Origin of the sequence: Pedobacter sp. BMA, from assembly GCF_001027745.1 — a bacterium.
Taxonomy (GTDB): Bacteria; Bacteroidota; Bacteroidia; order Sphingobacteriales; family Sphingobacteriaceae; genus Pedobacter.
In genome coordinates, this window is the sequence record NZ_LECU01000005.1 from 57672 (window position 1) to 115342 (window position 57671).

Here is a 57671-nt window from a genome sequence, read left to right on the forward strand (position 1 = left end):
TCCCACATTTTAAATGGCGACCAGGTTAATAGGTTTAAACCATTGAAATAGATGCGGGCTGAGCTCAACCTGATTTTGTTGGAAACCCGCTGTGGCAATGTATAACCAATCTCAACAGACTTTAATCTGATTAACCGGCCGTTTCTCATCCACCAGGTACTGGTTTGGCGGTTGTTTTCCAAATCTTCTTTAGTTACCGATAAGCGTGGGTAAAGGGCATATAAGTCCTGATTTTCGGGCGACCAGTGGTTGTTGGCAAATTCCTGTAATAACTGGGTGTTTCCGAAATAATCGCCGTCACCGCCGTCGAAAGGGTTTACTTTTCTCTTCTCATCTGTAGGTACAAATGGGCTGATTTTTTCCGGTTTAATAAAGAATGTCATCCGGCCCTGGCCGGTAACAAAGGCCGACAGATCGAACCCTTTGTAAGACGAACTGAATCCGAAACCATAAACCAGTTCAGGCGACTGAGGGAAACCAATATAGGCCTTATCCGCATCATCGATTTTACCGTCGTTGTTTAAGTCTTTGTATTTGATGTCACCTCCCCTTGGTGGCTTTCCGCCAGTAGAAAAAATCTGTGTGGGAGAATTGGCAACCTCTTTATCATCAACAAACAAACGTTCTGCAATGTAACCGTAGTTCCGGCTGATCGCCTGTCCGGTAGTATAGCGATAGGCTTCAGCCCATTGCGGTTCTTCAAAATTCACATATTTGTTTTTGGCGAAAGTCATGTTTCCGCGAACTGCAAAAGAGAAATCATTTGCATTAAACTTATAATCCAAAGATAAATCCATCCCCCTTGAGCGGGCGATACCGATATTGGCACCGATATCGGGCAGGTTGGTATTCGGGTCTATTGCTTCGAGACCTAAAGTGGAAGGAACATTTCTCCTGGGCATGTAAATATCGTAGCGGTAGTTATTGTAAACCTCAGCAATTACACTTAAATTTTTAAATAGTGTTGCTTCTAAAGCAATATTGGTTTGCTGAGAAGTTTCCCATGTAATATTGGTATTTTCATAGCTATTGATATATACACCCGGGCGTTCTGAAGCACCATTAAAACCAAACTGTGCATAGTTTCCTCCACCGTTCAGGTTCACATCAGATTTGTAAAAGAAACGCTGTGATCCGATGGCGTCGTTACCCACGATGCCGAAACTTCCTCGTAGTTTTAAGCGGTTAACTACGTTTGCAATTCCACCTTTCCAGAAAGGTTCATTAGATACGATCCATCCACCGCCGATAGTTGGGAAGAAGCCAAAACGGTGATTTTCTGAAAACCTTTCAGAACCGTTATAGCCAAAATTGCTTTCAACAAAGTAGCGGTTTTTATACGAATAGGTTAAACGGCCAGCTAAGCCGATATTCCGGTAAGGGAGAGAATACTGGAGTGTTGGCTGATTGTTTTTTGGATCCCTTGCATTATTGTAGCGGGTTTGCTGAGCCGTTCCGATCAATGTTCCGCTTACTGTGTGGCTGCCAAAAGTCCTGTCGTAGTTCATTGATGCCTGCGCATAAAGGAAAGTATTTACGGTTGGCGAACCCGGATAATAAGATAAATATTCACGCGAAACATTTAGTGGAGCCGTTACAGATGGATTTAACCAGTTGAGTGTATACTGATTTGATTGCCTGTCGTACGAACTTACATTGTAATAGAACGGGGCATACGCCATTGACGAATCAAAGTACGAATACCTGTTGGTACTGAAGATTGAGCGGAATGTTAAACCTTCCGTTAAAAAATCGAGTTTTTGGTTGACCTCAAACTGTGCCGACATTCTGGATTCGGAAGAATTCTTATGTCCCATCAGCATTTGTGCGTATGGATTGATATTCCGGATATCGTTTGCGGCATTGCCTACCGTATTGCCGAACAGGATGTGCTGGGCATTCTGGTTAGCCTGATCTGCAGGAAAGTAGGCTGGAAATAATACCGGACTGGTATGAATGGCGGCGTTATACAAATCAGTAGAGAAGCCGCCATCAGACGCTATCGGACCATTGTATTCACTGAAATTGCCCGATAAGCGGACTACCATTTCAGTGGTTTTAGTTAAGTCGATATTAACATTCGAACGCAACTGGTAGTTACGGAATTTAATATTATTGTCGTTGTTATTACGCTCATCTTCTTTTAAAACACCGTTATCTAGGTTATAGGAACCGGCAACATAATAGCGTGCTACCCCACCACCGCCGCTGATACCTAAATTGGCACGCTGAGTAGAAGTTCTCTTTTTAAAGAGCATATCCAGCCAGTTTACCGCAGGATACACATATTCATTATAACCGGGCGATTTGTTGATGGTATTTTGTGTATTGATAATTTTATTCTGGTTGAAAACGGGATCCATGTTACGGCCGATTGCAGCTTCATTGAAAAGCTTCATGTAGGTAACCGGATCGGCAAGTTCGAGGTTCTGAGTAGACTGACTGGCAGACTGCTCTAAACGGAAACTGATTTTAGCCTTGCCTTCTTTACCAGACTTGGTGGCGACTAAAATTACGCCATTGGCACCACGGGCACCATATAGTGCAGTTGCACTTGCGTCTTTCAGTATCGAAAAGCTTTCGATATCATCTACCTGTAAGCGTGCAAGATCTGACGAGGTGAGCTCCACGTTATCAATCAGGATGAGTGGATCCTGTTTATATCCGAAGGTAGTGACGCCGCGGATAAAAAACTGTGAGTTGTCCTGGCCGGGCTGACCACTACGCTGATAACCTATCACACCAGCGATTTGTCCGGATAAGGCATTGGTTAAATTACTGGAGGGGATTTTAAGGTTGGCTACTTTGACTGTAGTAACTGAACCCACCAGGGCTTCTTTTCGCTGGCGCTGACCCAGTGCTGTAATCACCACTTCATCGGCCAGGATATTATCCTCGATCAGTTTGATGTTGATTACACTCCCCTCTCCAACCGTTACACGCTGTTCTTTGTAGCCCACAAAAGAGAATCTGATTAATTGCCCCGGACTTACGTCCAATACAAATTTTCCATTATTGTCGGTTTGAGTGCCCACATTGGCCTGGCTTACCACGGCTACAACCACTCCAGGCATCCCGATACCCAATGAATCGGTTACTTTACCGGTGATGGTTTTCTTTGCAGGAACTTGGGCAAAGGAAGCACTGCCCATAAAAAGCAGCAAAAACACCAGTGCATAGAGATGTTTACATTTTTTTTGTAGAGTTTGGCTCATACTTGTTTGAATTATTTGGTTATTGTAAGCGATAAATCAAAAACATCTTGAAGTGAAGAGACTCAATCTGCTTGATTTGCTTTACAAGTTCAAAATTAATGCTATTCGAAGGGTGTTAAAATAGCATATTCACCTATTATGATGGACTATCCAATTATTTTACAACCAAATCTGCTATATGTTTTTTGGTCTGCAAATGATATATTTGCTATCAGCGACGCATGTATTAGCCAACTATTTTGCTGCTACTAACCAAATCATTTCGTAAATGAAAAGAAAAGACGGATTTCAAGGGGAAAAACACATCTACGTACCGGAAGCTTCGTGGAAAGCCGCGGCAGAAAGCAATGTATTCATGAGTCAGCTTTACGTAACCTCCATGGGTTATTTTCCGAATGCCGCTTTTCATTACCGTGACCGTCCCGAGGGTTGCAGTGAGAACATCCTGATCTATTGTTTGAGGGGCAAGGGCTGGTTTTTACTCGATGACCGGCGGTTAGAGGTGTCAGCAAACGAATTTATCATTGTGCCAACTACCAAAGTGAAGATGAGTTACGGTGCAGATGATCATGAACCCTGGACAATTTACTGGATCCACTTTTGCGGAAAGGATCTTGAAGGTTTTAATAAAGGATTTAATCTGAAACTCTACGACGGTGCGAAACAAATCCAGCTGAATGAAAAAGGTATCCAAATATGGGAATCCATGTATGATAACCTTCAGCTAGGATATAGCAAAGATAACCTCAACAATATCAGTTTATGTTTATGCCATTTCCTGGCTACATTTTTTTATCCGGAGAAACACAGCAGCATTAAAGCTCAGGATGATCAGGATATGATCAAAAAAACCATTGATTACATGCACCAGGGTTTAGCCAATAAAATTTCTCTGGAAGAGCTTGCCGGCCTCAATAACCTGTCCGTTTCTTACTTTTCCAGCCTGTTCAGAAAATCTACAGGGATGCCGCCTATGGATTATTTTATTCACTTAAAAGTAAGGAAAGCCTGTGGCTTGCTTTATAGTACTGAAATCAAAATCAGGGACATCGCGGTAAGCCTGGGTTATGAAGACCCTTTTCATTTTTCAAGATTATTCAAGAAAAGTATGAGGGTATCCCCGCAGGTTTATAGGGTATTGAGACGAAGGAGGTCTGAAATTACAGATTGATTTTCAATCATCGCTTAGCTTCAGCAAACAATTACCTAAAAAAATTGTATATTTGTTGTTCAGATTTAAAACAGCAAATAGTTTAAAACTGAAATTGAAAACTATACTGGGGCCGTTCTTGGATTTGACGGGGTGGCGAAAGTTATGTTAGCATGCAGTGCGTTGTACGGAGAGCACTTAAAGTGAACGTTCACATTTTAGTTGGCGAAAATACTTACGCCTTAGCTGCCTAGTTTAGAACTAGCTTAGCTTTTGTCCCTCTAACCGCTGCATTGTTGGGTTAGAATCCGGGGCATCGAAACAACAGCGCTGGCTTCAAAAAGGTACGGTTTGAAGTGAGACAAAGTACCTAAGGATTTAAATAAGGTCGGTTTTCAGCCCGTTTATTTCCCGAAAATCAATTGAAAAATAAGCATGTAGAAGGTATAATTTATCTCACAACTGGACAAGGGTTCGACTCCCTTCGGCTCCACTGGAATTAGTAACAAAATTCACCAAAAGACACTAGGACCCTGCAAATCAGCGATTTGCAGGGTTTTTGTTTTTACGATGTTTTTATGATTTAATGGTTTTTTGCCAAAATATTGAATATGTGAGGTGGCCAAAAAGGTTCCTCAGTGAAATCATAAAAAGGAGGAACCTTTTTTTTTTATGTAATCAATTGATATATAACTAGTTCAATCATTGAACATCTTGACTTTTTTTATTGCAAATCTTAAATTTATTTACGTTTTAAGAGCAATTTTATGAAAAGAAATTTCAATTTAATCTTTTTCCTAAAAAAGAGAAATGACACTCAAATTGACGGATTATCAATTTATTTACGAATAACAGTTTCTAAGAAAAGAGCAGAAACTGCTACAGGGAAAAAATGTTTGGAAAATGAATGGAGCATTGGACAACTTAAAGGTAACTCATTGAAATCTAAAACGCTAAACGCCTACTTAAAAACAACTAGAATTACGAGTACATGATGCTCACCGTATTTTTTTGACATTAGGTATTGAAGTTACTGCTGACTCACTGATGAATGAGTATCTTGGTAAAACAGAAAAAAGAAGGACGTTAAAGGAGGTCTTTGAAGATCATAATCATGAAATGGCTATGCTTGTAGGAAAAGATTTTTCTAAAATGACATTGTTACGCTATCAAACAGCACTTAGGCATATCGAACAGTTCATGAGAGAGAAGTACAATATCTCTGATATAGATATCAAAAAAATCGACCATTTATTTTTGACAGACTACGATTTTTTCCTTAGATCTGTACGGAAATGTTCAAATAATTCTGCGGTTAAATATATTAAAAACCTAAACAAGATAGTTAAAATTTGTCTTGCCAACGGCTGGATTATCAATGATCCATTTGCAAATTTCAAAGCGACTGTAAAAGAAATCGATCGCGTTTGTCTCACTGAAGATGAAATTGACAGGCTTGAGCAGACTAGTTTTGCAAACGAGCGTCTCCAACGAGTTAAGGATATCTTTTTATTTAGCTGCTATACCGGATTGGCATAAATTGATATTTGTCAGCTAAAAGCAACAGAAGTCATTGGACGGCAGCAGGAACGCTGTATTATATCCAACAGGCAAAAACCGGAATGCCAACCAGAATTCCATTACTGCCAAAAGCGATAACGCTATTAGATAAATATGTCGATCACCCGCTCTGTTACAATTCTGAAAAACTCTTTCCTGTAAGTTCAAATCAGAAAATGAATGCTTACTTGAAAGAAATTGCAGATATATGTGGTATTCGTCCGGTGCTAACATTTCATTTAGCGAGGCATACCTTCGCTACCAATATCACTCTTATGAACGATGTCCCGATTGAAACCGTTAGTAAAATGCTCGGTCATAAAAACATAAAGACCACTCAGCATTACGCAAAAATTATGGACAAGAAGATTGATAATGATATGGCAAAACTTACAATCAAACTTCAGGAAAAGAAAACTAAGGACACTGCAATGACTACCTATAATTATACACTCATAACGAAATAATAATCCCCTGTTTTTAGAAATCTGATTGTTGGCTAGGCACATATCATGGCGAAGCATTTGTGATTCTCAATAAGCAGCTTGAGGCATCGAGAGACTTAAAATGTGTATTTAATAAGTTCGATACGCTGGAAATACGGGGGTCTATAGATTTGGTGTTCGACTCGAATCTCTATTATGAAAACGGTATCTATCGAACACGTACAATGATGAATCTTCTATCAATCAACTATATTAAAATGAAGGATTTAGGGTAATGATTGTAAATAAAAAAAAGGATGATTTAACAATCATCCCTTTAAGTGCACTACACGGGACTACAATTGAACAATTGATACCGCAACTTACTTTGTTCAACTCTGTTAACGAGAAAGAAAAATAGTTATTTCTGCTCTTTAAAGCACTTTCTTCTAATTTAATAACTTTTAGCATTGGTTGGAAGACGATTGCTTTTTGATTTTATTGTAAACTAAAATCGAAATTAAAAATTTATTTTCTTTAACCTATTACCCGATGCATGGAAAGCCGTTCAATGTCAGGAGCGGGAGATGACACAAATCCTATAACCTACAATTTAAAAATTATCACTTTTCTATACCTGGTGAAAAAGGATTGATTTATCCTGCTAAACCTTGTCCAGCCACGCCCTCCAGAAAACCATTGACATTGCCAATACGCCAAAACCAACTCCCACCCAGGGTGCAATGGTTATCCCATAATGACTGATGAACCAACCTCCAGTTACCGAACCGAGCGAAACCCCGAGATTTCCGAAGGAAGTCTGCAGGCTATTCGCAAATTCCTTTGCATCTTGCGCTGCAGATACCATATATCCCACCCCAATGAGAAAACACGGCCCATACATCACCCCCCAAAAGCTGACCACCAGCGCAATACTAAATAACGAATCATTCACATATTGAAATGCAAACGGAACCAGAAAAGTGCCCGCTACAAAAAACAGCGCGGTACTAATCATATACCTTCCTAGTAAACGGCCCGCCAGAAAATTAGATACCACCCCCATTACACCAAACAACAGCAACATATAGCTAATTTGCTGGGTACTCAAACCCTTGGCTCTGGAAAGATAATCTGCAAAATAACTATACGAGCAAAACCAGGCCGTAATCAAAAATAAATTTACCGCAGTGCCTGCAATAAATTTTTGCCTTCGGAGTATACTCAACTGGTTTTTGAAAGGTTTCACTTCAGTATTTGGCATAGCAGGCAGTACCTTAAAAATGATTACCAAAGTCATTAGTATAACTATAGCCTGAATTATGTAACTAAATTGCCAGGCGTACAAACTTGCAATAAAAGTGGTAAAAGGAATCAGTGTTACCTGCGCTAGCGAAATACCACCAATAATAATACTGGTCAACCTCATCTGAACCTGAGGAGATGCACCTTTTATTGCCGCCGCAATGGACATCGAAAAAAATGCCGGATGTAAAATGGTCGGAAGTATTCGTAAAAACATCAGCAACCAAAACGGCGGGCTAAGCGCCGAGCCAACATTGGAAATCAAAAATAGTCCCAGTGCATAAAGCATGATTTTCTTTTTATCAAACCTAGATGCATATAAGACCATAACTGGTCCTGTTAATGCAATAGTCAAAGCAAATAAGCTCAATAAATACCCTGCCGTACCGATATGGATATGATAATATTCAGCAATCTGCGGCAAGATACCAATCACCCCAAATTCTGTACTAATAATTCCGATAACGCCCATACATCCTATGTAGGCCACTTTCAAATTGACACTTAAATTCATATTAAACTGATCAGTTTAAAAAAGATTAAAAAAATATTTATTGTTGATTATTCTAAAAAAAACCTATGCTTTCACCATGTTGATCAGGTTCTCAATCATGTTATAGACCGCCTTCCGGTTCTTATTCAAAGCATAGTTTTTAAATAACGCACTAGACGATGCTGCAAAAAAATCAGCCGTCAGTTTTGCATTCAGGTTAGCGTTAACAATTCCATTGCACTGCCCAGCTAGTAAAATGTTGTGGTAAATTTCTTCAATCTTCTTCTCATGGATTAATAGTATACGCCTGATATCTTCATCACTAAGGGATATCTCAAAAGCCATCTTAACAGCCAGGCAGGTCCTTTCTTCCTGGATGCTCTGATCAACTGCAAGCCTTAAAATTTTTCTTAAGGCCTCAATTGCGTCATCATGCTCTCCCTCTGTGCTATTGGAATAGTGAGCAACTTTCTCTTTCAGATACTTGGTGAGACATTTCATGAGTAAAGCTTTTTTATCTCCATAAGTTGGATAAATACTACTCCGATTAATGCCCATCGCCTGCTCCAGGTCGGTGATAGAAGTGACATGATAACCTTGTGTCCAGAAAAGCTCGAGCGCAATATCAAGTTTCTGTTCATAATCAAATTCCTTGTTTCTTCCCATAACGCTACAAATATATATTTTTAAACTGATCAGTTTATAATTTTCGATAAAATAATTTCTTAACGAACTATCTTATAGAACATAAATAAGGAGGAAACCCTGGTAAAATTATTAAAGAAATTTAAATTATTGGATTATTTCTTATCTTTGTAGTGGATAAGAAATTAAACTTTAGCTGGTATTCCATCATTAGAGAAGAAATTGGGAGTAGTAGTGTTTCTTTTGCATCAGAATGCATACTCTAATATTTGAATGTGAAACTCATTTAAAATATTTAGATATGCAAAAAAAACACTTATTTTTACTGCTTTTAATTTTAGGAACCGGTTGATCTATGGATTGTAGCGTGTGCATTTGCTTTTGCATTCTATGTTTTACAGGTCGGAAAATATTCTAAAGAAGCTGATCCAATTCCCAGTGTAATTATTATAATGATGTTTTGTGCTATCGGTAGTGGAATATTGGCGTTTTTGATTGTCAGTCAGTCTGGATTCCTAAGAATTTTGATTTCTGGAAGGGAGTTTTATTTGCGGGACTTTTCGCAACTGCATTTATGTACACAGTACAAAATATTGGTCAGCGATATTTAAGTGAGGAAAAAGTAGCTATGACATATCTTTTCGAACCTATTTTCGCCACAATTGCCGGAATGATTATCTTGGGTGAAACTTTTAACAAAGAAATTTTTATAGGCGGAAGCTTAATTTTCTGTGCGATGCTTATCGTTGAACTCAACTGGAACTTTAAAAGAGAAAAATTATGAATACAGAAGTTATTGCAAACATTTAAATGATCATCGTCATTTAGTCATTAAATAATCTCAAAAAACGAAGGATATCTATCCCCACCTGTATAATTTTCCCCGAACAGTAAGCCTTATTTGGAGTAATTCCGGGGAAAAATTGAGTTTGAAAACCAAGGATTATGGTGGAAGTCAGAATTTTCAGTCCAGATCTTACCTGTGGATCATTTATAACAAAAACTGTTTATCAAGTGAGATGATTTCAAATAATTACTCATCTTATAACTTTACACGTTCGTTATTTACATAATTCAAAGTCTGCTCTATCCAGTCATCCCCAAAAGGATCCAGAATAATATCTGGTCTGATACCTATACTTTCATATATTAAATCCTTTTTTCTCCCCTTCATGTCGGTTGGATAAAAGATAAAACGGCCACTTGGCAAACTAACGGTTTTTCCATAATTACTTCCATAGGTTATCGTTCCTCGAGTTGTCTCACCAAGCGTTATTAACTTTTTTTTGCTCCTGATGTCAATAATGAACTGTTCCGCATTACTTACTGTATTGTTATTTTGTAATAGAAATATCCTTCCATGGTATTTTTTCAAGAGTGTCAAAAATTGTTTTGAAGTTCTATATCCCCCACCCAAGTTATTTCTCAAATCTACTATTATGTATTGAGTGGTAATTTTCGTTCGTATGCTGTCATAGAAAGCTTTTGCTACCTTGAAGTTATCATTGCTGGAATTGAAATTACCAAGTCTTAGATAACCTATTTCAGGTTTAAGTTCCCTGTACTCAAATTTCTTATGTCCACTTGTTAGCGGAGGTGCAAGCCTATAACCGAGTTTATAAAAATTTAAATTACCTAACTTGCCATTTTGTATCTTCAAATTTCTATTCAGGACATATGGAACTGGTGAACCTATGAATAATACTACATCATAGCTGTCATTTGTAGTATGATTTAAAATTGCTTCAATGATTCCGGTATTAAAATTTTGGAGATAATAAACATCAGGTTTAAATTCAAATAACACACGTTTACTTCCATCAGAATTTATATAGATTCCTTCTATGCTGTTGCTATAACTAGAACTATTTTTATTTTTAACCTCCGTTGTATCTATCGGCATTCTAAGGGGGCTAAAACTAGCTTTAGAATCGGATTTTCTCCAAAGCCCCAAATGATTGTCATTGATGGGTTGAATCAATAGAAGTAATTTCTGATAAGTTTCAATTTCATCTGTGGCTCTCAGATCTTTTCTGATTTTTTCATAAAGGTTATGATAAGATTTTTCGCCTCTAAACTGATCTTTATAGGAAGGTAGCTCTTGAATTTGATGATATAAAAAGTCAAGGTCTGCAATATTTTGAGCTTCCTGTGCAAATAGTTTTGAGGTGAGAAGAGCTAATACCAGAATACATAATATAGTTCTCCTTGCTATATCATTTAAGCGATTGCCATCAAAATACGGGATCATGGTTTACGATTTATAAAGTAAGCAGTGAAACTATAAAATAGAATTGTCAGGAAGCAAATTATTATCCCAAATGCTTATAACTTTATATCAAATCCCTATTCATATTCCTGAAATTTATAATTTGCTCTCCCTATATAAACTTTGAAATAAGACTCATCTAGTGTTCGGTTCACGAAAAAATTATTTTTTTATTATGTGAATCGTTGAGTATCTATAAAGCATCAAAAAACGAACCCTTTCTTAATGTTTAAGATAGTTAGCAACGTTCGCCAATTCCTGCAAATCAGACAAGAAAAAATTCGAAATTTGTCCAGTAAGGGCTCCTTCATTCGGCCGGCTTGGACGCAAATTATCTTAAATTTCACAGTGTAGAACCTTTTACACTTTGAGTTGACCTAAACCTTAGCAATTAGCGCTTAAAAAACTTAGAGGATATTTTGGAGGTTGCCAATCCATAAACCTCGACAGATTCTATAACTCCATTTAATATAACTTTCGACGCGCTCCCAATTTATAAAATGTTTAAGATGAAGCTTCTAGAATACACCTGATATTGAATATCATATCCTCACTTGCCCAAATCCAATTTCTGTTAAAGACTGCCTCAAAAAGAGATTCTTCTGCTCCATATCCAGACAGTGGCTCTCTGTCTGGATCGGTTTTGTAAAACATCATTATTCCGTCACTGTCATCGGTGAAAAAAATGAATAATGAACTAACTAGTGATCTGCGGTAAATTCTACCAAATTGAGTTTTAATTATTAATTCTGCTGGTTTCATATATTTTCCTTTTGCTTCCCATTTACCTGAGCAAAGAAATATATACAAGGAACGTGGAATAAATAGCGAAGCGGTTTATGCTGCGAGAGTCCTTTCAGAGATTGAAGGTCCGGTACTTTGCAAGCAGGGAAAAAATATGATCCAGCAAGAGAAGTGATAACAAGGAATTATTTGGTCATAAAAATCCTATCCATTGTTTTGTTTGCTAGCTGATAAGCTTTGCAAGAATTCTAGGCGCGTACAACAACTTTGCCCTTACACATTGATTGTAACCGGTCCTACGAAGGTTGAATTTACCTTCGAAGATTTAAACAAGAACAGCACATTCCGCCTGTTGAACAGAAGCTTTAGCATTAATCTGGCAAATCATCCATTATTTTAATAAAACTGCCAAGTGTATTGAATGATGGCTTATAATTAATATAACCATCCTCCACTAAGTCGATTAAACATTTATGATAAGTTGCGATAGACTTGATTCGGGAATAGTTCATTAGTTTTCGCCTACAAATGCGAAATTCCAACCTTGGATCGTCTTTACTGTAGTGAAAAATAGTAGTAAAAAGAGATAATGTTTTAATCTCCGGTTTTCTTCCTCAAGCTCCTTGAGCCGGCGAAGCTCCTGATTATCCATCCCTGAGTATTTCTTCTTCCAGTTGTAGAAGGTGGCCTGATGCACCCCAAGGTTACGGCAGATATCAGCTGCTGTTTTACCTGCTTCATGTTCTTTGATTGCTGCTACGATCTGAGCTTCACTGATTTTTGACTTTTTCACCTTACTGTTTTAAAGTTACGAATTTTCGCCTTTTAGACAGTCCGATATTTAGGAAGGGTTACAGTTCATCTTGTTTTGCTGTACAAACATTTTGCATTATTTTACATGAGGCTTCGGAATCTTCTCACCACTTTTTAATGTTCGTGAGAGAATTACCCTAGCTACCTCACATTGTATTTCTTTCTCCACTCAACTAAGTAGCACAAGCGTTCTAAAATATCTTTGCACGCATCCTCTTCGTTAATAAACTCTTTCAAATCAAGTGATCTTCCAACTTCGTCATACTCAAAAGTGACCCATGTGTCTCCTGATCTAGAAAGAACCGTTTGCATTGGCAACGAAATGCCATCAAGCGAATAATCTTTAAAGTTAATATTTAAAACGTCTAACGTTTGTTTTAACATTTCTATATTCATAGAATTATTGCGTTATTATAGAGAACTTATTTTATCCTGTTCAGCAGAGTAGTCTCTATTTAACCTTGTTACTAGTTCGGTTCGTAGATTTTTACGTAAAAGTCGAAGAGCAATGTTTCATTTGATGAGCGCGAATGTAAAAGACTTGACTAGATGAATTTACCTTTTCTTTCTTACCAAACAAAATATTTCTCAATTTGTAAATGATACTCGCGAACTACTATCAGTGTGTTGCCAGATCAAACCTACCGTCGGTAGCTCTCAGTATCTCACAGCCCTGCTTAGAGATAGTAAACTCAAATGTTCCAGAAATAAATTTGTTCACAGCGTCTATTTTTGTAATGTTTACAAATCCTGAAACTGTCTGCTTTTCATAGTAATCAAACTTGAGCTCGAATCGTAGAAAATAACTCCTTTATTATTAAATGTGTGTTTCCCGATTGAAGCTACTCCAGTCAATCCAATACTTAGCTCCATTATGTTTTCAGAAGAAAGTTCACGATTAGCCACAATACCAAGTGACCCACCATTAGGACTTGGCTCATAAGTTAGTGATAACCGCTGTTTAAGTAGTGGCTTTTGGGTAATCAAACTTCTCCGTTTAGTAGGAAACCAAGAATATTAGCTCCATTTTGGGTTATTGGGGGAGCACCTCCTTTGCTTCAGGCAATAAAATATCTTTTTTTGCAATTCATGCTACTTAATATCAAAAGGCAAAGGCAAAGAGAGGGTAAGAGAGGCTTATTCAATTTCGTGCGTAATTATATTTATTTAGAAAGTATAAAGAAAAGTCTTCAAAAATTTCCATACTGTGTTAAGTCAAGAAGTCTTATGGACAAAGGGGAATGATCAAGGATCATTGAGTACATCCAATCTACATCCAAATCTTAGAATCACAAAAAAAAATGCGCTGGATGACTAAAATCTCGCTCCAACCACCTAAGACTTTCCCAAATGAGTATCTTAGATCAGATCGCCTTATTTAGAGCCAAAAAAGATTTTTTGTGGATGGAAACTAACCTTGAAAAAGTTTGATCTATCGATCAAATCGGCCAGTTTGACCCGAAAGAGAGGACTCATTTTTAACCCGAAATTAGTGGTCGCATTAAATGCTGAAGAATTGGCCACATTTGCCAAAATATCCAAATCATCTGTAAACGCTGATACGCTCCAACCCATATTTCTTATAGTTAATTTTATAATCCCGTATCTCATCTGCTGTTTTTAAGTTATTCACCCTAACCGGTTGGATCTTAGCATCAGGCTCACTAATTGAACTTTCAGGTGCATATAAAATAACCGTGTCTTTTCCCACTTTATAAAAAATTTCAGATGTAAAGAATACATAGTCTTCGGCCTTATCAGTCAACTTGCTATTTGATTTAGATAAGACTATCTCCACGTTGTTACCTGCGACACCCCAGACTTTTGCTCTTATGAAAAGGGATCTGTTTTTATCACCTAGATCAATTAAAGCCGCATTATCCTTTGTTTCAAGGACACCTTCTTTTCTCCACAAAAGATACCAAACTGAGCCCGCGACAACAATTATCAGGAATAATAACATTTTAACAATGTTTTTCATTTGCATTATTTCTATACCGGGCTCTTAATAACAATCAACATCTAATTTAATACAACCCCCGGCGTTCAGTTTATCTGCTATACTTTATCATTGAAAATGCATTTCATTTGTCGTTATGCTATAGACCGATTGGTTTTTTTACTTCAATCTTCCGAATTCAATCTTGCTCTCACATTTAACGTTAAAGCTGCTTCAAAAATATCTTGTGCTAGTTCATTACTTTCAATTCCAAGCTCAATTATTTCATTATCATTCACCAACCTATCTTTTAGTTTTTTAGCTTCACCTAATGATAACCCAGCTTTATTTTGCAAAAGATGTATAAATGGTATTTTGCACATTCCCACATCCCATCCTTCGAAAATTATTTTACTCATAACTTTAAGTTTTTTACTTAATTTTAAATGTCTAGAAAATCCTAAGCATAAAAAAGCCCAACAAAGTTTACTTTGAGAGGCTTTGGTATTTTTGATAATGTATAAACTATAAGCCAGACCAATTTGTCTCTTTAAATACCCACTTATTCTTGTCACATAAGTATTCAAATGTCACAGCTGCGCCGCCCCCATTGCCAAATTTATAAATGTTATTACGATATATTACATTCAAGTCAATTACCCTAATTATTAACCTGTTTCCACTTAAAACGGGTAACACTTTCCAAGCATTAATCCCTTTCTTCAGCAAATTTTTGTTCTTTTTATCATACACATTTATGTAGCCAAATTTCTTTTTGTTTGCAGCTGATGTAAGCATGTATCCCTGATCTTTTGCATCGATCAAATATATACCAGGCCGATAAGGAGTTTTATTAGATCCATTAGTCTGCATAACAATCGCAGTATCAATCATTTTCTTATAGTCATCATCTTTGATTTGACCGTAAGAAACTGTGCCAGCAAACAAGATAGCAAAAATTAATATTATCGATTTCATTATTTTTTCACATTGGGAATTACAAATCTATACATTCTTAAATTTCCACCGACTCTCTCTCATCCAATCTTCTATCCACATCTCATCGGGATCACCAAAATAGATCCAATTGCCTACTGCAAGCTCATATGGTCAACATTTTTTGGAACCTGCAGTCAACGGATCAATTATATTCTATCTTGGAAATTTTGGATCATACGACCTTGTACCATTATAAATAATTTAAACCCCCAGATGGATCTCTTTCATACCTTTTCCGAAAATATCTATTGAATAAATAGTTCCATCCGAGTTTTCTTCAGTAAAAAAAAGTCTTTTAAGCGAATGGGAATACCGGACATTAGCAATGTTAAAATTAGATAGAAAAATAACCTTCTCTTGTTTAGTATCCAAATCCATTAACAGGAGTTTGTTATAAGCTGTGAAAAATAGCTTGTTACTATCAAAATAGGTTGGATTAGAATAAATGTTTGGGTTGTCCAGTTTACCATTTTCTGATTGAATCTTTCTTGGCAATCTTTTCAATAATGTATCATATTGAAACATACCTCCATCATTGCCTGCATAAATATGAAATGCAACCATCGAACCAGAATTGGCTGCTAAATTACTAAGAGAGTAAGCATTTAATTTTGTCTCCCTTACACATTCTTTACTTGAACGCATTATAGAATAAATATCAAAATTATGAGCTGCTTTTGCTGCTAATATTGAATGATTTCCATATTCGTTTGCCGAGCAAAAGAATACATTTTTGTCATCTGCAGAAAAAATCGCTTCTGTATTGATCCTTGTTGTATCAGTTAGTTTTTCGATTTTTCTTGAGTTTAAATCCCCTATACACACAGCACTACCTAAAGAATTGAACGCATTGGAAATAAAAACAATCGTTTTTCCATCATTGGAGTATTTGGGGTTTAGAAAAGATGTTGAAGTCTTAGAGCTAAAGATTGTCTGTATATTAGTTCCTTCAATATCAGATACATAAATATAAGATTTGCCGTTAAGAACCCATGAAAACACGATCGATTTACCATCAGGACTAAGATCATAACTCCCAAAACCTTCTTTATGCTCAATATCGCTACTTGAGCACCCAGAAAAAATCACAAAAATTAAAAAATACCATATAATGTTCTTCATAATATTTTGAGGTGACGAGACCTAATTTTACCTAAGAAATGTTTCCTTTATCAAGCTGGTTTAATTTGCGGATATCCAGTTAATCAAGCACAAGGTCTGAGCAAATTTATCACTCCGGCATGCTCCACCGTTCTTTGCTTCAGGAAGCGATTTAGATATTTCGATTTAATTTTTGCTAATGTTTTCAAATAGCATGCTTGCCTTTTTTAACCAAGCCTAATTTCATACTCGACCGGTTTGTTCATAATTGCAAATTAATTATTCAACAGGTTCTATGTTAACTCACGAAATAATTAGTTTATTTTTCCCAACAACTGACACATAATACTATCCCTAAATCACCCATTTTCTTAGTAATATCTGGCCAAAATTCCATATTACACTGTTGTTCATATTAATACATATACCAAAAAGTTATTAGTTTTGTTGTAATGCCCATTTCTGTTAATTTTCCGATGTTACGACCTACTAAATCCGCAAAAAGATTTAGTGCCTGAGGGAATTGATCGGATGTTTGTTCAATTACAAAGCTCCATCCTAGTTCAGGATCATCATTTGACCTGTCGAACAAAATGTCAAGTTTTTCACTTTGCTCATTATCACATTGAATTAATAATCGATAAAAACTTCCCATTTAATTTCACTCATTTAATGAAGTAATCTTGATAAAAATAAAAAAACTGCGAAACATAGAATATCATCGTGAGTAAAGAAACAATTATAAATTCCAAACCCCCGTTCATTGGCTTTATAAAAATTTTAACGATTATCCAATATACTATTATGTTTAATAATAAAACAATAACGTCAAGTTTCAATCAGATATGAAGTGGTTTCCTGTAGATTCGAAGCCCAACATATATCCTATCGTTAGAAACCCTATTCTTAACAAAATCAACACAACAACGTATACTATTAATCTTAACAATAGCGAATTTTTCATATGTTATATTTGATTAATGACCCCTTTATTTCAGGTCAAAATGGCCGCTTCGGGCAATAGATCAAACTTGTTCAAGGCTGTTCCCATCCATATTAAATCTCTCTTGACTTTAAAAATAAGGCGTCCTGAGCGAAGATCCTCCTTTAAGAACGGTCTTGTGTGGTGCTAGGGTGAGTTGAGTCATTCAGCGCGCTTTTTCGGCAGTATTAAAAAATATTGGGCTAGTAAGCGAGCTATTTTTCACGATTTTTTGAAATTCGTTAATATGAATAGTTAAATTAAACCCTTATTTAGCGTAATTAAAGATATAACAAAAAAACAAAATTACGTAGTGATTATAATTCACAAGGGAAATAGAAGATAACAACCAGCAGTGATATCACTTCTCTACTCGGTATTCTGCAACGTAAGGAATCTTATTGATTTCAATAAAAGTTATTGATTCGATCAAATTTGATTTTCCATAGGAAACAAGTACTTTATATCTATACTGCACCGGACATTTGCAACATCCACACGTACGGTAAGATCCTCTAAAATTTTGTATTCCTTAAACCGTCCGAATTTAAGCTCTTTATTTTTAATCACTCCATTAATACCATTTGGCCCAAAAACATCCGCTTTAACTGGATCAATCATCAAATGATTTAACTTAGACGTATCCTGTTTCGCGATTGCTTCATAAAATCCTTTTATTAATTCTGCCCCATGAGTTTTATCATCACTTTCGTTTTCTTTGATGGCTGGCAAACAGGATGTAATTAAACAGGTTGTGTATAACAAAAACCCCATACACGATTTCAATAAAATATTATTTTTTTGCATTAAAAATATTTGTATCATGTTAAGAATATAGTCTTTGACAATTTAAATAAAAAATACTTCAATCACCTTTCCACCGATATTAGTCCCAACCTCAACGTTAAACTTTTATCTTCTGCTTCAGCGTCGCCGCTTTAAGAAGATAAGCTAGTTTAGATATTTAACCGATTACTTTAATTTTACCTAGAGTATCTAATAGCTTGGATATCTCGGCGAATATGTCCATTTATTCCGCATTTGACGCGATGTAAACTAATTCTAGTATTATAACTAAAAACTTACAAGTAAATTCAGGAAGAGTTATTGTTACACTATGCAGTTTAAATCTTCTGAATTATTAGTTCATTCGACCCCTCTTCAAGGGAATTATCTGAGTTGTAGTGTAAGTGAAAATTTGCAGGAACGTCTTCCTGTGCAAGGGTCAATAACTGTTTAGCAAGAGATATTAGCCCAGCTCTGTTGGCTGTTATTAAAATCTCACCATCATCGAATATCGATTTAATTTCGAAACCGTATTCCCATTTGTAAATTATTCCTTCACCAGTGTATTCAGGAATTTCTAATTTAATTTCCATCTTAGTTATTTAAAAAAATATGATAGTTAGCTTTTACCATCTGTATTACTGGTTTTGCAGGATTAGGTATAAGGGTTTCAAAGTTAACATGTGTTCCTTCACTATACGATTCTGTTATAACGTTAGTTCCCATTCTAAATATACGTTACCGGCTGCTGAAATAAATCTACCAATTCCACGCACAGCTTCTTTTTAGCCTTTAAAATTTTTGAGCATCAAAAACAACTTTTATAACAGTACTATTTGGTCACTAACTCATATATCATGTCAATATCCACCACATGCCTATTACAAAAAGATTAAACCACTATTTTTTTTCTATAGTTAAAAAATAAAATCAATCCTGAAATCAATATTTTTGATGCTTTTTATACAGCTTTTCAGAAATCATATAGGATAAGCCCACGTCAAGAGAAATTATTCATTTTTGACCTGGTCAAAAAACAGTTCGTGAAGCTTTTCATAGGGAATATCAGAAATATTGGTAAATCCAAACTCGTATTCACTGGTTATTAACGCCACATTAAGCACAATTTGATAGTAATATTTTTTCTCCACATTTAAAAATTGACACTCAAGACCTCATTATTTCTTTCATGATATCTTCTGCTACAAAAGGAAGATAGGTTAACCGGAAAATTGTTTGGAAAACAGGGAGTACAAGTAAAAAAAGGACTTTATAATTTTGAAAAATGAACAAGCTCAATAAAACAATAATTAGAACGGTTAATATTGGTTCCACTAATGACATGCTATATTTTAATTTCAAAATACTTGGCCCATCTTCTTTACATAATTCGAATTGCCCACTTTCAAGCTTTCTTTCAAAGTCCATTCTGTTGCTAAACTGCCATTGATCAAATTTGAAATCGACCAACATAGTTCCTTTGGATTCAACAATGTATTTTTGTTTATATAATACCTCCACAACCTTTTTAAATGTTGAGTCAGCATTAAATAGAACCGGCTTTTGGATAGTATATCTCAACTTCATCATACAACAATAATGTATTGAAAGTTTATTCAATAAATATAACGATTTATTAACTCAGATTTCTCTGACATCATTTTACTTATTTAACCATGCCCTTGAATTTCACTTTCTTTAGGTAGTCTAACTTTATTTAAGAATGTCCTGTCCATCACGCCAAAAGATTTATAATTCACTATTGACTGCATTAGGGATACAGACTTCAGTCCTCCAGCATCACCAGTATTCTTTTCCTGGGAAAAATCTTTCTGCCAAAAACAGACATCACAAATAGCTGCTATCGCATCAAATTCTATTGTCGAAAAACCGCAGCAGCCGCAATTAATGTTATTTCCTGTATTCAATAAGTAATTCGTTTATTCCACGCTTATTATAAAATGATTTGGCAACCAAACAAAAAATATAATCAAAAACTTTCATTAGCCATATTTCCTATTAAACATTGGTAATTTCGTCACTATTAACTGTTAGAACATCTAAAGTTTCATTGCAATCATTAATAAATTCAACCTCGTAAGCCGGTTGCGCATCGGGGTATACAAATAAAACCGTCCCCTTGCATCCTTCAAAAACCATATCGTTTAAGTCTTTTAAAGATTTCACAATATCATACTCCTTTATCATATTTATATAAATTTGATTGTATATTAAAAGTGTAATACCTTTTAGGCTTTTAATCAAAGTCTATCCAAATCGAATTTTACATCATTTAATCTCACAACTCTTTCTACCCGGATATTTTCGTCAAAAAGTAATACAAAATTAAAATCAGGTTCGAGAATATAGAAACCATTATCAAATCCAACTAACCTGTCGAACACTGAATTCGATAAATCAACGTCTTCATCATTCAAAACATCATAGACTGTGTCGCCAGATTTGGGTATTGCGACAATCTTCACGGTTGACGCAGAATCTACATCAGTAATCCTGCTACTTGCTCCATAGAAGTCTGCCCCATCTCCATATACTTCCAGAAAATCGTTTAGGTCTAAGACTTTTCGTTCCACAAGAAATTCCCAGTTAGCCTGTAACCAGTCATTTCTGGAACTTTCGTTAGTTGTATAGGCTCGACCAATAAGCAATTCATCAACATGCCTCCAGGCATGGTTAAGAAATATCGCGAAAAGCCTAATTGCGCTGTCTATTTGCATTTTATATCCTTATTTGTGTTACTTTTCAAAATAAATAGTGCTACTGAAAATTAAGAATCATTAAATATCCTTTTCATGCAAAGAAATGACCTTAATAAAAATATATAAACTGAGCTACATAAAAAAATAACGTAAGAAAAGATACTATGGCAAATTCCATATGTTTCCTCCCAGTTTTAGAGTAAATCTTATCAAAATCCATAAAGATAAAAATGTTTAGGAAGAGAAATATAATGTCGAACTTTAATTCAGAATTGAAGTGGTCTGATGAAGATCCAAACCCAAGCAAATACCCGACAATTAGACAACAAATTCTACAAACGATCAATATTATGATATATACTACGACCTTAAAAGAAATAATTTTTTCATATTTCAATAATTTTAAGTCTTTTCAGACAATTATATATTTTTAAACGGAATAAATTGCTATCATTCTCTATGTTTAAAACGCTTTCTCATTTGCAGAATAAATCAATTTCAGGAATTTATTTATTTGATAAATTTATATTCTTTAAATTCACGCATACACTTCAACTTTTGTTATTAACCTTAGTTATGACGGCTTGCAAGCCCCAGTTTGAGGTCGCAGAATCCAGGAAAAACCTGACCATGCCAAGTTTGATGGATAAAGAAAGATTTGTGAATGAATTACCTGTTTTAGAATATGTTTCGGTTAAGCCCAAATACGACAAGATGGGGTATATCTTACCATCGTTGTCTTACATATTTGTTATTGATAAAGAAGGCAAAATTAGTTCCGGAAAGATATCAAGCCAGTCAGATTCCAGCCTTTCTTTCTTTAATACCTATATAAAAAATGTGTTTAATCATTATAAATGGAAACCAGCATACTACAATAGTGACAGATCAAAAAAACTAAGTTCAACTGTACAATTAACTATATATAATCATAGCGAAAGCAATCGTGTTAATGCAACCTTTAGACTTTTTTATTTACCAGAAATAGAGCTACCACAAGATGTTCAATTACAAAAGAACTTTATTTCAAAGTTTAGCGTCAAATATAACAAGAGGTAAAAAAATTGAGTAAACAAGTGACAACTACGAAAGATAACAACTAATTATCATCTATTTGGTTGAAATAGTACAGATGAGTTCAAACTTGACGGCTGTTAGGTTTATTCTGAAAAAATTAAATCATTAACGCTTTTTCGTATGAAAAATATTTACATCGTAATTGCTTTTTGCTGTATGGTTCACATTAGCTCTGCACAAATACATCACGTCCTGCCGGGAAAGAGAGATATCAAGCCGCCTGCAACCGTGCCAAAATTTCTTGACACTACTGATCTTAAACGGGATTTTAAACATTTGGTCAACATTAGAGAGATATGCAGCCATCTAGATTCGATTGGGTCTTATTGGTTTATTTTTGCGATCGATCAGGAAGGGAAAGTCATTCCTGGAAAAAGAAATCGAGAGGCGAAGCTCTTCGAACCAATCACAAATTTTATAAATACGAAATTCGTAACGTATAAATTTGAACCAGGAAAACTATTGGACGAATCCAATTCTCCAATAGAACAAACGGCAGTCTTTGAGGTTGAATTCAAAATTACAGGTAAAGTTATAGACACTAAGGTGAGGATTTTTACTGCCTACAACAGTATGCATACAGTGTATGCGTATTCTTTCTCACAACAGCGCTAACTTATTGTTTATAGTTCGACCAAATATCCTATTCCCAAAACTCTATGTTAACCACACAATATTTTGTTCATAAGTATATCTCTGGCTGCTTCGTCAACCAAATCTTCCAGCTCAATGGGCGTTGGATTGTCGGCAATATTTCTCAATGCCAGTATTAATTCGGGATTAAGCCTCTTATTCGATCCTCCGATCAACTTATATATCATAAAGTACTTCCACATACCATCATTGGTATTTAAAACAACCAACAACTCCTCATTAATTTCGTTAATATAAGGCAAAAGATATTCAGCAACCCCTTGGGCAACTGGCCAATGGATATCCTTAAGCCACTCCAGTAGTTTCGGTACGTCAGCTTTAACTGCTTCAAATGGTAACACCCTGAGTTTTTTTATGGCGTCAACATCATAAACATTGGTTGGGATATATTCCTTTTTCTCATTCATTATCCGTATCATTCTGCTATTACCTTTTCATTTAAAAATGAAATACTGTGACAAAAAAGCAAGACAAAACAAAAAATTGTACCAGGCGAGTTGTCCTAATTTTATGGACAACTGGTGAGTAAAATTGTTTAGGTTGCTCCACTTATCTTTACAGTAGTTGCATTGTACCTTTTTTAAAGACATTTTCGAGTAAATATTACAACCTAGCGTGGAAGCAGCCAAGAGGATTTTCTTGTCCGTAGATCAAAATTAAAAACCCCACCTGTCATACCTACGTAAGCGACATCATTTTGTATAATTAATGAAGTAGGGTACCCATTTGAAAGCCATTCACTAACTTCGATGTTACTTATCTTAGTGAGTCTTTTAACCGACATCAGCCCAGACCGGCTAGCCACAATTAGATTTCCTTTTCTATCTAAATCAATGGCAAATGGTGCATACGGAAAATTCAATAATTCCCGGGCGTGCCATCCTTCATTGTCGAATGATAGCGATAATAACGTACCCTCATCAATATTTCTTGATACAATTCCGTGAATTGCTAAAAGGGTATCTTTTCGCCAGATAAACTGATTAACGTAATGGTTTGAAATCCTGTACCTACTGGTACCGTCTGAAGAAAACCAGTAGAGTCCGCCTCCAAATTCTCCGTTGTTAAAACCAACCAGATAGCCATTATTAACTTTCATAAAAGTCTTCATTCCACTCATGGTCATCTGGTCTGCTGTGCTTGCCCAATAAAATTCAAAAGGAAATACCTGGCTTATTTTGGTTTTCTGGTCCATTACAGCGATCTGATCATTTTGTCTGAACAGAAACGGTCTGTATCGGTTCTTGAGCAGGTCATTTTCTATGACTGATAGCAGCGGGTAACTTTTCCAATCCTTTATCAAAGCGGGTTCACTTTGCGCTGATGCAAAGAAAAAAAACAGCAAGAAACAAAGGCTTGTATATATTCTCATTATAGCTAATATAATAAAATGCTTACGTTTTCTAATTCTATTTGAATTTGGTTAGCCAGCAAAGCTAGAATTCATCGAACAGCCATCGTTAGAAGTAGCTTAAAAATAATCTTAAGTAATTGTTACCAACTTAAAAAGAACTTAGTCACTATCTTGGTGTAACCAGCTTTGATTATGATGGTCGCAACCCCAAAAGTTTTTGAAAAAAAATAGATAACATAGAACTTCTATGTATATTAGATCCATGATTGAAATAAATAAGGAATTAATGGCTGGCTCGCTAACACCAATTGTATTGCTAATATTGCGTAGGCAGGAAAGTTATGGCTATCAAATCATCCAGGAATTGAAAGATAAAACTGAGGGCGAATTAGCAGTAGCGGAAGGAACACTTTATCCTATTTTAAAAAAAATGGAGTCCAAGGATTGGATAAAAGGTGAATGGAAGAGAATTAATTCAGGACGAGAACGAAAATACTATACTTTGACCAAGAATGGACAAAAAGAATTAGACACACAATATACCCAACTTAACTTTATTAACGACTTAATCACCAAACTATGGAATCCTCAAACTTCACTTTAGATAAAGAAATAAAAAACTATGTAGATCTTATCAACGCACAGGGATCGTTGAATGAATCAGATAAAAAGGAATTGATAAGCCATCTTTTGGATTCTACAGAATTATTAGTTGGTTTGGGCTTGAATGAAGAAGAATCCTTCCTAATCGCATGTAAGCGCATAGGCAAAACTGATGTGTTGGCTACAGAATATGGTAAAGTGAATTTTTCTTTGCGTGCCAGTAAAATTTGGGTGTACCTTTTCACAGGTTTCAACCTTTTCTATTCTCTTCCCTCTTTAGTGATACTTCTGTTGAGTATATTATACTACAGCATCAATAGCGTATACAGTAACTCACTAACTGCGGTAACGATCATCACCTTTGTGAATTTATTATTATCTGCCGCTATATGTTGTATTGCAATATACAAACATCAGATTTCGTCATTTTTAGAGAACCAGGTTGAAAAGAAACCATTTCGATTAATTTTGATAACAAGTCTTCCACTAGCCATAAAATACTTCTCACTGAAAATCGCCCCACCGGCCGCAGCGGACATATCGCTATGGTTCCAGATCCGGGAGCTGCAAAGTTCTATAGCTGAATTCAGCCTAATTCTAGTTCCGATTAGTATTATAGCAGTTTTCATCATGATTATATTCAGCCTGGGCAAAGTTACCCACTCGACATTGGAATCAGTTTTCGGGCGTCCATCAGCATTGTTTCTCGTCTTATTCGGTACTCTGACAGAGCTATTTTCCGCATCTACTCGAGTACTTCGTGCAGATAACATTATATATAGTTCGATAATGTTTGGATTTGTTTACATGAGTGCCAGTTACCTCATTACCGTCCAGAATAGAACATCAAGTCTTAATAAGAATTTAGCAATTGCATTCTCTTTCGGGGTATTTGCAGAAGTATCGGTCGGAATCAGCGCAGATATCGATCGGGGTGGCAGCTATTTTACGTTATTCTTCACAGCAGCATTAATTCTTGGGGTGCTGTTAGGCAGGTCATTGGGGATTAGCTCTTCTAAACGTAAGGGTACGAAAGCGACGAATTAAATACATTTCATACCTAAAATCCCGGTAGGTAGAAATTTAGTTCATTGAAGATTAATCTCAAAAGATATTAATAAGATTCACTTAAAGTAAAGAATTACATTCTATCCCAAAAAATTGACCAATGGTATTCTAGCTTGAAAACACATCTGCAAAACAATCTGTGGGAGTAAACAAGATGATAACCTTTAAAGGTTAAGAAAGGAAAGTATTTATCTTTCACTTAACTAATCTCTGGTCGCATTTACCAATCTAAAAAATTAATAAAGGCTATGTACCTTTACATTGTTAACCGAGTTTAAACTGTCGTCAAAGGCATTCTCACTCCAAAATGTGGGTTTAGAAGCATTTAAACTGGGTGTTGTTTGGTTTTAACCAAATGAGAACCAAGTTAAACCCATGTTAAAACCAATTAAAAACCCTGTTAACTATTACCGTGGCATTGCCATCTGCAAAGACTTGAAATTTCAACCTTAAACGAAACATATAAAATCATCATTACCAATGCTGCTATTATCGACTTCCATTAAGTAACCAAGCTCGCTGATGGCTACCTCGAAAACCTTTCGGTATTGAAAAAGTGGAAACTTGATACCGAATACATAAAGCAAGCAAGTTTAAAATCTAAATATCCAAAACTAGATACTAAATCTAGTATAGACCTATATTACGAACAGATTACAAGGATAATTCCATATAACTTGAAGGTACTTTGTACGTGTCTCGAACGTGTCTGGAACGTGTCTGCTACGTCTTTAGTAATTCCCGACACGTTGCTGCCGAGTTCAGGGCAAATTATGACCATGTATGAGTTATAGTTTGTGGTCGAACCAAGGTCGAAGGAAAACAAAAGGAAACCAAAATCAATAGCAGGATAAGTTTCCAAAAACCTGAACATGTTCGAAAAAGCAATTTGTTGATACTAATCCTATCTAAAATGAATTACTAGCTAATTTCTTAACTTTATCACATGCAAATTTTCCCGGCACAATACTCAACACTTTCGGCAATTGCTTTACAGGGCTTTCTTTCAAAACAGTATAATCTGGGCCAAATCTCCTGTAAATTGCTCATGCATAATGTGAGCGACACCTATCTGTTGCATAGCGATTCTCAAAGATTTATATTTAAGATCTACCGTAGTGCTCACCGCAGTGCAGATGAAATCCGCGCAGAAGTGGAACTGCTCACAATACTTCAAAATAAAGGTGCAAGCGTTGCCTATCCCATCGCAAACATTGAAGGTAATATGCTGCAAGATTTCCAGGCTGCTGAAGGCATAAGATATGGTGTCCTATTTACTTTTGCTGAAGGAACACCGGTTTATGCACTCAATGACCAAGAACTTGCATTGCTGGGTAGAGAAATGGCAAAAGTGCATGAAATTACGACGACGATTGAACTCAACTATCCGCGACAACAATATAACCTGGAAAACATTTTTTATCGCCCTTTAAAGGTACTCAAGCCAGCATTTGAAGATATCCCAGACGAATATGAAGAACTGATTAAAATGGTCAACTTAATCGTTCAAAAGCTGGAGGTAGTTGATTGTACCGGTTTTAGCTACGGCTACTGCCAGTATGATTTTCTGCCCAAAAACTTTCACTTTGCAAGTAGCGACAAGCTCACCTTTTTTGATTTCGACTTCGCCGGGCAGGGCTATATCGCAAATGATATCGCCTCCTTTTATGTCCATTACTTTATCGAGGTAGTTTTGGGAAAGCTTACAAAAGCTGAGGCAGACCGCCAATTTGCTGTATTTGTTGAATCCTACCGAGAAGTGCGGCCTTTTAGCGATGAAGAATTGTCAACGGTAGCATATTTCGGCTTCGGATTTTGGGTATTCTATTTAGGCTTCCAGTATGAAAATTATGATGATTGGTCGAGCATGTTCTTTAATACCAGGTATTTAAAAGAGCGCGTTGGGGTGCTTAAAAAATGGATAGAGCAAGAGGTAAAATAAAATCTGTATAACAGACTGCTATCCCTGGTAAACAAAAAAGTCCCGCGTTTAGCGAGACTTAATCAATACCTGTTATATATATTTTACTTAGTCCGTTGCACCAAAGACTGAGTATTAGAAGTATTCTCCGGCATATCAATATTTGGCATTGGCAATTTGGCCAGGTTAACAGCAACTAACGATGAATTATCATTCTTTCTGGTAATTGATGAAATATCTTTAAGCGTAGTTGTTAAAATTTTAAGGGAACTAAAAAACCTGCGTTCGATGGTTTTAAGTTCTGCAGCATTAGCCTCTCCATTTAATAGCGCATAGTTTGCTTTTTCTGAAAACAGGAATTGTGCTTTATCTAAGTAAACTAATTTTTCTGTGATCTGTGATAAAACCTCATCAGATAATTGAAATCCTTTAATCGCGATCACCTTGTTATTGCAGATCGAAAAATCCAGACCATCAAATGTAAAATTTACAGTATTGCTGTGGTCAAAAATATATTCTGCTTTAGGCATCTGAGATAAGCTGAAGCCATTTTTTGCACTTGTCTTATTAAACTCACTTCTGCGACTTGCTAAACTTTCAATCATTTCAGCACCGTTAATTTTGTCGACATTGACGTTTAAATGAAGATCATTACGTTTCGATTTACCTATTTGAGCGTGAACAGTTGATAACGAAGTGAGCGTGAGAATAGAGACCGAAAAGAACGAAAAAAATGTAGCAGCTTTCATGTTTATTAATTTTCGACAAAGGTATGGAGAATACAACTAACAGAAAACTATATGTCTATCTAATATTACAAAATACGGACGATTTTGAAAAATAACTATTGATAAAAATCAACAATATGTATAATTACACATACAACATTAAACTAAAATTGATTTGGACCGGAATAAACCGCTTAACGATAGCTTAATATTTCCTAAATACTAAGTTGTTACACAACACAAATCCTGCTTCACAAGATCAAGAAATTAAATGATAATGATTAAGCTGACTTGCATGCAAAATAAAGATATAGCAAACCCTGCATCCTCAATTTTTGTAAGGATGGAGTTTAAATTATTTCAGCAATAAATTATTCAGCAGACCCTTGTAAAGTAGAATACCAATTGATTGGATGCGAGCGAAGATTCAAACCATCCCTTTCTATATGATAAAGGATAATGGGAATTGTAAAGTCGATATACCGCTCGATTTTCCTGGATAAGCTCCCGAGGAAATCCATACTTGATATACCATCTTTTAAATAAACGTAGATCACTGTTGGGGTTTTAAACTCAAAATGATCAATTTTTCCTGGCCACTCCGATTTAATGCGGTTAAGGAAATTAGGAATCTTTACGTATTCTTCATTCTTTTCCATATTCATAAAGTTTTAGGTACAATTAAATGTAAACAATTTTCAACTTTTCCCCTAGTGGCGCAGTTTAATGAACAAAATTTTTACACTTTACGCTTCCTGGATTTGTTAATCAAATTCTGACATAAATAAGAAAGACCTTTTATCTTAAATAGCTTAAATATTTTAATTTTGAAAATGGACTTTACATCACAATTCCCGATACTGAATAACTGCACTTATTTAAATACGGCTTATGCCGGTTTACTTTCTACTGAATTGGCGGCGTGGCGAAGAAACCACGATCAGCAGTTTGTAGAGATGGGGAGCAATTTCCGACTGGAGCATCATCTGGTGTTAGACGAAACCCGAAAGGAAGTTGCTCAGCTGTTTGGATCTGATCTCGCCAATACCTATCTGGTACAGAATTTTTCCATAGGATTTACTACGCTCTTAAATGGGCTGGATAAAACCCATCGTTTCCTGTTACTAAAAGAAGATTATCCCTCCGTTAATTACCCCATCAAAAGCAGTGGCTTTGCGTTTACTGAAGTTTCTATCGATGAACAGCTGGAAGAGCAGCTGCTAAGTCGTATTAAAGAATTCAAACCGACAGTGTTTGCTTTTAGTATCGTACAATATATCAGCGGAATCAGAATCAGTCCTTCGTTCATCAAAAAGCTCAAAACTGATTTTCCGGATTTATTAATTGTAGGTGATGCTACACAATTCATGGGCACAACAGTGTTCGACTTCAACACTTCTGGATTCGACGCCGTGTTAGGTAGCGGTTACAAATGGCTGATGGCAGGTTTTGGAAATGGATATGCATTACTCTCCAATCAAATGAAAGAGGAACTGTTTAACCAAAAAAAGAACGGCTATTTGCCCGATTCACCGTTTCTGGCAGGTAAAGATCATTTTCTTCTCACCTTTGAACCTGGTCATCAGGATACTTTAAATTTTGGATCGCTGAACCAAAGTTTGAAATACATCAACAGCATTGGCTTGCAGGCCATCTCGGATGCGGCGAAAAAAATAAGTGATCAGGCGCGGTTGGCCCTACACCAACGTGGTCTTATTTCCAATTCCTTATACACCAGGGAGTTTCAATCTACTATAATTAGTCTGGCCTTAAGTACCGGAACCGTTTCAAGGCTTGAAGAAGCAAAAATCCTCTGCTCTGCACGGGGCGCAGGTACTAGGTTCTCCTTTCACTTTTACAACACTGAAAACGATCTGGATAAACTTCTCGAGGTAATTGACAAATGATATTTGTCTATATTTAAGAAAAAAAAGCTGCAGGAAACATCCGTTATCCTGCAGCCATCATTAACTAACTAAAATTAAATCATTCTACTTTTCTGCAATGACTTCACCACAGGTAAGCATGTTTTTTGGATAGTAAGGATTTTCAATCTTTTTATCGTTACTTACCCAGGTTGTACCCATCATCGGACATTTTTGCTGATAAAGCGTGATATTTTCAGGTTTTATCTTGTCGATGATTGTCCATAGCTGCGCTGATAAAGTTTCCATATCTTTTCTTTGTTCGTTCAAGGAAGCAGATTCAGCAATGTGCTTTGCCAGCGCTTTTATGCTTTCTCTTGTTACAGTGGATGCATTCATTTCCTCGAGAGTTAATTTCTTAAACTTGAATTGCGAAAGAGCATCTGCAAAGCCTGCGGCATAAGCTGATGTTTTCTTCGCATCTGAAATAACCAGACTGTTTTTCATTCCCAGATAATTAGTCACGATCAGATTTTTTAGCGCCTCCCGCTTTTGAGCAAGCTCCGGGGTCGCTACTTCCTGTGCCGATGTTTTTACCTGCGCATCAACCGCAATAGCAGATGCGGCCAATAAAATGGCCAATGCATAGTGTTTCATATTTATGGATTAAGGGTTGTCTTTTTAAGAATTTTATCAATTTCTGTACGGATATCTTTAAAATGTACTTCATCGATCCCAGTGGTTTGAGGTAAAATTTCTTCTACCTTTCTTCTGATGGATTGGATGTGAGCAATCGCTTCCAGTCTTACATCGCTGCGCTGTGCACTGTTCATGGCTTTTCCATCTGCAACATCTTTCGGATTAATGAGCATACCAACTTTTTCAAGATAGGAACGCTGAAGGCTTCTGAGATACGTAGCCTGCATTGGGTCTGCAGCAGGCTTTTTCCACACTGTTGGCAAAACGTCGTTCAAAAACTCACTTACCAGATAAGGATTTGCCGAGGTGAGTGCTTTCTGACTCAGGTTGAATAACAAACCAGAACTTAGAAACATATTCAGAATCTGCGTTTGCTGATCTGAAATCTGCTCCATTGGCTTTAAATCAATCAGTTTCGAAATCTGGCTCGGATACAACCACAGCGGTGGTTCAAATAACTGCCGACCAACGTAGCCCACCACACTTTTTACTTTTTGCTTTGGAACTTCTACATAAACTACACCCTTCTCTTCCACACTTCTTTTCGTTACATAGCGGTTACCTATATTCTTCATCACATGATAAAGATATCGGACGTATTGCTTAACCACATCTTTATGCAATTCATCGAGATTATCGTACTGGTCGCCAGGTTCATTTGTCCACTCAATCAGGTGCGCTACCACCCTCTTCAGGTTTTTAATTCCATAGTCACTCGCCGCAACAGCATCATCTCCCAGGTCTTCCGACTGACTTCTTGGATCTTCATCCTTGCCTTCCCCACCAAACCACAATCTTGGGTTTTTAGTTAAAGTGTCGGTTGTAATTTTATTCAATATGCGGGCTTCTTCAAATTCATCTTTCCCGCCATCAAAGTACCGGTAGCCCCAGTTTATTGCCCATTTATCATAGGCACCAATCCTGGCATAAATTCCTGCAGGTGAAATATGATCCTCCGGCTGGGCCACATAGTTGAAACGTGCATAATCCATAATGGAAATGGTATGACCGTTCTTTTCCACCCATGCCTTGTCTCTCAACTTCTCAACAGGGGTTTGACTGCTGGCGCCCATATTATGCCTCAAACCAAGCGTATGGCCGATTTCGTGTGAAGAAACAAATCGAATCAACTGCCCCATCAGCTCATCATCAAACTGCATTTTACGCGCCCTTTCATCCAGCGGACCAGCTTGTACCATGTACCAGTTATGCACCAGCTTCATCACATTGTGGTACCAGCCTACGTGGCTTTCGATAATTTCTCCACTCCTCGGATCGCTGATCCTCGGGCCATAAGCATTAGGCGTTTCGGAGGCGTAATAGCGGATGACAGAGAAACGGGCATCTTCCAGACTCATGGTTGTATCTCCTACCGGCCATTCTTTCCCAATAATGGCATTTTTGAATCCTGCCTGCTCAAAAGCTTTTTGCCAGTCGTTTATACCCTTAATTAAGTAAGGACGCCATTTTTTTGGCGTTGCCGGATCAAGGTAATACACGATCTGATGCTGGGGCTCAACCAGGATGCCCTTGCGGTATTTGGCAAGGTCTTCTTTTTTAGGCTCCAAACGGTAGCGTTGCACCAGATATTTGGTTTGCGTGCGCTGAGCATCTTCATCAAACAAAATGTATTTGTTGGCAAAATAGCCTACCCTTTCGTCAGATAAGCGCTTTCTCATTGGGATTTTAGGCAGCAATACAAAGGAAGTATTTAAGCGAAGCGTAGTTGCACCGGTCAATGCGCCGACGGTGAAACCTGGTCCGGAAGTCGAATAGGTTTTCGTCGTTTTGATCTCTGCATTAATCGGATAGCAGGAAATGCGTTCGATAAACGAGCGGTCGTCAGCAAGTCCGCCCAGCTTTTTAGATGATTTTTCGTCGGCTGGAATGGAAACAACAAGATTATCCTTTTTGAAAAAGTCAGTTACATCAATAACATATGCTCCGGTAGCCGGATTTTTTGCTTTAATATCGAAACTGGCAATAATCGGACTCTCCTCCGACTGCAATACCGCCTGATAAATCGGGGCATCTGGATTTTTCGTTTCCTGGCGGTAAACAACCCCTTTCAAAAAGAGGTTGTTATTGTTTCCTTTTTGAAAATAAAGGGTTTGCTCATTTACTTTCTCTCCGCCGAAATTACCAAAACCTTGAGGCGTAGTTACGTATCTGGTAACAGCCAGTAAATAACGCCCCAGTAAACTATCAGGCACTTCAAAAAACCACTTCTGGTCAACCCGTGTCACGTTAAACAGTCCTTTTTGTGCCAGCGCAGTTGCAGGGATTATTTTGCTATACTCCACAGGAACTTTCTTGGTCACACTGTCAGTTTTAGCAACAGGCTTTTGTCCGAATGCAGTGAATGAGAGCGCAATCAGGGCCGGTAAAATAATGGGTTTAATGGTCATGTTAAAATGGTAGCTTTTCGTCGGTATTTAAGGTTAGGTTTGGATTCTTTTTAAGCACATTTAAAGGAAACGGGATCACATACAACCTCGAATTAGGCAGTAGCGTATAGGTTTGCTGAGGAACGGTTTTATTTACTACAGGATATACACGAACTACTGTCTTTGCATATTCCGGTTCTGTATTTAATCGCTTAAGATCAAAGAATCGGTTAAAACCAAGCACCATCTCTTTTCTGCGCTCGTTGATAATGATTTCCATGGTCTCTTTTCTCGTTGCAGGAACAGGCAGATTAATGGTGCCCGAAAGAATACGTTTCTGTCTTAGCGTATTTACTACGGCCATTGCACCGGCTAAATCATTTTCGCGGGCTAAACATTCGGCCTGCATTAAATAAACTTCAGTGGTTTTTAAGCCAACAGTCGGATAAAAGAAACGTGTATACGCAATGCTGTAATAAGCAGCATTTGATCCAATGTCCAGAAAACTTGCACTCGTAGTATTGAAGAACATATTGAAACGTGCGTCGTTTGTTCCGAACAATGCCCTAAGCTCAGGACTAATCAACCAGGTATATCCGAAATTGGTTTCATTGTAACCTTGCATATACATGTAGCTTAACACCTCAGGATTATTCGGTGCGACAATAGGTGTCACTGTTGGTCCACCCTGCGTAGTGGTGTATTTCACCAGATCAAAAATCTGGTTATTGTAGGAAAGCGATTTTTCGCAAGCGGCTTTGGCTTGTGCAATTTCTCTTTTAAATAAATGAATCTTTGCCTTCAGCGCCCATGCAAAAGCAAGGGAAGGATGATACGGATCCAGTGTCTTTTCCTGCAGATAAGGAATGGCCTCATCTATATCTTTTTGTATAAAATCGTATACCTGAGCAACGGTTGATTTGGTAGGTTGTGCCTCCAGATCATATTTATCCATAATGCAGATACCTCCATCGGTAGCAGCTGTGGCCGGATTGTAAGCTTTTGCGTAAACATTTACTAAAAGAAAATGATCGAAAGCCCGTAAAGCTTTAGCTTCAGCCTTAGCCAAAGCCTTAACATTGTCATCCCCTTTGCTCGCATCTACAGAGGAAATAATGGTATTCCAACGGTTAATATAAACATAGGCACGTTCGTAAAAATTAGAACTGGTGATCATTGAAACACGATCAATGTTTTCATTGAAACTGAAATGAACCGTATTGATGTTGGGGGTGATACCTATAAAATTGGATTCCTTCATCCACATATCATCCACTAAATATTGGAAATTCGAAATGAGATATGCTCTGTTTGGGTAAGAAACCAGCTCATAATAGTCCTGGGCCGTTTCTACAATTTGAGATCCTCTTGGGGTGATATCCGTAAATTTTTTACATCCCGAAATCGAAAATACGATTAAAAAAGATGCAATGATTGCTATATTTTTTTTCATGATGTTAAAAAGTTAAATTGATACCCATTACAAATGATTTCGGATTTTGCAAGGTCCGTGTGCCTGAATTCAAAGAATAAGATTCCGGATCAATATCATCACCTGCAGCACTTGCATACCATAAATTGTTAACCTGTGCGGTAAACTTAGCCGATGGAATATTTAATCGCTTAAGAACCTGCTTCGGCATATTATATCCTAATGAAATTGACCTGAGTTTCACATAATCAGCCTTCACCACATTCACATCAGCTTTTTGCCACATGGTTGAGATGTTAGACGCCCTATTCAGCATCGTCTCTGCATAATCAACATATAGCCTTGGCAATTCAGGAGTAACCCCGTTTTTATACCGTTGTGTGATATCCAGATCAGAAATATCATTGGATCCCAAAGGGGTAACATCTTTTCTCATCACGTTACCGCCAGAAAAAACAAATAGTGCGTTTAAATCGAAATTCTTATAAGATATACGTTGAGAAAAAGATCCATTATAGGTAGGTATCAGCGTTCCCATGTTCACCAAAGCAGCATAATTATTGATGTCTTTGCTTGTTGAAACAAGCGGATTACCGCTCGCATCAAATTCCAGGTTAGCTTTACCGTTCTCATCTAAGAAGTATGGATAACCATTAATCATACCTCCGTAACGATAAGCATATAAGGTGTTGTAATCTGATCCTTCAGTGTAGTATGTTGATGGAGAGGTGGTGTAATTACTTGCAGTAGAAAGCGCTCTATTCACTCTGCCGATTTTACTTTTATTAAATCCTATCACAAATGTTGAACTCAGAATAAAATCTTTCGACTTAAGCCAGTCGCCATTTACCGTAAATTCAACACCTTTGTTTCTAAGTATTCCGTTATTTATAACCAAGGAAGCAGTACCAACAGTAGGATCGAGGTCCGTTGTAACCATCAAATCTGTACTTTTCCTGTCATAATAGTCAATAGTACCACGTAAACGGTTTCCCAAAACCGCTAAGTCTAAACCTAAATTATAGGTTTCAGTTTTCTCCCACCTTAATTTAGGATTTGGTAAACCAACAATATTTAGATATTGAAGTGATGGAAATAACGTATCGTTCACTCTTCTAGCCGTTAGAAACTTAGTTGTTTCAGTATTTTGATTTCCGTTTACACCATATGTAGCACGAACTTTAAGCAGGTTTATCCATTCTAAAGATTGAACAAACTTCTCGTTGCTTGCATTCCAACCTAAACCAACTGACCAAAGAGGTCTATTTTTGAATTCCGGGTCAGCGCCGAAAAAATCTGCCTGATCAATCCTGAAACTTCCGGTAACATTGTAACGGTTTAAGTAGGTATATGATGCATTTGAATAGTAGGAAAGGTACCGATGTTTGGTTTCCTGGAACGAACGTGCAGCTATACCCAACGTTCTGTTTCCGCCGAATATATAACTCGGCAAACCCGTTTGACTAACAGATTGATTATTAATGATCGTCGAAGTCAGCGTAACAGGATCATATCCGTATCTGATGTCACTCATTCCGATAGGTAAAAAAGTCTGACGCATTTCCGTTCCCGCAATTGCCGCAATGGAGTGCTTATTACTAAAAGATTTATCGTAGCTTAACTGATTTCTAAATGTATAGGAATTACGTTGCTGCATACCCTGGCTAATTCTTCCGCCAGTTGGCAAACCATATGTATATACATTTGTAGATGGAGTATAGCCCACCAATGCGTTGTATGCCGCACGCATTTTATAAGAGTTTACATCATAAATCTGTTCTGTTTTGGTCGTACCCATTTCATATTGAACCTGACTGGAGAAATTTAATCCCTCCATTATTTTCGCGTTAATATCTGCAAATGCCCTTAATGAAACTGTATTGGCATTGGAAATTCCCTCATTCAATGATTCTAAAATATTGAACCGGTAGGATTTATATTGTGGTGTGTTAACCAATGCGCCAGCAACCGCCCCATTAATCACTGAGCCTGCTATACCATCTGGAAGATTTACATAATTAGCATAAACTAAACTACCATCTGCATTAACAATAGAGGCATATCTTGGTGATATGTTAAGATAATTACTATAGTCAGAATCAGTTGATCGATTAGTTGAGTATGAACCATTAAATCCAATACTAGATGTTAACCACTTTTTGATATTATAGGTGTTTTTAAAATACAATGTCAGCTTTTGATTGTTGTTGCCGATAACGCGTTCAGCGGAGCGATCATAATTAACCGAAGCGAATGTGTTAGATTTCGAACTTGCTGAACTTAATGATAGGTTGTAGCGTTGACGGAAAGCATTTTGCCAAACATGATCACGGTATTGCTCATAATAATCAGCATTTTTGAAATTAGTCAGTTGCTGGTTGAACTGATCAGTGGTAATTTTATTGGCATCTTTATCGCGAAATAACTGATAAAGCGGACTATAGTATCTGATGCTTCCATTTGCTACAGTTCCGTAAGCTGCAAACATCGTTTCAGTATTTGCATATTTACCTCGTTCTCGATTGTACACATCGGTTTCGAAATCTACAATATCAGCAGTTGAAGCATAGTGCATGCTACCAAAAGTTGGTTTCGTATCAATAAAAAAATCAGTATTTAAAGATATCTTCAGCGGGTTGTTACCTTTCTTAGTAGTTAATACAATTACGCCATTTGTCGATCTTGAACCATAAATCGATGCTGCAGCACCATCTTTCAAAACCGTTACTGATTCGATATCATATGGATTAATATCTTCCAAAGCGGTTTCGGAAGGCAATCCATCGATGACTACGAGAGGTGCATTGGACCCTGAACTTACTGAAAATGTAGCTTGCCCTCTTAGCACTGGTTGATCTGCATCACCACGGAGAAATGGATTTTTATTATAAACTAAACCAGCAACACGACCTTCTAATGCACTTAATATATCGACGTTAATGTTTTCGTTTAATTTTTTGTTATCAATAATTGCTGCTGCACCTGTTGAACGTTCTTTACTAATTGTTTGAAATCCATTAACAACAACATCAGCTAATAATGATGAATTCGGTTTTAAACGTACTGTTAAAATATTTGATGCATCTGCTTTTCCTACCTTTTGGGTCTCAGCTAAATACCCAATATAATTAACATCCAGCGTATTAAACTCATTGGTTAAGTTTATATTAAAGTGGCCATTCCCATCGGTCATCGTATACCGTGTGGTTCCTTTCAATTTCACCGAAGCCCCAGGAAGCGCCCCCCCTAAGCTGTCAGTTACCATGCCATGCAATGTGTATTCCTCCTGTTTCTCACTAATTGCTTTCAAAACGATTGTCCGTCCATTGCTGATTTCATATGTAAAATCCTGGCCTTTGGTCACGGCATCCATCAAAATGCGAATGTCGGGTGTAGTTAAAGTAATCGTAATAGGTTTGGCTTTTTTAACAAGCGCTGCATCATAAACGAATTCATACGATGTTTTCTGAGAAATCTGAGCAATCACCGTATTGAGCGGTGCCTGGAAAAACTTATACTGGTTGTTTTGCGCCTTCACATTCAGCGAAAAAAATAACAGTAAACAGCCTAATGCCGACCAGTTCAATAAATTACTCCGTCCCGTCCGGACGAAGCGAAAGTAATGGTTTGTCATAAAAATAAGTTTGGTTGGTTGTTAATTGACGACGACAGGTATAAGCTTACTCTTTAAAAACAATCTTGTTTCCTTTTAAATCAAATTCCAGATCAGTTGCCTTTGAAATCATGTTCAGCACCTCATCAATATCCGCCTGACGGGATATCCTGATGTAAAGGTTTTTCTTAGGCATTGACTGAGGATCCACATCTACATTGTACCATCTGGCAAGTTTCTGCATCACTACCGATACGGGAACGTCATTGAACAGGAATTCCCCTTGTGTCCAGGCGTTGAAATCTTCAGCTGCTACGTCTTTTAGCGTTAAGTGTCCATAGGCAGAAAGTACCTGCTGATTAGGCTTCAAAATCACCTCTTTGCCGTAGGCATTGGAGAAATTAACACTTCCTTCTAACAAGGTTGTTTCCACTCCATCGTTTTCAGGATAGTTACTCACGTTAAATTGTGTGCCCAACACCTTCACCTCGTTGCCGCCTACAGTTACGATAAATGGTTTCTGCGGATCTTTGGCCACCCTGAAGAAAGCCTCACCATCGACATACACCCTTCTTTCGGCTCCACGGAAGCCCGTAGGAAAAGTAAGTTTTGAGCCAGCATTAAGCATTACCATTGAGCCGTCGCTCAGCGTAACCTTGTACTCACCGCCTCTTGGAGTTGTAATGGTGTTCAGCCTGGAAGCACTTGCCGAATCCGCATCTACAGCCATGTAGACAATAGTCCCATCAGCCTTTGTACTTACAGTAACGCCACCATGCTGATAGATAACCCCTGCCTTTTTAACACCCAGTGTGTCCAGCTTTTCACCAACACTCAAAAATGCCCTGGCAGATCCAGGGATCACCTGAGGTGCCGACGATAAAAGATTGGCAAACCACAGTCCCGCAGCAATAACCACCAATACCGCAGCCGCAATTTTCATGAAATTGCCGGCCCTGATCAGTTTTAAAACCGGATGCTGAGGTTTTGCAAAAAGTTTATGGTTCAATTCGCTTTGGATAAGCGCCAGCCGTGGGCTATCCTCCTGGTTGAAGTCGTCTCCAGACTTGTCGAATTCTGCTTTAATTAAACTTTCAAGTTCAGATTGATCTGCATGCTCAAAGTAACGGAAAAGCTGTTCCAGCTCATCTGCGTTGCTTTCATTCGCAATAAATCGTTCAAACAATTGTTTTCTTAAAGGGCTTTTTTCCATCGTTGTCAATATATAATATGCACGAGATGGACAAACACACTATTCGCACTTGATTTTTTTTTATTTTTTTAAATAGGCCGCAATGCAAAGCATAATAAATTCTTTTGAATGGAAGAATACATACCTTTTAATATACTTTGTGGCGCTAACCAGTTGATTACTTACTGTAGAAGCACTGAGCGACATGATTTCCGCAGCTTCCTGATAACTTTTACCTTCTATTTTACATAGCTTGAATATCTCCTTGCGTTGTGCAGGAAGCTTTTCGATGGCCTGATTAAGCAGTTCAACACGTTCTTTGTTAAAAAGGTAGTCTTCAGTTTGTTCGTAAAATTCGGCAAAAGTTTCAAGCAGATAGCGCTGCATTTTCACATCCAGGGCAACGCGCCTGTAGTAGGCATAAATGGTATTCTGGGCAATTGTAAAAATCCAGGCGGCAAACGATCTCGATAAATCTATTTCTTCCCGCTTCAGCCAAACCTTCAAAAAAACGTCCTGCATCAACTCATCTACCACTTCAGTAATTTTCACCATGCGCTGCATTTTGGGCAGAAGCAACTTACTGTACTTCGCATAAATAAAATCGAAACCCTCCCTTTTACCTTCTTTAAGGTATTCGAGATATTTCAATTCATCATTATGGTTGGGGTAGTCAGGGGACATTTTGTCAAAGCTACAAATTAAGCACTTAAAAGTGAAGATTTTAACATCCTGGAATATGCTTTTGCTGTCTCACTTGCTGGAAACAGGCAACGTGTAACGATTGGGAATTTAACGGTACTAGAGCTGAATATCACTATTTCCGGCTTAAAAGTAAAAAAGCCCTTCAATCCTGAAAGGGCTTTTTTATAGTCGTCTATCCCTATATAAGTAGGAGTCACAAAACTATATAATGACTTTTAATTTTTCGGGGGTTGAATAAACTGAACAGAAAAAAGTTTTAATCAACAGTTTGTGAATAATCACGAACAGGCTTAAACATTCCGCAGATTCTTACGGGAAGAAATCAGATGCAGCATCACATCCATCAAACTGATAATGAGCATGTAGAGTCATTAACTATTGATACCCATCGCATATAAAATGATGTTCACAGCGAACTTCGTATTATCTTCAGCCAGAAAACGTTTATTTCTAAAATCATAATCCCATTCACAGCCGTAATCTTTATTGCTATATAAAACCCCTATCCTGTTGTTTATGGTTATCGCTTTTAAGTAGTCATGTACCAGATCATCTCCCCAACCATTTAATTCAAAAGATGTTGTTGGCGGACCTTTTTCAAACTTGAAAAACGAATGGTAAAGACCATGATTGTTCGGAATCTTTTTCAAAGCCGTAGCGCCGAATAAATTACTCATTTGTGTTTCAAAGGAACGGGCGAACAAACCATCGATATCGTGGTTGCAGTCATCAACGAAAACAAAGCCCCCATTATGTACGTAAGTTTTGAAATTTACGGCCTCCTGCTGACTAAACTGCACCAGTTTATGTCCGCTCAAATAGCAAAACGGATACTTAAACAAATCGCGGCTGCTCAACTCAATGATCTTCTCTTCCTCATCTAAAGGAATTGTGGTGTATTCTAAAAGTGAATTTAGTACATTGGAGGGCATACGCTGGTCGGTATCCCAATCTCCTGAATTATACTTCAATCTCGCAAACGTAAACTTGGCTCTTTGCATTGTTCTAAATTACCGCCAATTTTTATTAATTCAGATTTTTGAAGGAATTATCTTGTAAATTTTTTGATATTCTGAGATTAAGATAAAAAAAGGTTGTGTTTATGACCTATATTGAGGCACAATACCGCACAATTAAAAAAAATAAAGTTTTGGAGCGTACAGAAAGTAACTTAAAATTATTGATTGGTAAAATCTCCCTGTTAAAAAGCGAAATACAGAAAGTAATTGTTGGGCAGGATGAAATTATTGAAGAAATGCTGATTGCCTTAATGGCCGGTGGACACTGTTTGCTGGAAGGCGTACCTGGATTGGCAAAAACTTTAATGGTACGCACCATGTCGCAGGCGCTCGATTTATCGTTCCGCAGGATCCAGTTTACACCCGACCTCATGCCTACCGACATTGTGGGTACGGAAATTCTGGAAGAAGACCATGTCACCGGCAAGCGGTTCTTTAAATTTAACAAAGGGCCTTTGTTTGCAAACATTGTACTGGCAGATGAGGTAAACAGAACGCCCCCCAAAACGCAGTCTGCGTTACTGGAAGCGATGCAGGAGTTTGAAGTAACTTACGGCGGACAAACATATCCCTTAGACCGGCCATTCTTTATTCTGGCTACCCAGAACCCGATAGAGCAGGCTGGAACCTATCCTTTGCCTGAAGCGCAGCTAGACCGTTTTCTGCTATATATTAAAATTGGCTATCCAACGGCAGCCGAAGAAACGCAAATTTTAAGCAGCACAACCGGAAGTAAAAAAGCAGTAATCAATCCCATTATCGGGGCTGAAGAAATAAAAGAATTGCAATCCATTACCAGAGAAGTAAGCATCAGCGATGATTTAGTTAGCTATACCAGTGAACTGATCCGCGCCACCAGGCCTGATACCACTGCTGTAACCTTTGTTAAAGAGTGGGTGCGTTGGGGAGCAGGGCCGCGTGCAGGTCAGGCTTTAATCTTAACCGCCAAAGCAAGGGCTTTATTTAAAGGCAGGTATGCCGTGATTCTGGAAGATTTACAAACCATGGCCTATCCGGTATTGCGCCATAGGGTGTTGATGAACTTTAAAGCAGAAGCTGAAAATGTGTCTTCAGATCAGGTTACCAGTGAACTGATCAAAGCTATTTCAAAACCCAAAGCAAATATTTAATGAGTAAACTACTCGATCCGAAAGTTTTAATGGCGATTAAAGAACTGAGCTTGTCGGCTAAAATGACAATCGATGGCTTTATGAGTGGCATTAATAAAAGCACTATAAAAGGTGCCGGATTGGAGTTTAGCCAATACCGTAGCTATCAGCCGGGCGATGACCTGCGTTCGCTGGACTGGAAAATGTTTGCCCGGTCCGACCGCTATTACATTCGCGAATCAGAAGTGGAAACAAGCATTGCGATCAGGATTTTAATCGATGCAAGTGCCTCCATGAATCACAGCGATGGTGATTTCACTAAAATTGACTATGCCAGATATCTTGGTGCATCATTGGCATACCTTGCAAACTTACAGGGCGATGCCATCGGCTTATATGTCTTGAAAAACTCGGGGATCTTCTCCATGACACCAAAACAGGATTTTCAGCATCTGGCAAGGTTGTTTTACCAACTGGAAACCATTCATCCTGATGGAACATTCACCAAACCCATTCATTACAAAGAACTGTTTGCAGGTGCACAAAAACGGGAACTATTGGTTTTTGTGACTGATTTATACCAAACTGATGATGAAATCATTAACCTGCTGGATACTTTAAATACCCTTCGCCACGAAATTGTGGTTTTTCATATGGTTTCCAGAAACGAACTCGAGCTTGATTTTAAAGGCTACACCTCTTTTGAGGATCTGGAAACGGGAGAAACCATACAGATTGACCAGTCTAAAGCCAGAACGGAATACAAAACCAAACTGGCAAACTACTTAGCTGAAACCAGAACTAAAATGCTGGATAGAAGAATATTTTACAGAACGATTTGTACTGATGAGCCGCTGGATCAGGCATTGAGAGATTTTTTAAAACAAAGAAGCAAACTTAGAATTTAACTGTGCAGTTTTTATATCCCATAGGTTTACTGGCGCTGGCAGGCTTAATTGTTCCGCTGATTATCCACCTGTGGAATATTAAGCAGGGAAAGACATTAAAAATCGGAAGCATTACGCTTTTAGGAGAACGTTCAAGCGCGAGCTCAAGAAGCTTCAGGATCAACGATTGGTTATTACTCATTTTGCGGTGTTTACTTTTGATCATTATTGCCTTTATCCTCGCACAGCCAGTAATTAAGAAAACCTTACCAATAAAAAACAGTGGCTGGATTTTAGTGCAAAAATCTAATCTACTTCAGGTTTACAAAGATAACCGCAGAATGATCGATTCATTGATTAAGCGGGGTTATGAACTTCATGAATTTAATACGGCATTTGCCACGCTAAATTTGAAGGATACAGCAGATACTCAGCATTCAACAGTTACTTCACTAAGTTATAGCCATTTGCTCAATCAGCTGAATGATGTTCTGCCGTCAGGCAGCCAAGTCTTCCTTTTTGCTGATCGCCGGCTTGCCAACCTTGAAAGCGGAATCCCTCAAATGGATTACAACCTGAATTGGAAAACATTAAATGAAACTGATACGACAAGTAGCTGGATTGCCGAATATGCAGGAATAAAATATGAAGCTGCATCAAATCCTTCAAATACAACATACACCCGGGTAAAAAACAATGATGCTGGCCCTATTAAAATTGCCATTTATGAACCTTCAGGCACTAACGACAGGAAATACCTGATTGCTGCACTCCGTGCCATTTCAGGCTTCAGTAACCGCCGGCTGGAAATAAATCCCGAAAGTAAAGCCGACATTGGCTTCTGGCTTTCTGACGAACCCGTTTCTCGTGGTTTCAAATCTTCAATAGAACATAAGGGCACACTATTCCAATATGAAAAAGGAAGGGTAATTCCGGAGGCCTCTTTCCTCCGCATCGAGGGAGAAAGTATTTCCTCAACAAAACGAATCCAATCACCAGAAACGCTTGATAAAATCTGGGTTGATGGGTTCGGCAATACCATTTTGGGTCATGAGCAATTAAGTAACCTGAATATCTATCATTTCTATAGCCGTTTTAATCCACAATGGAACCAACTGGTATGGAATGGGGTATTTGTAAAAGCTTTAATGCCTGTTGTGATTCAGGATCCAGACCAGGAAGGTTTTGGTTTTAAGCATAATGCTGCAGACCAGCGCCAATTGGCCGATGAACAACAAACAGTAGTTAAACGTAATGCCGCTTCAGGCACTGTACAAAAAACTACAAATGCACCAGTCAACCATATTTACTGGGTGCTGGCTTTACTGCTCTTTACCATTGAGCGGATTTTATCTTTCAGAAAAAAAACCATTGTTTATGTCAAAAACTGAGGGACAAATCTGGATACATCGCTTAAGGAAAAAGTGGATAACACTTTATCTGCTTCGCTTACTAGCGGTTAGCCTGGCAATGGCATTGGTAATTTCTGCATTGCTTGTGCATGTACTTCATTTAGCTGCCTGGTACTTTGTAATTGTACTGGCTATAATTCTGATCATTTTATTGGTTGCTAAGCCTATCTGGAAAAGCTCAGATAGCGATTTTTCCAGATTCATCAATCATCAATATCCTGAACTCGAGGAAAGTGCCGATTTGCTGCTTCAACATCCGGAAGGATTATCCATGCTGCAAAAATTACAGCTGGCAAAAATCGAAAAAGTAATCCATACCATAAATCCCGAAAAAGAGCCGCTAAGAAAATTATATATAGGCTTAGCAATTCTATTGGCTGGTTTGCTGATCAGTTTCGGGATCACAAAAATTCCCCAGATTCACAAAGCACATCAGGTGGCCTCCGCCAATCAAAACCCGGTACCGATAATCAAGGAAAAAGTCCCCGCAGAAGTTTCCGCATTTGACGTTACCATCATACCCCCTGCCTACACCGGTAAACCTGAACGTAAACAAAAGCAATTTACCATCAAGGCAGAAACGGGCGCCAGAGTAATCTGGCAATTCGATACAAACATTAGTCTGAAAACAATGAAGATTATTTTCAATGATAAGGAGACAATTGTTTTGAAACCGCAAAACCGCGAAGCTACAAAGTGGACTTTTGCAAAGACAATTGAGAAATCAGGTTTCTATCAACTGGAGATAGATGGCAGAAGATCAGATTTATACCAAATGGAAGTTATACCCGATTTACCGGTAAACATTAAGATCATACAACCGAAGCAACGTACAACAATCGATATCGGTCAACCGCAAAAGTTTAATCTAAAACTAAACCTGAGTGATGACTATGGAATCAATGATGCTTTTATTTCAGCAACTATGGCCAGTGGTAAAGGCGAAGGTGTAAGCTTTACCGAAAAAAAGTTAAGCTTCAACACCAGTTTCAATAACCAGAAGCACATCGCTCTAGGCAAGGAAATCGATTTAAAAAGCTTAGGTATGAAACCTGGCGATGAACTTTATTTTTTCATCAAGGCAATGGACAACCATGGTCAATCCAGTCGTTCAGACGTTTATTTCGTTTCAATTGTAGATACAACCGAGCTCATGAGCATGGCTGGTATGACGAACGGCGTTAACCTGGTTCCGGAATATTTTAGAAGTGAACGGCAGATTATTATTGATACAGAAAAGTTGTTAAAAGAACAGTCTGGTTTATCTGCAGAGGCTTTCAAAACCCGAAGTAACGAGCTGGGGATCGACCAGAAACTACTAAGGCTTCGCTATGGTCAGTTTTTGGGCGAAGAAAATGAGACTGAAATTGGCGGCGACCACGACGATCACGATGAACATGCGGAGCATGCAGCGGAGCCTGAAAAATTTGGAGATGTTACCGCCATAATGGATAAGTACGCCCATAAACATGATATTGCTGAAGATGCTACGTTTTTTGAACCGGAAATGAAAGCACAGTTAAAAGCCGTTTTAACGGAAATGTGGAATGCAGAACTGCGTTTGAGAACTTATAAACCACAAGAAGCCTTGCCTTATGAATATAAGGCACTAAGATTATTAAAAGACCTTCAGCAAAAATCAAGGGCTTACGTGGCAAAAACAACAGTCAAAACCGCATCACTAAAACCCGAAAAACGATTAAGTGGTGAACTGGATAAGATTATGCAGCCTGTTCAAAAAATGTTGGCCGAACGGAAGGAACAGCGAATGGTCCAGTTAAAAGCTTCGCTGGCCCTTTTGGAAAGTAGAAAGTCAGGAAAGAAATTTACTGAAGGTGATCGTTTTTTATTGAGCGACACTGAAAAGTATATGATTGGTGCCGCAGCCGACAACCCAACAACCTATTTAAATGCTTTGACCAGTTTGAGACGATTGTCAGGCAATACCCGCTTACAGGTTTCAGATATCGACATCGCCCAGAAAGCGATACAAAAAATGATTAAAGGTGAAACGGCCAGTCCACAAATACAAAGTGCCCTTCCCGCTTCGGCCCTGTATCAAAACTATTTCAATAACTTAAACAAAGCAGGCAGATAGGCATGGAATTCAAATATATCGCTATCATTTTAAGCTTCATTCTGCTTTCCTTTTTGTTATACAAAGAGATTTCCAGAGCAGATAAGGCAAGGTTAATGTGGCGGCTTATTGCCTCCGTGATGGCAGTAACTTGTTTTGCCCTTTTGATTGTTCCGGTGAAGTATCGCATCCCATCCAGCCAAAACATAAATGAAATTACCTTACTTACAAAAGGAACAAACCCTGATTCTGTTGCAAAAATAAGCGGCACGAAATATTCCCTGGCCTTTACAATAAAGGGGCTTAAAACCAAACAGATTCAGGATTTACCCTATTTCCTTGCCACTCATCCGGATATTAATAAACTTAATATTTATGGCTACGGTTTATCAGATCAAGACTTAAAAGGTTTAGCAGGTTACGGGATAAATTTCCATCCGGCTGCAAAACCAGGCGGCATCATTTCTGCTAACTGGCAACAAACAATCAAATCCACCGAACAACTACAGGTTCAGGGGGTTTATCAGAATAGCAGTAGCGAAAGTGTAAAGCTTTTGTTAAAAGGCCTGGGAAATTCAATTGATTCAGTTTCAGTTGCACCAAATTCAAGCAAACCTTTTTCATTCAAAACCCAGCCAAAACAAATTGGAAGGGCAGTTTATGAGCTGATCAGTTTGGAGAACAATGATACCCTGGCTAAAGAGCCCCTACCCTTTATTGTGACTGAACAAGGCAAAATGAAAGTTTTGATATTATCTTCCTATCCTGATTTTGAATATAAATTTTTGAAAAAATGGCTGTTCGATAACCAGTATCCGCTGGTTTTCCGGACCAGGATCAGCAAAGATAAATACAGCTCAGATTTCCTGAATACAGATAGTTTAAACGTCGACCGGATCACGGCCTCTTCCCTAAAAAAATTCGATGTTTTAATCATAGATGAGGGTGAACTTGCAGCAATTGCACCGGACGAAAGAACAGCCATAAACGATGGCGTTAAAGGTGGATTGGGTTTGTTCATCAGAATTTCCGATCTAAAGCCTGCCTCTGCGTTTAGCTCCAGATTTGGCAGGTTTGAATTGCCTCCTTCGAAAGATAAACAGTTGAGTCTATCGTTAAAGGACGAAGATTACAAATTTGGCAAGCTTCCACTGGAACAGACTTTATTTTTAAAGACGACTGTGAATGATAAGCCTATGGTTATTGATGGAAGCGGCAAAACTTTAGTGAGCAGTACCCTTCAGGGATCAGGAAAAATGCTCATCACTTCAATCACCTCAACGTTCAACTGGCTTCTATCCGGTAGAATAACAGATTACACCAGGTACTGGTCTGCAGTTTTATCAGCGGCAGCAAGAAAGAAACATGAAGCTCAATCTGTTCAAATACTCCCTCAGTTTCCATCAATTTACGGGAAAACAGAATTTATTGTCGATTTAGCTGAATCGGGTAAAGCGCCACAAATAAAAGTTAATGGTGTAAAGCTTGCACCCGGGCAAAATATTGAGCTTCCGTTTGAGTGGCAGGCGTCCTTTTGGCCAGAAACCTCTGGCTGGAAGGCATTATCTGTCAACCAATCAACTCAACCTTTCTTTGTTTATAAAAATACAGACTGGCTGGCTTTAAAAAATCAACAAACTATCATTTCTACCTCACAGCTTTCAAACAAAGCAAACCATCACACTACAAAAACCTCACTAACGAATAACTTTTCAGAAAAGGAGGTTTCAATATGGTGGTTTTTATCAGGATTTATACTTGCTTCTGCCTTTTTATGGTACGAATCGAGAATCCTTTCAGCCTAACTGCAGTTTGAAACTAAAATGTTATAAATATATTGGCTATCTAAGCACATTAATGGCTATCTTGAGATCGTAAATCACCTAAACCGAACCAATTGAAAAGAAAAGATTTCCTCTATTTATCAGGAATGGGTTTTGGGGCGCTTATGCTTCCCGACTTATCCGCCTTCGGAACGCCCATAGATCCTTTACAGGCACTTGAGGGTGTTGATGTTAAGATCAAGAAAGAACTGGCCGATGTAGCGCTCAACGCTGCGAAATCAAAAGGTGCATCGTATGCCGACATACGCATTGGCCGTTACCTCAACCAGTTTGTCGCCACCCGCGAAAAGCGTGTGCAGGGTGTAGCCAATACCGAATCTTATGGTGTGGGCATACGCGTTTTGGCCAATGGATGCTGGGGTTTTGCCGCAACAAATAATGTAAGCAAAGATGCAGTTGCAAAATGTGCTGAACAAGCGGTTGCAGTGGCAAAGGCAAATGCAAAGATCCAGGGTGAGCCTGTTCAGCTGGCGCCTCAAAAAGGTTACGGCGAGGTGAGCTGGAAAACACCTATCGAAATCAATGCCTTTGAAGTACCTGTAAAGGAAAAAGTAGATTTGCTTTTAAACGTGAACGATGTTGCCATGCAAAACGGAGCGAACTTCGTCAACTCGGTGATTTTTGCCGTGAATGAGCAAAAATATTTTGCCTCAACAGATGGGTCTTATATTGATCAGGATGTACACAGGATTTATCCGAATTTTAATGTCACCAGAATAGACCGGGCTTCGGGACAGTTTAAAACCCGCAACTCCTTAAGTTCGCCCATGGGTAAAGGTTATGAGTATATGCACGCCCGTCCGGAAGATAAAGTAAGTGGTATTGTAACCCGCTACAAAGGCCGTTATGATATGCTTGAAGATGTGAAAGAGGCCGCGCGTGTAGCATCAGAAAAAATTAAGGCAAAATCGGTAGAACCGGGTAAATATGATCTCGTGTTGGATCCATCTCACCTTTGGTTGACCATCCACGAGTCTGTTGGTCACCCGACTGAATTAGACCGCGTGTTGGGATACGAAGCAAACTATGCCGGTACCAGTTTCCTGACTTTGGATAAATGGGAATCAAAGAAATTCAAATTTGGCAGTGATAAAGTCAATATTGTAGCCGATAAAACCCAGGTGGGCTCATTAGGCGCAGTAGGCTATGATGATGAAGGCGTAAAATGCAAGAAATGGGATTTAATCAAAGATGGTGTATTGGTCAATTACCAGGCCATTCGCGATCAGGCACACATCATTGGTTTAAATGAATCACAGGGATGCTGCTATTCTCAGGGCTGGGACGATGTTCAGTTCCAGCGTATGGCCAATGTTTCCTTACAGCCGGGTAAAGAAAAGCTTAGCGTTGATGATATGATTAAAAATGTTGAAAAAGGCATTTACATTATCGGCGATGGCAGTTTTTCTATCGACCAGCAACGTTATAACTTCCAGTTTGGAGGGCAGATTTTCTATGAAATCAAGGAAGGAAAAATCGTAGGCATGTTAAACGATGTTTCCTATCAGGCAAACACGCAGGAATTCTGGAATTCGTGCAATGCGGTTTGCGATGAAAGTGACTATCGTTTAGGTGGATCATTCAACGATGGAAAAGGTCAGCCTTCGCAAAGCAGTGCCGTTTCTCACGGAAGTTCAACTGCAAGATTCAATGGAGTTAATGTTATTAATACAGCAAGAAAGATATAATTATGGCTATACTAAGTAAAGAAGAAGCCCAGGCGATATTAAAAAAGGTAGTTGGCTTTTCAAAAGCCGATTTCTGCGAAGTAAGTTTAAGAGGTTCTGATGGCGGAAACATTCGTTATGCCCGTAATGCCGTTTCAACCGCAGGACAAATCAGTACCATGAGTTTGGGCGTAAGTTCTACATATGGAAAGAAAACAGGTTCGGCAACGATCAATGAGTTTGATGATGCTTCACTTGAAAAAGTGGTGCGCAGAGCGGAAGAGCTGGCGATGCTGGCTCCTGAAAACCCTGAGTTTATGCCATTACTAGGCCCAGCCACCTTTGATGAATCTAAAACATTTAATGCGAATACTGCGGCAATGACACCAGATACCCGCGCGGAAATGGTAGGAAAAAGTTTAAGTGTATCCAAAGCAGCAGGATTAGATGCTGCAGGCTTTCTGGAAAACTCTACCAGTTTTAATGCAATCATGAACTCAAAAGGTTTATTTGCATACAATAAAGGCACAAATGTTTCCTTCTCTGTTACGGTTAGAAATAAGCAGGGAACGGGATCAGGATATGTTGAGCAGGATTTTAACGACCTGTCCAAAATGGACACCCTGGCACTGAGTAAAATTGCAGCAGGCAAAGCCAATGGTTCTGCAGGAGCAAAAGCCATTGAACCAGGAAAGTATACTGTCATTTTAGAGCCGCTTGCGGCCAGCGATATGTTAGGCAACATGTTTAGGGGTTTCGATGCCCGTAGTGCTGATGAAGGCAGAAGTTTCATGAGCAAAAAAGGTGGCGGTACGCGTTTAGGCGAACAGCTTTTTTCTGAAAATGTAAACATCTACTCTGATCCCCTCAATGCCGAAGTGCCCTCTTCCACATGGAGTGGCGATGGCTTACCTTTAAAAAGAACACAATGGGTAGATAAAGGTGTGGTTAAAAACCTTTCTTATTCCCGTTACTGGGCCGCACAGAAAAATGTTCAGCCAGTACCGTTCAGCAGAAGCATTGTAATGGAAGGCGGAACACAATCACTGGAAGATTTGATTAAAAGTACAGAAAAAGGTATTCTCGTTACGCGTTTCTGGTATATCCGCTCTGTAGATCCTCAAACTTTACTACTGACAGGCTTGACGCGTGATGGTACTTTCTATATCGAAAATGGTGAGATTAAATTCCCAATTAAAAACTTCAGATTTAACGAGAGTCCGGTGATTATGTTAAACAATGTTGAAGCACTGGGTAAACCCGTAAGAACCGGAAGTGGGCTAATTCCGCCAATGAAAATCAGGGATTTCACCTTTACTTCGCTGTCTGACGCGATTTAATTAATTGAATCGTTATTGCCAGGCGAAGCAATGAAGCAATCTAAACTCAGGGTTTGGATTGCTCATTTTTACCATACAATTTAAAAACCGAAAATTGAGAAGAAGAGATTTTTTATACATGACTGGCGTGGGTCTGGGCACCACAATGCTGCCCAATTTACCCGCATTTGGCAAAATAATTTCTGTAGAAGAATCATTAACACCTGTTGATGTTGCCCTGAAAAAGCAAATGGCTGATGTTGCCCTGAATGCTGCAAAAAGCAAAGGAGCAACCTATGCCGATGTTCGGATTGGACGGTACTTGAATCAGGTGGTAGTCACAAGAGAAAACAGGGTTGAAAACATCTCCAATGCTGAATCTTATGGTTTGGGAGTACGGGTAATTGCCAACGGAAGCTGGGGATTTGCGGCAACAAACAATCTCGACAACGATAGCATTGCCAAAGCAGCAGCGGCGGCGGTTGCTATCGCAAAAGGCAATTCCAAACTCATGGAGGAGCCTGTTCAACTTGCCCCGCAAAAAGGGTTCGGTGAAGTGAGCTGGAAGACGCCATTAGAGGTGAATGCCTTTGAGGTTCCAATAAAAGAAAAGGTCGACCTGCTACTGAAAGTGAACAGTGAAGCAATGAAAGGCGGTGCAAAATATATTAACTCTAATCTTTTTATGATCAATGAGCAGAAGTATTTTGCTTCTACAGATGGGTCATATATCGATCAGGATATTCACAGAATCTGGCCTACTTTTACCCTCACAAAAACGGACTCGGCCAGCGGCAAGTTTGAAACCAGAAGTGCATTAAGTGCCCCAATGGGGATGGGATTTGAGTACTTAAATCCTAAAGACACAGAGAAAATTAAAGGTGGCCCAGTAACCCTTTATAAAAAGCGTTATGATATCCTGGAAGATGTTCGCGAAGCAGCTGTTCACGTCGATGAAAAGCTAAAAGCTAAACCCATTGCACCGGGGAAATACGATTTGGTTTTAGACCCTTCTCACCTCTTTCTAACCATACATGAATCTGTCGGTCACCCGACAGAATTAGACCGCGTTTTAGGCTACGAAGCAAACTATGCCGGAACAAGTTTCCTGACCCTGGATAAATGGGAATCGAAAAAATTCAATTTTGGCAGTAAAGAAGTAAATATTCTGGCAGATAAAACGGAACCAGGATCTTTAGGTGCTGTGGGTTATGACGATGAAGGGGTTAAATGTGGCAACTGGGATATCATTAAGGATGGTATTTTAGTTAATTATCAAACTATACGCGATCAGGCACATATCCTCGGACTGAAGGCATCCCAGGGTTGTTGTTACGCCGATAGCTGGGACAGCATCCAGTTTCAAAGAATGCCCAATGTTTCTTTAGCCCCCGGCAACGCACCACTAAGTGCCGCTGATATGGTTAAAAATGTGGAAAAAGGCATTTATATGTTTGGCCGAAATTCGTATTCTATTGATCAGCAGCGCTACAATTTTCAATTCAGTGCACAACTGGCTTATGAGATAAAAGAAGGCAAAATTGTGGGCATGTTTAAAGATGCAGCTTATCAGGCAAACACCCAGGAATTCTGGAACTCATGTGTACAACGTTGTGATCAGAATGACTACCGCCTGGGCGGAACATTTTCCGACGGTAAAGGCCAACCCGGACAAGCAAGTGCAGTATCTCATGGAAGTGCAACCACACGTTTTAACGGCGTAAATGTAATTAATACGGGAAGGAAGTTAGGCTAATTTTGTAGCCAGAACTTTTCGGCTGGCTACTCTTTTATAGGCTAATGCTAATAGATCAATAGCTAAAGCGAGCCCCTCTTTATCTTTAAGGTAGTAAGTAACCCAGCCTGATTTAGTAATCAAATGATGTTCACTAACTTTATTTGCCAGAATTAGATCAGACTTAATTTGAGCGGATAATAAAATATCCAGAATACCATTGCTGTGAACATGAGCGAACTCTTTTCCGCTGAAATTAAACTGAATGCCTCCATACTGATGTAAGGCGACAGAGTTTTGCTCCCATTTTAATGCGGTATTCTCAAGCTCGTCAAGCAAATCCAGGCGTTCCGGATCAACAACAAAAAGCCAAAGCTTCATTACATTATCAAAAATCTGTGCTAATAAAGGAATACCCTTTAAAAACCCCAGATACTTCACTACAAATGAAAACAGCATTTATTTGTTTCGCTTAAAACTTTAATATGATCCATTACTCTTAGATGTACATTTCTGGTAATGCTTTCTGCCCAAAGATCGTAATACCAGACAGGAAATACTTTCAAGCTGTACCAACTGTTGCCAGTTAGCGTGGTGGTACCGTTGCCATTATCCTTAAGTAAAAACTGACCTCTTTGGATGTCTATATGTTCCATAATTTCAGGATCATGTGGTTGTGCTGTAATATCAAAAGTTAGGTTTTTATCCGGCTCAAAAGTTACAATTTTCTCATCAAATGTATATCCGTTACTAAAGATGCACTTCCTGCCTGCACCATTTCTATAGCCTGTTACTGTAGTTTGCGATGGGCTTGGCATACCAATATTAAACAGCCAGTATTCATTTGGCTTTTTTATCTTGTCGAACGCTACCACATTTTTCCAGATTTTATCAGGTGTAGCATTAATGATAACCTCATCAGATACCATGTTTTCATAATGATGTTCTGAGAGTGAATCTGCTGCAAATACCACCAACAACAGCGATACAAAACTCACATTCAAGGTCTGATTATTTTTATTGAACATAGCCTTGCCGATGAATGCCCCGGTTACAACAAATACGAAAATAAGTGGTGATACAATAATTAAGCAGATGGTACCCTCTCTCAAAAAAAAGAAACTCAGCACAATAGCAATCAAACCATTAAAAACCGAATAACCAACGCGTGTAGCTGTTTTAAGCGGAACTGTTTTCCAAAACCATGAACTCAATATCCCCATTAACACAGGAAGAATTACAAATTCAGAAAAAACAAGAACACCGGGTTTGGACGGTCCAATAAGATATCTTGTGATCGCGATTGCGCTTATGATAAGGATATTAGGAACAATAAATCCCGGCAATAAGGTTTTATTAACTTTTTTCATCAGCTCTAATTTATTAACCAAATATAATTAAAACAAATTAAACTTTCAAAAATTACTGAAAGATAGTTTAACAATAAGCCTATAGTTATCACACAACCGCGTAATAGATCTGAAGTTAGACTGCCTGACGGTGTTTTAGTGAGCACCATAATGCATTTACTCCACTCCTTTGGCATTTGTGGCTATCATATATAGCGATTTGGAGGCCGTAATAAAAAGAATATTCCTGTTTTTACCTCCAAAGCATATATTCCCACACCAGTTCTCCGGCACATCGATATGCCCGGTCTTTTCGCCCGTTGGTGTATAGATATCTATACCTTTTCCTGTAATGTAAATATTTCCAGCACTATCCAATGTCATCCCGTCCGAACCTTGCTTAAAAAGAAGCATCCGGTTACCTAAAGTTGCATCTTTATCGATATCATATCTGTATGTCACATCAGCCACCCTGTCGGCCACATAAAGGTATTTTCCGTCAGGTGTACCAACAATGCCATTTGGCCTGGTCATCCCATCAGCAACAACGAAAGCAGTTTTAGTTCCTTTTGGGAGATAATATACTTTTTCGCCATTAAGTTCAGACTTCTGCCTTGTCCAGTAATCGCGTTGATAATATGGATCAGTGAAGTAAATCCCTCCCTTGGCATCAAGCCAGATATCATTAGGCCCGTTTACTTTTTTACCTTCATAATCAGAGAACAAGACGCTTACTTTCTTATTCTTGCCGATAGACCATATCTCATTATTTTCATCAGCACAAACAATCAGGTTGCCTTTCTTATCGAAATAGGTACCGTTTGCCCTCCCCGATTTGTCCATATATAAGCTGAGCTGGCCCTTTATATCGTATTTCCAGATTTTATCATTTGGCTGATCGGTAAAGAATACATTACCTTGCTTGTCCACAGAAGCGCCTTCTGTAAATTTAAACTGCGAAGAAATGAGCTTCAGACTATCCTGAACAAAAACGGGAGCAGCAGACTGGCTGAAAGAAAATGAAGTAATTGAGATAAAGAATGATAAGAGGAAATATTTTTTCATAGTAGATGTTTTTAACTTACACGCTTACCCTTAAGTAACATATCGAGTGCATGATCCAGTGTTCCGGCCTTTTGCACCTCACCTTCGTTTACAAAGTAAATCTCGTCGGCATTTTCAATGGTGTTTAAGCGGTGGGCAATAATTACCAGGGTAATTTCCTTTGAAAGTTTATTCAGGATATCGCCCAGCAACTTCTCGGTAATGGTATCGATATTCGCGGTTGCCTCATCCAGAATGAGTAATTCAGGACTTCTAAGCACAGCCCGCATAAAAGCGATCAGCTGTTTTTGCCCTAAACTAATGCCATCCGATCCTGAAACAATATTGGTGTTCAATCCCTCGTCAAAAATCGCCAGGAGCGCACCTAAACTTGCATCCTGTATAATCTTTTCCAGCTCGGCGTCACTTACATCTTTATACTGGCTGTTGCCATGGAGAATATTTTCTTTAACCGTTCCGGTAAACAGAAAGGGCTCCTGTAAAATAAAACCAATTTTCTGTGTCCGTGCTTCGGCACTAAATGTCCTGATGTCTTTCCCATTTAAAAGTACGGTACCCTTCGTCGCATCATATAAACGGGCAATTAAAGATGCTGTAGTTGTTTTACCCCCTCCTGTTGGCCCGATAAGTGCATAGGTTTTCCCTTTGTCAAACCTGAGGTTAACTTGATGCAATATCTCTTTTGAATCATCGTAAGAAAAATGAACATCCCTAAATTCCAGCAACGCATCCGAACTAAGCTGTGGCGTTTCATCCATCTGCTTCAAGTTCGTTTCCAGTAATAAAATTTGTGAAATCCTGTCCCAGCCCGCCATAGCTACCTGAAAACTGGTCCACAGAGCGGCAAGCTGACGCAATGGGTTATAAAAATTGGTACAATAAGAAATGTAACTCACCAGCAACCCTATAGAAAAATAGCCATGTGCGATGAGGTAAATCCCAAACAAGAGCACGATCAATTGTGCTGCACTGGACAAGAGTCCGTATACCGGAACAAAAATATTATTGGCCAAACCAGCACCTATAGCGGTTTTATAATTCTCCTGATTGGCCTCATCGAAACGTTTCCGGAAATAGTCGCGTCGGTTGAAGGCGATAATCACTTTGAAATTATTCAGGCTCTCCTGAATTTCAGCACTTAAACCACCTACACTTTTCAGGTTTTTTGCATTTTTCTTTTTAACCCAGGGTGATAAGGCAACTGTAAACACAATGATTAGTGCTGCAGGCGAAAGTGCTGCTACACCAAGTTCGGTATTAATGGACAATAGAAAAATCCCCGCCCCAAGCATCGTTACAATACTGCCAATAAACTGCATCAACGATTGTGAAAAAAACTGGTTAAGCTTATCCGTATCATTATTAACCCTCGAAATTAAGTCGCCAGCCTTGTTCTGGTTGAAAAAGGAAACCGGTAGTTCCTGTAGTTTATTGAAAATTGCATTGCGTAAAGTGTACAGCATCCGCTGCCCTATTCCACCCATGAGTTTGGTTTGTACATACCCTGTAATCATGGCACATAAATAAATCACCAGCAGGATTCCGCCAAATACAAGCACACCATGAAAATGTTTGGTCCGTATATAAGTATCTATGGTATGACCAACCAACAGTGGACCTACCAAAAGCAAGCTTGAGTTTGCCAGAATAAACACCAGCGCCAGCCAAAGCTTTTTACGCTCAGCCTCAATCAGCTTCAGCAATCTTTTTAGCGCCTGATAAGTAGATTGCTTGTTTTGCCCGG

Annotated in this window: 53 protein-coding genes and 1 other RNA gene (2 of these 54 cut by a window edge); 20 read left to right on the top strand and 34 right to left on the bottom strand. The window is 38.3% G+C overall.

Going from position 1 to position 57671, the window contains the following annotated elements; all coding sequences use genetic code 11:
• Positions 1–3215, bottom strand: the 5' portion of a protein-coding gene (locus AB669_RS09785; RefSeq protein ID WP_047799139.1) for a TonB-dependent receptor. It extends 76 nt beyond the left edge of the window; only the first 3215 of its 3291 coding nucleotides appear in the window; it begins with the start codon at positions 3213–3215; the stop codon falls past the left edge of the window.
• Between the two features lie 268 nt (positions 3216–3483).
• Between AB669_RS09785 and AB669_RS09790 the strand changes: the two genes are divergently transcribed.
• The 5 genes from AB669_RS09790 to AB669_RS22335 all read left to right on the top strand — a co-directional run bounded on the left by AB669_RS09790 (position 3484) and on the right by AB669_RS22335 (position 6392).
• Entirely contained in the window at positions 3484–4386 is a 903-nt protein-coding gene (locus tag AB669_RS09790) for an AraC family transcriptional regulator (protein WP_047799140.1), read from the top strand.
• Between the two features lie 108 nt (positions 4387–4494).
• Positions 4495–4861: a transfer-messenger RNA gene (gene ssrA, locus AB669_RS21795) on the top strand.
• Between the two features lie 271 nt (positions 4862–5132).
• Complete coding sequence (locus AB669_RS22560; protein ID WP_053058354.1) at positions 5133–5360, top strand: hypothetical protein; 228 nt, start codon at positions 5133–5135, stop codon at positions 5358–5360.
• Between the two features lie 16 nt (positions 5361–5376).
• A complete protein-coding gene (locus AB669_RS22330) occupies positions 5377–5904 on the top strand; it encodes a phage integrase SAM-like domain-containing protein (protein ID WP_197082389.1) in 528 nt (175 codons plus the stop codon).
• 8 nt (positions 5905–5912) lie between these two features.
• On the top strand, positions 5913–6392 hold the full coding sequence (locus tag AB669_RS22335; RefSeq protein ID WP_197082390.1) for a site-specific integrase: 480 nt from the start codon (positions 5913–5915) through the stop codon (positions 6390–6392).
• Positions 6393–7014: 622 nt separating this feature from the next.
• Here the strand turns inward: AB669_RS22335 and AB669_RS09800 are convergent.
• Both AB669_RS09800 and AB669_RS09805 read right to left on the bottom strand, forming a co-directional pair.
• Positions 7015–8169 (bottom strand): MFS transporter, encoded by a 1155-nt coding sequence (locus tag AB669_RS09800; protein ID WP_047799141.1) that lies wholly within the window; start codon positions 8167–8169, stop codon positions 7015–7017.
• Positions 8170–8232: 63 nt separating this feature from the next.
• A complete protein-coding gene (locus AB669_RS09805) occupies positions 8233–8814 on the bottom strand; it encodes a TetR/AcrR family transcriptional regulator (RefSeq protein ID WP_047799142.1) in 582 nt (193 codons plus the stop codon).
• A 490-nt stretch (positions 8815–9304) separates the two neighbouring features.
• On the opposite strand from AB669_RS09805, the gene AB669_RS21525 reads away from it, so the two are divergent.
• Positions 9305–9577: a DMT family transporter gene (locus tag AB669_RS21525; protein WP_255352156.1), complete on the top strand. Its 273-nt coding sequence runs from the start codon at positions 9305–9307 to the stop codon at positions 9575–9577.
• A 258-nt stretch (positions 9578–9835) separates the two neighbouring features.
• Here the strand turns inward: AB669_RS21525 and AB669_RS21530 are convergent, their stop codons facing one another.
• From AB669_RS21530 to AB669_RS09890, 15 genes are all read right to left on the bottom strand, one after another.
• Positions 9836–11044, bottom strand: coding sequence for a S41 family peptidase (locus tag AB669_RS21530; protein ID WP_053058356.1), 1209 nt, complete (start codon positions 11042–11044; stop codon positions 9836–9838).
• A gap of 522 nt (positions 11045–11566) precedes the next feature.
• Positions 11567–11824 carry a hypothetical protein gene (locus AB669_RS09820; protein ID WP_047799143.1) on the bottom strand — a complete coding sequence of 86 codons (258 nt, stop codon included), beginning with the start codon at positions 11822–11824 and terminating at the stop codon, positions 11567–11569.
• A gap of 493 nt (positions 11825–12317) precedes the next feature.
• Positions 12318–12599 carry a transposase gene (locus AB669_RS09830; protein ID WP_047799145.1) on the bottom strand — a complete coding sequence of 94 codons (282 nt, stop codon included), beginning with the start codon at positions 12597–12599 and terminating at the stop codon, positions 12318–12320.
• Between the two features lie 161 nt (positions 12600–12760).
• Positions 12761–13015, bottom strand: coding sequence for a hypothetical protein (locus tag AB669_RS09835; protein WP_047799146.1), 255 nt, complete (start codon positions 13013–13015; stop codon positions 12761–12763).
• A 1147-nt stretch (positions 13016–14162) separates the two neighbouring features.
• On the bottom strand, positions 14163–14600 hold the full coding sequence (locus AB669_RS09840; RefSeq protein WP_156166718.1) for a hypothetical protein: 438 nt from the start codon (positions 14598–14600) through the stop codon (positions 14163–14165).
• Between the two features lie 143 nt (positions 14601–14743).
• Positions 14744–14977 (bottom strand): hypothetical protein, encoded by a 234-nt coding sequence (locus AB669_RS22340; RefSeq protein WP_047799148.1) that lies wholly within the window; start codon positions 14975–14977, stop codon positions 14744–14746.
• Positions 14978–15083: 106 nt separating this feature from the next.
• Positions 15084–15536: a hypothetical protein gene (locus tag AB669_RS09850; protein ID WP_047799149.1), complete on the bottom strand. Its 453-nt coding sequence runs from the start codon at positions 15534–15536 to the stop codon at positions 15084–15086.
• 222 nt (positions 15537–15758) lie between these two features.
• A complete protein-coding gene (locus AB669_RS09855; RefSeq protein ID WP_047799150.1) occupies positions 15759–16679 on the bottom strand; it encodes a PD40 domain-containing protein in 921 nt (306 codons plus the stop codon).
• 394 nt (positions 16680–17073) lie between these two features.
• A complete protein-coding gene (locus tag AB669_RS09860) occupies positions 17074–17313 on the bottom strand; it encodes a hypothetical protein (protein ID WP_047799151.1) in 240 nt (79 codons plus the stop codon).
• Between the two features lie 756 nt (positions 17314–18069).
• Complete coding sequence (locus AB669_RS09865) at positions 18070–18465, bottom strand: hypothetical protein (RefSeq protein WP_156166720.1); 396 nt, start codon at positions 18463–18465, stop codon at positions 18070–18072.
• A 299-nt stretch (positions 18466–18764) separates the two neighbouring features.
• Positions 18765–19019, bottom strand: coding sequence for a hypothetical protein (locus tag AB669_RS09870; RefSeq protein WP_047799153.1), 255 nt, complete (start codon positions 19017–19019; stop codon positions 18765–18767).
• Between the two features lie 574 nt (positions 19020–19593).
• Positions 19594–20016 (bottom strand): hypothetical protein, encoded by a 423-nt coding sequence (locus AB669_RS09875; protein WP_047799154.1) that lies wholly within the window; start codon positions 20014–20016, stop codon positions 19594–19596.
• Positions 20017–20096: 80 nt separating this feature from the next.
• Positions 20097–20354: a CPCC family cysteine-rich protein gene (locus tag AB669_RS09880; protein WP_053058357.1), complete on the bottom strand. Its 258-nt coding sequence runs from the start codon at positions 20352–20354 to the stop codon at positions 20097–20099.
• Between the two features lie 91 nt (positions 20355–20445).
• A complete protein-coding gene (locus AB669_RS09885; protein ID WP_047799543.1) occupies positions 20446–20634 on the bottom strand; it encodes a DUF4926 domain-containing protein in 189 nt (62 codons plus the stop codon).
• Between the two features lie 53 nt (positions 20635–20687).
• Positions 20688–21164 (bottom strand): hypothetical protein, encoded by a 477-nt coding sequence (locus tag AB669_RS09890; RefSeq protein WP_047799155.1) that lies wholly within the window; start codon positions 21162–21164, stop codon positions 20688–20690.
• Between the two features lie 441 nt (positions 21165–21605).
• Here AB669_RS09890 and AB669_RS09895 point away from each other — a divergent pair, with 441 nt between their 5' ends.
• Positions 21606–22205 carry a hypothetical protein gene (locus AB669_RS09895; RefSeq protein WP_047799156.1) on the top strand — a complete coding sequence of 200 codons (600 nt, stop codon included), beginning with the start codon at positions 21606–21608 and terminating at the stop codon, positions 22203–22205.
• A gap of 138 nt (positions 22206–22343) precedes the next feature.
• On the top strand, positions 22344–22838 hold the full coding sequence (locus tag AB669_RS09900; RefSeq protein WP_156166722.1) for a hypothetical protein: 495 nt from the start codon (positions 22344–22346) through the stop codon (positions 22836–22838).
• Positions 22839–22885: 47 nt separating this feature from the next.
• Here AB669_RS09900 and AB669_RS09905 read toward each other — a convergent pair whose 3' ends face one another.
• Both AB669_RS09905 and AB669_RS09910 read right to left on the bottom strand, forming a co-directional pair.
• Positions 22886–23284 carry a DUF5071 domain-containing protein gene (locus tag AB669_RS09905; protein ID WP_197082391.1) on the bottom strand — a complete coding sequence of 133 codons (399 nt, stop codon included), beginning with the start codon at positions 23282–23284 and terminating at the stop codon, positions 22886–22888.
• A gap of 203 nt (positions 23285–23487) precedes the next feature.
• Complete coding sequence (locus AB669_RS09910; RefSeq protein WP_156166723.1) at positions 23488–24249, bottom strand: hypothetical protein; 762 nt, start codon at positions 24247–24249, stop codon at positions 23488–23490.
• 244 nt (positions 24250–24493) lie between these two features.
• On the opposite strand from AB669_RS09910, the gene AB669_RS09915 reads away from it, so the two are divergent.
• On the top strand, positions 24494–24835 hold the full coding sequence (locus AB669_RS09915) for a PadR family transcriptional regulator (RefSeq protein WP_047799544.1): 342 nt from the start codon (positions 24494–24496) through the stop codon (positions 24833–24835).
• Positions 24811–25881, top strand: a complete 1071-nt coding sequence (locus tag AB669_RS09920; protein WP_047799160.1) for a hypothetical protein — start codon at positions 24811–24813, stop codon at positions 25879–25881. Before AB669_RS09915 ends, AB669_RS09920 begins: the two co-directional genes overlap by 25 nt.
• A 664-nt stretch (positions 25882–26545) precedes the next feature.
• Here the strand turns inward: AB669_RS09920 and AB669_RS22155 are convergent.
• Positions 26546–26776 (bottom strand): hypothetical protein, encoded by a 231-nt coding sequence (locus AB669_RS22155; protein ID WP_156166724.1) that lies wholly within the window; start codon positions 26774–26776, stop codon positions 26546–26548.
• A 72-nt stretch (positions 26777–26848) separates the two neighbouring features.
• Here AB669_RS22155 and AB669_RS09925 point away from each other — a divergent pair, with 72 nt between their 5' ends.
• Positions 26849–27844, top strand: a complete 996-nt coding sequence (locus AB669_RS09925) for a phosphotransferase enzyme family protein (protein ID WP_047799161.1) — start codon at positions 26849–26851, stop codon at positions 27842–27844.
• Positions 27845–27927: 83 nt separating this feature from the next.
• On the opposite strand, the gene AB669_RS09930 is transcribed toward AB669_RS09925, so the two are convergent.
• On the bottom strand, positions 27928–28572 hold the full coding sequence (locus tag AB669_RS09930) for a hypothetical protein (protein ID WP_047799162.1): 645 nt from the start codon (positions 28570–28572) through the stop codon (positions 27928–27930).
• A gap of 350 nt (positions 28573–28922) precedes the next feature.
• Entirely contained in the window at positions 28923–29210 is a 288-nt protein-coding gene (locus AB669_RS09935) for a hypothetical protein (RefSeq protein WP_047799545.1), read from the bottom strand.
• Positions 29211–29384: 174 nt separating this feature from the next.
• Here AB669_RS09935 and AB669_RS09940 point away from each other — a divergent pair, with 174 nt between their 5' ends.
• Positions 29385–30458, top strand: coding sequence for an aminotransferase class V-fold PLP-dependent enzyme (locus AB669_RS09940; RefSeq protein WP_047799163.1), 1074 nt, complete (start codon positions 29385–29387; stop codon positions 30456–30458).
• An 84-nt stretch (positions 30459–30542) separates the two neighbouring features.
• Here the strand turns inward: AB669_RS09940 and AB669_RS09945 are convergent, their stop codons facing one another.
• The 7 genes from AB669_RS09945 to AB669_RS09975 all read right to left on the bottom strand — a co-directional run bounded on the left by AB669_RS09945 (position 30543) and on the right by AB669_RS09975 (position 41445).
• A complete protein-coding gene (locus tag AB669_RS09945) occupies positions 30543–31073 on the bottom strand; it encodes a DUF3347 domain-containing protein (RefSeq protein WP_047799164.1) in 531 nt (176 codons plus the stop codon).
• A 2-nt stretch (positions 31074–31075) separates the two neighbouring features.
• Positions 31076–33523, bottom strand: a complete 2448-nt coding sequence (locus AB669_RS09950) for a zinc-dependent metalloprotease (RefSeq protein WP_082120646.1) — start codon at positions 33521–33523, stop codon at positions 31076–31078.
• Between the two features lies 1 nt (position 33524).
• Positions 33525–34955, bottom strand: coding sequence for a RagB/SusD family nutrient uptake outer membrane protein (locus AB669_RS09955; RefSeq protein ID WP_047799165.1), 1431 nt, complete (start codon positions 34953–34955; stop codon positions 33525–33527).
• 4 nt (positions 34956–34959) lie between these two features.
• On the bottom strand, positions 34960–38568 hold the full coding sequence (locus tag AB669_RS09960; protein WP_082120647.1) for a SusC/RagA family TonB-linked outer membrane protein: 3609 nt from the start codon (positions 38566–38568) through the stop codon (positions 34960–34962).
• 46 nt (positions 38569–38614) lie between these two features.
• Positions 38615–39760, bottom strand: coding sequence for a FecR family protein (locus tag AB669_RS09965; RefSeq protein WP_047799166.1), 1146 nt, complete (start codon positions 39758–39760; stop codon positions 38615–38617).
• A 60-nt stretch (positions 39761–39820) separates the two neighbouring features.
• Entirely contained in the window at positions 39821–40423 is a 603-nt protein-coding gene (locus AB669_RS09970) for an RNA polymerase sigma factor (RefSeq protein WP_053058359.1), read from the bottom strand.
• Positions 40424–40815: 392 nt separating this feature from the next.
• Positions 40816–41445 (bottom strand): DUF4159 domain-containing protein, encoded by a 630-nt coding sequence (locus tag AB669_RS09975; protein ID WP_047799167.1) that lies wholly within the window; start codon positions 41443–41445, stop codon positions 40816–40818.
• A gap of 101 nt (positions 41446–41546) precedes the next feature.
• Between AB669_RS09975 and AB669_RS09980 the strand changes: the two genes are divergently transcribed.
• The 8 genes from AB669_RS09980 (at position 41547) to AB669_RS10015 (ending at position 53534) form a co-directional block, all read left to right on the top strand.
• Positions 41547–42593: a MoxR family ATPase gene (locus AB669_RS09980; RefSeq protein WP_047799168.1), complete on the top strand. Its 1047-nt coding sequence runs from the start codon at positions 41547–41549 to the stop codon at positions 42591–42593.
• Positions 42593–43480 (top strand): DUF58 domain-containing protein, encoded by an 888-nt coding sequence (locus AB669_RS09985; RefSeq protein WP_047799169.1) that lies wholly within the window; start codon positions 42593–42595, stop codon positions 43478–43480. Before AB669_RS09980 ends, AB669_RS09985 begins: the two co-directional genes overlap by 1 nt.
• A 2-nt stretch (positions 43481–43482) precedes the next feature.
• The gene (locus tag AB669_RS09990) at positions 43483–44850 is read left to right on the top strand and encodes a BatA domain-containing protein (protein WP_047799170.1); all 1368 of its coding nucleotides are present in this window, start codon (positions 43483–43485) and stop codon (positions 44848–44850) included.
• Positions 44837–46969, top strand: coding sequence for a DUF4175 family protein (locus AB669_RS09995; protein WP_047799171.1), 2133 nt, complete (start codon positions 44837–44839; stop codon positions 46967–46969). The genes AB669_RS09990 and AB669_RS09995 overlap by 14 nt, the downstream gene beginning before the upstream one ends.
• A gap of 2 nt (positions 46970–46971) precedes the next feature.
• Positions 46972–48753 carry a hypothetical protein gene (locus AB669_RS10000; RefSeq protein ID WP_047799172.1) on the top strand — a complete coding sequence of 594 codons (1782 nt, stop codon included), beginning with the start codon at positions 46972–46974 and terminating at the stop codon, positions 48751–48753.
• 92 nt (positions 48754–48845) lie between these two features.
• On the top strand, positions 48846–50480 hold the full coding sequence (locus AB669_RS10005; RefSeq protein WP_047799173.1) for a TldD/PmbA family protein: 1635 nt from the start codon (positions 48846–48848) through the stop codon (positions 50478–50480).
• A 2-nt stretch (positions 50481–50482) separates the two neighbouring features.
• A complete protein-coding gene (locus tag AB669_RS10010) occupies positions 50483–51799 on the top strand; it encodes a TldD/PmbA family protein (protein WP_047799174.1) in 1317 nt (438 codons plus the stop codon).
• A 94-nt stretch (positions 51800–51893) separates the two neighbouring features.
• The gene (locus tag AB669_RS10015) at positions 51894–53534 is read left to right on the top strand and encodes a TldD/PmbA family protein (protein ID WP_047799175.1); all 1641 of its coding nucleotides are present in this window, start codon (positions 51894–51896) and stop codon (positions 53532–53534) included.
• Here the strand turns inward: AB669_RS10015 and AB669_RS10020 are convergent.
• The 4 genes from AB669_RS10020 to AB669_RS10035 all read right to left on the bottom strand — a co-directional run.
• Positions 53526–53972, bottom strand: a complete 447-nt coding sequence (locus tag AB669_RS10020; RefSeq protein WP_047799176.1) for a luciferase family protein — start codon at positions 53970–53972, stop codon at positions 53526–53528. The two genes, AB669_RS10015 and AB669_RS10020, sit on opposite strands and share 9 nt — an antisense overlap.
• Positions 53954–54883, bottom strand: a complete 930-nt coding sequence (locus AB669_RS10025; RefSeq protein ID WP_047799177.1) for a hypothetical protein — start codon at positions 54881–54883, stop codon at positions 53954–53956. Before AB669_RS10025 ends, AB669_RS10020 begins: the two co-directional genes overlap by 19 nt.
• Before the next feature lie 156 nt (positions 54884–55039).
• Positions 55040–55927 (bottom strand): SMP-30/gluconolactonase/LRE family protein, encoded by an 888-nt coding sequence (locus tag AB669_RS10030; protein ID WP_053058360.1) that lies wholly within the window; start codon positions 55925–55927, stop codon positions 55040–55042.
• A gap of 11 nt (positions 55928–55938) precedes the next feature.
• Positions 55939–57671: the 3' portion of an ABC transporter ATP-binding protein gene (locus tag AB669_RS10035; RefSeq protein ID WP_047799178.1), read on the bottom strand. It continues 28 nt past the right edge of the window; 1733 of the gene's 1761 nt are visible here — the last part of the coding sequence; the start codon falls outside the window, past its right edge; the stop codon is at positions 55939–55941.

What these genes read in the sequence shown, in the direction of transcription:
- AB669_RS09790 (WP_047799140.1), top strand. Translation starts at nt 3,484, where the DNA reads ATGAAAAGAAAAGACGGATTTCAAGGGGAAAAACACATCTACGTACCG.
- AB669_RS22560 (WP_053058354.1), top strand. Translation starts at nt 5,133, where the DNA reads ATGAAAAGAAATTTCAATTTAATCTTTTTCCTAAAAAAGAGAAATGAC.
- AB669_RS09800 (WP_047799141.1), bottom strand. Translation starts at nt 8,169, where the DNA reads ATGAATTTAAGTGTCAATTTGAAAGTGGCCTACATAGGATGTATGGGC.
- AB669_RS09805 (WP_047799142.1), bottom strand. Translation starts at nt 8,814, where the DNA reads ATGGGAAGAAACAAGGAATTTGATTATGAACAGAAACTTGATATTGCG.
- AB669_RS21530 (WP_053058356.1), bottom strand. Translation starts at nt 11,044, where the DNA reads ATGATCCCGTATTTTGATGGCAATCGCTTAAATGATATAGCAAGGAGA.
- AB669_RS09820 (WP_047799143.1), bottom strand. Translation starts at nt 11,824, where the DNA reads ATGAAACCAGCAGAATTAATAATTAAAACTCAATTTGGTAGAATTTAC.
- AB669_RS09835 (WP_047799146.1), bottom strand. Translation starts at nt 13,015, where the DNA reads ATGAATATAGAAATGTTAAAACAAACGTTAGACGTTTTAAATATTAAC.
- AB669_RS09840 (WP_156166718.1), bottom strand. Translation starts at nt 14,600, where the DNA reads ATGAAAAACATTGTTAAAATGTTATTATTCCTGATAATTGTTGTCGCG.
- AB669_RS22340 (WP_047799148.1), bottom strand. Translation starts at nt 14,977, where the DNA reads ATGAGTAAAATAATTTTCGAAGGATGGGATGTGGGAATGTGCAAAATA.
- AB669_RS09850 (WP_047799149.1), bottom strand. Translation starts at nt 15,536, where the DNA reads ATGAAATCGATAATATTAATTTTTGCTATCTTGTTTGCTGGCACAGTT.
- AB669_RS09855 (WP_047799150.1), bottom strand. Translation starts at nt 16,679, where the DNA reads ATGAAGAACATTATATGGTATTTTTTAATTTTTGTGATTTTTTCTGGG.
- AB669_RS09860 (WP_047799151.1), bottom strand. Translation starts at nt 17,313, where the DNA reads ATGGGAAGTTTTTATCGATTATTAATTCAATGTGATAATGAGCAAAGT.
- AB669_RS09865 (WP_156166720.1), bottom strand. Translation starts at nt 18,465, where the DNA reads ATGATACAAATATTTTTAATGCAAAAAAATAATATTTTATTGAAATCG.
- AB669_RS09870 (WP_047799153.1), bottom strand. Translation starts at nt 19,019, where the DNA reads ATGGAAATTAAATTAGAAATTCCTGAATACACTGGTGAAGGAATAATT.
- AB669_RS09875 (WP_047799154.1), bottom strand. Translation starts at nt 20,016, where the DNA reads ATGATGAAGTTGAGATATACTATCCAAAAGCCGGTTCTATTTAATGCT.
- AB669_RS09885 (WP_047799543.1), bottom strand. Translation starts at nt 20,634, where the DNA reads ATGATAAAGGAGTATGATATTGTGAAATCTTTAAAAGACTTAAACGAT.
- AB669_RS09890 (WP_047799155.1), bottom strand. Translation starts at nt 21,164, where the DNA reads ATGCAAATAGACAGCGCAATTAGGCTTTTCGCGATATTTCTTAACCAT.
- AB669_RS09895 (WP_047799156.1), top strand. Translation starts at nt 21,606, where the DNA reads ATGTTTAAAACGCTTTCTCATTTGCAGAATAAATCAATTTCAGGAATT.
- AB669_RS09900 (WP_156166722.1), top strand. Translation starts at nt 22,344, where the DNA reads ATGAAAAATATTTACATCGTAATTGCTTTTTGCTGTATGGTTCACATT.
- AB669_RS09905 (WP_197082391.1), bottom strand. Translation starts at nt 23,284, where the DNA reads ATGAATGAGAAAAAGGAATATATCCCAACCAATGTTTATGATGTTGAC.
- AB669_RS09910 (WP_156166723.1), bottom strand. Translation starts at nt 24,249, where the DNA reads ATGAGAATATATACAAGCCTTTGTTTCTTGCTGTTTTTTTTCTTTGCA.
- AB669_RS09915 (WP_047799544.1), top strand. Translation starts at nt 24,494, where the DNA reads ATGATTGAAATAAATAAGGAATTAATGGCTGGCTCGCTAACACCAATT.
- AB669_RS09920 (WP_047799160.1), top strand. Translation starts at nt 24,811, where the DNA reads ATGGAATCCTCAAACTTCACTTTAGATAAAGAAATAAAAAACTATGTA.
- AB669_RS22155 (WP_156166724.1), bottom strand. Translation starts at nt 26,776, where the DNA reads ATGTTCAGGTTTTTGGAAACTTATCCTGCTATTGATTTTGGTTTCCTT.
- AB669_RS09925 (WP_047799161.1), top strand. Translation starts at nt 26,849, where the DNA reads ATGCAAATTTTCCCGGCACAATACTCAACACTTTCGGCAATTGCTTTA.
- AB669_RS09930 (WP_047799162.1), bottom strand. Translation starts at nt 28,572, where the DNA reads ATGAAAGCTGCTACATTTTTTTCGTTCTTTTCGGTCTCTATTCTCACG.
- AB669_RS09935 (WP_047799545.1), bottom strand. Translation starts at nt 29,210, where the DNA reads ATGGAAAAGAATGAAGAATACGTAAAGATTCCTAATTTCCTTAACCGC.
- AB669_RS09940 (WP_047799163.1), top strand. Translation starts at nt 29,385, where the DNA reads ATGGACTTTACATCACAATTCCCGATACTGAATAACTGCACTTATTTA.
- AB669_RS09945 (WP_047799164.1), bottom strand. Translation starts at nt 31,073, where the DNA reads ATGAAACACTATGCATTGGCCATTTTATTGGCCGCATCTGCTATTGCG.
- AB669_RS09950 (WP_082120646.1), bottom strand. Translation starts at nt 33,523, where the DNA reads ATGACCATTAAACCCATTATTTTACCGGCCCTGATTGCGCTCTCATTC.
- AB669_RS09955 (WP_047799165.1), bottom strand. Translation starts at nt 34,955, where the DNA reads ATGAAAAAAAATATAGCAATCATTGCATCTTTTTTAATCGTATTTTCG.
- AB669_RS09960 (WP_082120647.1), bottom strand. Translation starts at nt 38,568, where the DNA reads ATGACAAACCATTACTTTCGCTTCGTCCGGACGGGACGGAGTAATTTA.
- AB669_RS09965 (WP_047799166.1), bottom strand. Translation starts at nt 39,760, where the DNA reads ATGGAAAAAAGCCCTTTAAGAAAACAATTGTTTGAACGATTTATTGCG.
- AB669_RS09970 (WP_053058359.1), bottom strand. Translation starts at nt 40,423, where the DNA reads ATGTCCCCTGACTACCCCAACCATAATGATGAATTGAAATATCTCGAA.
- AB669_RS09975 (WP_047799167.1), bottom strand. Translation starts at nt 41,445, where the DNA reads ATGCAAAGAGCCAAGTTTACGTTTGCGAGATTGAAGTATAATTCAGGA.
- AB669_RS09980 (WP_047799168.1), top strand. Translation starts at nt 41,547, where the DNA reads ATGACCTATATTGAGGCACAATACCGCACAATTAAAAAAAATAAAGTT.
- AB669_RS09985 (WP_047799169.1), top strand. Translation starts at nt 42,593, where the DNA reads ATGAGTAAACTACTCGATCCGAAAGTTTTAATGGCGATTAAAGAACTG.
- AB669_RS09995 (WP_047799171.1), top strand. Translation starts at nt 44,837, where the DNA reads ATGTCAAAAACTGAGGGACAAATCTGGATACATCGCTTAAGGAAAAAG.
- AB669_RS10000 (WP_047799172.1), top strand. Translation starts at nt 46,972, where the DNA reads ATGGAATTCAAATATATCGCTATCATTTTAAGCTTCATTCTGCTTTCC.
- AB669_RS10010 (WP_047799174.1), top strand. Translation starts at nt 50,483, where the DNA reads ATGGCTATACTAAGTAAAGAAGAAGCCCAGGCGATATTAAAAAAGGTA.
- AB669_RS10020 (WP_047799176.1), bottom strand. Translation starts at nt 53,972, where the DNA reads ATGCTGTTTTCATTTGTAGTGAAGTATCTGGGGTTTTTAAAGGGTATT.
- AB669_RS10025 (WP_047799177.1), bottom strand. Translation starts at nt 54,883, where the DNA reads ATGAAAAAAGTTAATAAAACCTTATTGCCGGGATTTATTGTTCCTAAT.
- AB669_RS10030 (WP_053058360.1), bottom strand. Translation starts at nt 55,927, where the DNA reads ATGAAAAAATATTTCCTCTTATCATTCTTTATCTCAATTACTTCATTT.